The sequence below is a fragment of the Myxococcaceae bacterium JPH2 genome, from assembly GCA_016458225.1.
GTDB lineage: Bacteria > Myxococcota > Myxococcia > Myxococcales > Myxococcaceae > Citreicoccus.
In genome coordinates, this window is sequence record JAEMGR010000017.1 from 114417 (window position 1) to 162566 (window position 48150).

Genomic DNA, 48150 nt, shown 5'->3' on the forward strand with positions numbered 1-48150 from the left:
TGGTGTAGTAGCTGCCGCCCACCAGCATCACGCCGAAGAACTTCCCGTAGCGCCCGTACTCGAGCCCGAACCCCTGGACGCGCTGCCGGCCCGGCGCGCGCACGTCCTGGGTGCGGAAGGACTTGAGCGGATCCGGCGAGTTGACCGGGCGCGTCTCCACGGAGGAACCGGTGAGGCGGTTCGCTTCGAGGGAGACCTCCAGGTAACTCTTCAAGTCGTACGTGGCTTCCTGCCGCGCGCGCATGGCGAGCTTGAAGGACTGGAACCCCGTCGGCTTCAGGGCCTGCTCCAGGGTGAAGGTCTCTCCTGGCTGGATGACGGCTTGGACTTCGTGGGGCAGGTAGCCCTCCTGCGCCAGCGTGAGCGTGTGAGTCCCTGGCTGGATGCCCTGGTCCACCGCGTTGGTGCCCACGCGCTGTCCGTCCACGAGGATCTCGGTGCCCACGGGCGCGGCCTTCACCACCAGCCGCGCGGGAACCTTCTCCAGCGCGCGCTCGACCTTCACCTTCTCGCGCGAGCCCACCTGTCGCGTGACCTCCCAGGGCAGGTGCGACGCGAGTTCAAAGCGGAAGGTGTGCTCGCCCGGGAGCAGCTCGGCGGTGAAGGGGCTGGTGCCCACCTTCACGCCGTCGATGAAGACGGTGGCGCCCGAGGGCTGACTCACCGCTTCCACGGTCGCGTTGATGGAGAGGAACTTCACCAGCGCGCCCGCGAGCGCTTTCTCGAAGACGGGGTTGGCGGCCTCGGCTTGCGTGCGCGCGCCGGTGTCCGTGCGCACGCTGACGGCGCGGAAGCGATAGCCCGCGTCATCCTGTCCGCCTTGCACCAGCACCACGCGCTCGATGCCGAGCGAGGCGACGTAGGTCTCGAAGGGCTCGCGGCAGCGCGTCGTGCTGGAGACGCAGCGCAGATCGCCGCGTCGTCCTTTGAGCCAGGTGGTCAGCGCGTCGCGTCCCACGCGCTGCGCGTCGCGCGTTTCGGGAGGGAGCAGGGCGGTGATGCCGGACTCGGTGCGCTGCACGAGCGCGTCTTGTCCGGGATAGAGCGGTTGCACGAGCCACACCGTGGCGGGCTCGGCGGGGGAGCTGGGCGTGGCGCCAGCAGCAAGCGCCAGGCTGACCGTCAGGAGGCATGAGACGAACATGGCGTCCTCTTCAGAAGACACTTCAGACAGGGAGGCTTCGAGCCCCAGGCCACCGTCCCCCCACCAGGGTCTAACGTCCAAGCACGGCACCCTGCCTAGGGGAGCACCGTGCGCATGGCACCTTCCTGGGAGGGATAACATGTTTTGCTTTGCGGGTGGCACGGTGGGCCGGCGACCGGGCGGCCGGGGGCTCGGGGCCGAGGGGGCAGACTGAGCGGCGGGTGATGCCCATGCTCTTCCAGGTCACTCGGAGGAGGCCCCATGGTCCTGCCCGGCAAGGGAATCGGGTGGAAGTCATTCCTCGTGGAACTCAAGAACGAGTGGACACGGGACAATGTCAGCGACGTCGCGGGCTCTCTGACGTTCCGCGGCATCCTGGCCCTCTTTCCGTTCCTCCTGTTCCTGGTCTCGCTCGCGGGGGTGCTCATTGACCCGCATCAAGCCCAGACACTCATCCATGAGCTGTCACGGGTGGCGCCCAAGGAGGTGACGGCCATTCTCAGCCAGCGCATCCAGTCGCTCGCGGACAGCAATCCGGTGGGGCTCTTGACGGTGGGAGGCGTGGGCGCGGTGTGGGCGGCGTCCGGCGGGATCTCCGCGTTGATGACGGCGCTGAACACGGCCTATGGCGTGCGGGAGACGCGGCCCCTTTGGAAGACGCGAGGCATCGCGGTGACGACGACGCTGGTCACCGCGCTCGTGGCCATCCTCGCGGCGGCGGTGGCGGTGGCGACCCCCGCTCTCGCGGGCAAGCTGGGGGGGCGAGCGGAGTCCGTGGTGCTGTGGCTGCGCCTGCCGGTCGCGGGCGTGCTGATGATGTTCCTGTGGGCGGTGCTGTATCACGTGCTGCCCAACGTGACGCAGCGCTTCCGCCTCATCACCCCGGGCTCGGTGGTGGGCGTGCTCATCTGGATCCTCGCCTCGTGGGGGTTCTCCACGTACGTGGCCAACTTCGGCAAATACGACGTGAACTATGGCGCCATTGGTGGCGTCATCGTGTTGCTGCTGTGGATGTGGATCTCCGCGCAGGTCGTGCTGTTGGGCGCGGAGATCAACGCCATCCTCGACAGGCCCTCGCAGGAGTCTGGGAGCCCCGCCACGCCCCGCTCGAATCCGCGGACGCCTGTCACGGAGCCGCCCCAGGACGGCCGCGTCCCGGACGAGCCCGAGCCGCACCCCGTCGCCCTCGCGCGGACTCCGCTGGCCGCGGCGGCGAAGTGGGTGACGGGTCTGGGAGTGGGTCTGTTCCTGTTCCGGCGGGGAGCGAGCCGCTGACTCGTGTGGCGTGGAATCCAAGGTGTTGAGCGCTGACGGGGTTCGGTGAGAGGCTGGCGCGCCCCTGTCTGGCGCGCGGAGCATGCAAGGCGTTGCGCTGGGCTGGGGCGAAGCAAACCGCTCTCCCGGAGATGTGATGCCTCGCCCGTTCGCCGTTCGACTCCTTCCCGTCTGGGCGCCTCTGGTGCTCCTGTGTCTGGGTGGTTGTGGTGGCAAGAACGAGCCGCCGCCTCCCTCCGAGCCTTCCGATACGAGCGCGCCGAGCACGCACGCCAATCCGACCGGCGGCACCTACTCGAACCAGGTCTCGGTCGAGCTGACCTGCAATGACGGCAGCGGCAGCGGGTGCGCGGCCACGTACTACACGAGCGATGGCTCGACGCCCTCGGCGCAGTCGTCCAAGTATCAGGCCGCCATCGTGGTGCGCGCGGACACGACGCTGCGCTTCTTCTCGGTGGACAAGGCGGGCAACGCCGAGGCCGCGCGTCAGGAGCAGTACGCCATCGTGCAGAAGCCCGTCGACACGGTGGCGCCGGTGACGAGCGCTTCGCCCCCAGGCGGCGCCTTCAATGGCTCGCGCTTCGTGTCGCTCGACTGCCGCGACCAAGGGGGACTCTGCGCGGCCACGTATTACACGGTCGATGGTTCGACCCCGTCGAAGCAGTCGCCTCGGTACACCGCGCCGCTCATCGTCGGTCAGTCGATGCAGCTCCGGTTCTTCTCCGTGGACCCGGCGGGCAACGTGGAGCAGGTGAAGACGGAGTCGTATGTCATCGATACGGCGGCGCCCTCGGTGACGGCCTCACGCCCTGGTGGGAAGTTCCAGGGCACGCTCTCCCTGACGCTGTCCTGCGATGACGGCCAGGGTTCCGGGTGCAAGGACATCTACTTCACGCGCGATGGCTCCACGCCGACCACGGCTTCGGTGCGCTACACCGCGCCGCTCTCGCTGTCCGCGACCACCACGGTGCGCTTCTTCGCGACGGATGTGGCGGGCAACGCCTCGGCCCCGGTGACCGAGGCGTATGTGTGGGAGGCGCCCGTGCCGGAGGCCGCGGCGAGTCCTCGGGGCGGGGTGTTCAAGGACGGGCCGCAGGTGATGCTCACGTGCGTGGACGGACCGGGCCTGGGGCCCTGCGCCTCCATCCACTACACAGTGGATGGTACGACTCCCACCTCGGCCTCCACGAAGTACACCGCGCCGATTCAACTCACGAGCAGCACGCAGCTGCGGTTTCTCGCGGTGAGCACCACCGGCAAGCCGGGCGCCGTGGTCAGTGAGATGTACAACCTGGACACGGTGGGCCCTGTCACGCAGGCGAGCCCCGCGGGCGCGATGTTTCGAGACGCGGTCGATGTGAAGCTCACGTGCACGGACGCCAACGGCTGCCAGGCGACCTACGTCACGCGGGATGGCAGCATTCCGACGACGACCTCGCCGCGCTACACCGAGCCGCTGCACCTGACCGAAGAGACCACGCTGCGCTTCTACTCGGTGGATGTGGTGGGCAACGTGGAGGCGGTTCGCAGCGAGCACTACGCGTTCGATCGCATCCCGCCGACGACCCAGGCGAACCCCGGGGGCGGCACCTACGTGGCACCCCTCTTCGTCGCGCTCGGCTGCGATGACGCCGTGGGCAGCGGCTGCGCCACCACGCGCTACACGCTGGATGGCTCGGATCCGAACACCAGCGCCACCGCCGTGGCGTACAGCAACCCCATCTCGATTCGCGGCACCGTGCAGCTTCGGTATGCCTCGGTGGACAAGCTGGGCAACATCGAGTCCGCGGGCTCGCAGTCCTATACGGTCCACGATTCGCCGGGTGCGGTCTCCACGCAGATCGCCGCCATCCGGACCACGGCCAGCGGCACGGGACTGAAGCTGCACATCGGAGGCGCCTTCGTCACGGGCGTGACGCCGCAGGGTGGCAACACCAGCAACGATCCCGCGGGCTTCTTTCTCCAGGCGAGCCAGGGAGGCTCGGCGCTCTTCGTCGCGGTGGATCCGTCCACGCTGTCGCCACCCCTGGCCGTGGGAGACCTCGTGGGGCTGACGGTCACCGCGAAGACGGTCGTCAACGGGATGCAGCGCGCGGTGTCTATCTCCGACCTCCAGGTCTTCGCGCGCAACCAACCCCTGGTGTCGCTCGTTCAGGACGTGAGCGCGGTGGACCTCATGGCTTCAGCGGCCAGCTACGAGGCGAAGCTCATCACTGTGCGAGGTGACATCACCGGAGACTTCGGCAATGCGGGGCAGGGCTTCGTGCAGGCCAGTTTCTCCACGGCCGGAACGCCGCAGGGCTCCGCGTCCACCAGCAACCTGCGCCTGCGGATGCTCGCGTCCGTCCAGGCCACGCATGCGCTCGGCGCGGGGTGCACGGTGTCTGTCCAGGCCCCGCTGTGGTTGTACTCGGCCCCGTCCAGTTCAACGGTGGTCCAGCCCTCGGCCTGGGATGTCTCGGCCGTGTCTTCGATTGCGTGTCCCGCGCCGCGCGTGGTGTCGGCACGAGGCACGGGTCCAGGCGAGGTGACGGTCCGCTTCGACCGCGCGCTGGCTCCCGACAGCGTGGAGGCGGACGGCAGCCAGTTCTCCTTGGGGGACGTTGGCATCCCGGTGACCTCCGCCACGGTGAACGGCCGCGAGGTGAAGCTGACCACGGGCGAGCACGTTCCGGGGACGCACTACGCGCTCTCCGCGAGTCGAGCCCTGCGCGACACGCGGGGCACGCCGATGGCGCAGGACGGCAGCGCGAGCTTCCTGGCGTACAGCCTCCCGGCCCGGCTGCGCCTGACGGAGGTCGCCCCCAATCTGTACGCAGGTCGCGACCTGTTCGAACTCGTCGTGTTGAATGAGGGCAGCGTGGACGGGATGACCCTGGTTGATGGCAACAGCACGTTGGCCACGTTGCCGGGGGCCTATGTGCACGCGGGGGACGTCATCGTCATCCACATGATGCCCGGCGCCCTGTCTGGCTTTGAAGCCCCGCAGTCGGAGACCCTGTTCCCTCAGGAGTATGCGTCGGCGAACTACCCCGGGAACTACGACTCCGCTTGGGACTTCCTGGGCGGTCCCATCAACGTCGTCTATCCGGGCAGTCACCTGTTCCGCGTCAATGACCCCAAGGGCGTCACGCAGGACGTGCTCGCGGTGATGAGTCCAGGCAGTCAGTACGCGCCCTATCCGGGCTTCTTGCAGGCGGCGCAGGCCCAGGGACTCTGGTCCCCCGCTGACTGCGCCGGCATGCCTTGCACCTCCGCCACCGACCCGAGCGTGGTCGACGTCTCGGTGAACTGGAGCGCGTATCCGATGCCGGACAGCGTCAGCTACACGCTCCAGTCTCCCCTCGCTGCGGACAACGACACCGCGTCGGGCTGGCTCATCACGTCGGGCACGATGGGCTTCGTGGCCAACTGAGCGCCAGCCGCGCGGACCGCTCGGGCGTCGTGGACCGACGCTCGAGCGGCGCGGTGCTACCGGCGCTTGAGCGCCGCGTCCGCGTGCTTCTCCCGGAACTCGGAGTAGGGGCCGTTGAAGTCGAGCACTTCCTTGCCCAGCTCGAGGCTCCACACGCGGGTGGCCACCTCGGAGATGAGTTCCTGGTCGTGCGTGACGACGATGACCGTGCCCTCGTACTTCTGGAGGCCCTCGGCCAGGGCGGCGATGGACTCGAGGTCCAGGTGGTTGGTCGGCTCGTCCAGCACGAGCACGTTGTCCTGCATGATCATCAGCTTGGACAACAGCAGGCGCACCGTCTCGCCACCGGAGAGGGTGTCCGTGTTCTTCATGCGCTCCTCACCGGAGAAGAGCATGCGGCCCAGCACGCCGGAGATCTCCTCGTTGGTGAGCTTGTCGTGCAGGTCGCGCAGCCAGCCGAAGCAGGTGGTCCCCTTGCGCACGACGCCGTGGTGGTCCTGCGGCAGGTAGCCCACGGATGCCTGGTGCCCCCAGGTGAGCTTGCCGGAGTCGGACTCGAGCTGGCCGGCGATCATCTTCACCAGCGTGGACTTACCCACGCCGTTGCGGCCGATGACGCAGATCTTCTCGCCCTTGCACACGAGCGCGTTGAACGGGCGGATGACGGGCGTGCCGTCGAAGCTCTTGCTGATGCCTTCGATCATCAGCGTCTGCTTGCCGCTCACGACCTTCTGATCGAACCGGATGAACGGGCGCGCGATGTTGGAGCGCTTCAAGTCCTCCGTCTTCAGCTTGTCGATCTGCTTGATGCGGCTCTGCACCTGCGAGGCGCGCGTGCCGGCGTGGAAGCGGGCGACGAAGTCCTGGAGCTGGGCGATCTTCTTCTTCTTCTCCGCCGTCTCCGACTCGACGCGCGTGCGCAGCTGCGCCTTCTGCCGGACCATGTCGTCGTAGCCACCCGTGTACTGGATGATGGCCTCGTAATCGATGTCCGCGATGTGCGTGCAGATGGAGTTGAGGAAGTGCCGGTCGTGGCTGATGGTGATGAGCACGCCCTCGTACTCGTGGAGGAACGTCTCCAGCCAGCGGATGGAGTCGATGTCCAGGTTGTTCGTGGGCTCGTCGAGCAGCAGCCCCTCGGGCTTGCCGAACAGCGCCTGCGCGAGCAGCACGCGCAGCTTCAGGCCACCGGTGAGCTGGCGCATGGGGCCCTCGTGGAAGGCCTCCTCGATGCCAAGGCCCGCCAGCAGCGTGGCCGCGTCGCTCTCCGCCGAGTACCCGTCCTCCTCGGCGATGACGCCCTCCAGCTCACCCAGCCGATTGCCGTCCTCCTCGGTGATGTCGGACTTGGCGAGCAGCTGGTTCTTCTCGTGCATCGCGGCCCACAGGCCCTGGTTGCCCATGAGCACGACGTCCAGCACGCGGTCGTTCTCGTAGCGGAAGTGGTCCTGGCGCAGGATGCCCAGCTTGCGGGGGCGGATGATGTTGCCCATGTCCGCTTCCTCGTCTCCCGCGAGGATCTTCATGAAGGTGGACTTGCCAGCCCCGTTGGGACCGGTGAGGCCGTAGCGGCGCCCGGGCGAGAAGGTGACGTTGACCTCCTCGAAGAGCTTCTTGGGCCCATAGGCCTTGGAGACGTTGATGACGTTGAACATGGCGGCGGCGTTGTAGCGGAAATGGCGCGGCGATCAACGGCGCGCGGTGAGAGCGTCACCGACAGGATGGCGGTGGACTCCCTGTAACCGCCCGAAGGGGCCGGAAAATGCCGGCCGGGCGCCGCGCCGGGGGGCGGACAGGGAGGCGGATGACAGGAAGCGGGTGTCCGATGGGCAGGGGCAGGTATAAGGCGCGGCAATGGCCGTCCGCTTCGAACTGCTCTCCACCGACCCCACCGGCGCCCGCGCGGGCATCCTCCACACCCGGCGGGGCTCGTTCCCCACGCCCATGTTCATGCCGGTGGCCACGCACGCCGGCTTCCGCCACCTGTCCATGGAGGAGGCCAAGGAGGCGGGCGCGATGATCCTCCTGGCGAACACCTACCACCTGATGCTCCGGCCGGGTGCCCAGGTGTTCAAGCGCTTCGGGGGCATCCATCCCTTCATGGGCTGGCAGGGCGGGGTGCTGACCGACTCGGGCGGCTTCCAAATCTTCTCCCTGCCGGAGGACCGCCTCATCACGGAGAAGGGCGCCCACTTCCGCAGCTTCCACGACAACAGCCGTCAGCTCCTCAGCCCCGAGTCGAGCATCGCCATGCAGCAGGCGATCAACTCGGAGATCATGATGGTGCTGGACGTGTGCATCGACTCGCGCACGGACGAGGCGGGCACGCGCGAGGCCATGGAGCGCACCCACCGTTGGGCGGTGCGCAGCCTGGAGGCCAAGGCCAAGGTGGACACCGGCCAGGCCCTCTTCGGCATCGTCCAGGGCGGCGTCTTCCCGAACCTGCGCGACGAGAGCGCCGCCTTCCTCACGAAGCTGCCCTTCGACGGGTTCGCCATTGGCGGGCTCGCCGTGGGTGAGACGAAGGCCGAGCGCGAGACGATGACGGCGCGCGCCACCGAGTCCCTCCCGCGCGACAAGCCCCGCTACCTCATGGGCGTGGGCACCCCCACCGACCTCATCGAGGCGGTGCTGCGCGGGGTGGACATGTTCGACTGCATCATCCCCACGAAGATGGCCCAGCAGGGCTATGCCTACACGTTCCAGGGACTGGTGCGCATCACCCGCTCCGTGTTCCAGCTCTCGGACGAGCCGCTCGACGCGACGTGCGACTGCTACGTCTGCAAGGGCTACACGCGCGGCTACCTCCAGCACCTCATGCGCGGCAAGCACCACCTGGGCTCGCGCATGCTGTCGGTCCACAACGTCCGCCACTACCAGATGCTCATGGCCCGGCTGCGCGCCGGGATCCTCCAGGGCACCTATGCCGAGGTCGCCCGGGAGCTGAAGGCCGCCATCGCCACCCCCAAGGACCTCAAGGACGAGGCGAGTGTTGCAAATGCGACACTCAAGGAAGTCGGCTAAAAGTCGTGCAAATGAAATAACCAGCAACGATCGCCTCTCAAGTTCCGATAAACGGGAGTGTTCTTTCCCGTTTTCCTGGAGGGGTAGTCATGTCGGTTACTTCTGCTTCCCGAGCCCAGTCCAAGACGATCACCACGCTGGGCAAGACCCCGGCCGCGACGAACAAGACGGCGACCTCGCCCTTGCTGAAGTCGGGCAGCCACGGCGCCAAGGTGTTGGAACTCCAGAAGGAACTGAAGGCGGCGGGCTTCAACCCGGGGGCGCTGGACGGCAAGTTCGGCCCGAAGACGAAGGCGGCCGTGGTGGGCTTCCAGAAGGCCCACCGCTTGACGCAGGACGGCGTCGTCGGGCCCAAGACGTGGGGTGCCCTCAAGGGTGACCGGTTCGAGCCCGCGCACAACAAGCCGCCCAAGACGGGTGGCAGCCACGGCGCGGGCGGCTCCACGGGCGGCAGCCAGGGCGCGGGCGGCGTCACGCAGCCCTCGAACGCGCCGCCGGGCGAGAAGGTCAACAAGATGCTGGCCGAGGCGGCCAAGCACATCGGCTTCCACGAGGGCGCGGGCAACGCCAACCCGTTCTCCAAGTTCTTCGGGCGCCCGGGCGAGGCGTGGTGCGCGGACTTCGTGAGCTACGCGGCCACGAAGGCGGGCCTGCACATGAACACGGCGTCCGCGCAGGGCGTGCAGGACGCCATCGCGAAGAAGGGCAACTGGAAGGGCCGCAACAACCCGCAGCCGGGCGACGCCATCACCTTCGACTGGCAGGGCAAGAACGGCCATGCCGACCACGTGGGCCTGGTGGAGAAGGTCTACACGAAGGGCGGCAAGACCTACGTCCAGACCATCGAGGGGAACTCGAGCGACCAGGTGCGCCGCAAGACCTACCTGGCGACCGATCCGGTCATCAAGGGCTACGGGAAGATCACCTGAGCGGCCCTCGCGCCCGTAGAATGGCGCGACATGTCACCTCTGAAGTCGAGCCCTCCCCACGGGGGAGGGTGCACCAGCGCGGGCCTGGCCCGGGTGGCCCCGCGCCATGGCTGAGTCCGAGAATCCCCGCGACGGTGAGTTCGAACTCGTCACCCTGAGGAATGGCTCCCGCGCCGTGCGCCACCTGGGGCACGGCGAGGTGATGCACCCCTCGGTGGGACCCTGGAAGGAGGCGCTCGGCCTCTACGTGGATCCGCCGCGTCTGGCGGACCGCCTGCGCCAGCCCGGCGCGCCCCTGGTCATCCTGGATGTGGGACTGGGGGCGGCCACCAACGCCGTGGCCGCGCTCACCCGCGCCAGGGAGCTGGGCGGCGAGCGGCGGCGCGAGCTGCACCTCGTCAGCTTCGAGGTGGACCTCGCTCCGCTGCGGCTGGCCCTGGCGGATCCGCAGGGCTTTCCCTTCCTCCAACCCTTCCGAGAGGCCGCCGAGGCCCTCATCCGGGACGGCCGGTGGGAGGAAGACGGCCTGCGCTGGGAGCTGAAGCTCGGGGAGGCCCGGGCGCACCTGCGCGGCCCGTTGCCGGTGGCCGACCTGGTGTTCTTCGATCCGTTCTCTCCGGCCTCCAACCCGGACATGTGGACCGAGCACGCGCTGGCCGAGGTGCGCCGCCACTGCCGCGAAGAGGGGGAGGGGGCCCTGCTGATGACCTACAGCGCGGCCACGCCCACGCGGGTGACGCTGCTGCTGGCCGGCTTCTACGTGGGAGCGGGGGCCGCCACGGGCACCAAGGGCGAGACGACGGTGGCCTCCACCCGGCGCGAGTCCCTGGACGCCCCCCTGGGAGCCCGGTGGCTGGAGCGTTGGAAGCGCTCCTCCTCCCGGGCTCCGCACGGCGCGGACCTTACGCCCGAGGTCGAGGCGCGCCTTCTGAGCCACCCCCAGTGGCGCTGAGGGCCGCCTCGCTGGGCAGCTCGGACCAGCGCACGTGGTAGGTGGCGGACGTGCCGTCGAACTCCTCGGGTAGCGACACCACGCGCTGCCCGCCGCAGAGCTCCACCGCGCGGGCCAGCAGCCCGGCCGCGAAGGTGGGCTGATCCGCCAGCACGTCGTTCATCCAAAGCTCCAGCGACGTGGGGCTGCGCTCAACGATTTTGACCTCACTGAAGTTGTTGCCGGCGCGAAAGCCGAGTCCCGAGCGCAGCAGGGCTCGGCGCGGCCCGGCGAGGCGAACGACGCCGAGCAGGGCGCGGCCGAAGAACGTCCCGAAGTAGGCGTCCATGAAGCGCTCGCCCAGCGAGTAGTACGCCGCCTCGGCGGGGACGCCGCCATAGACGTGGCCCGCGGCGATGCGCAGGAACTCGCGCCACTGCTCCAGGGTGTAGGCGCGCTCCAACTTTTGATCGAGGTCCAGGCCCGCCCGCCGCAGGTGCTCCCGACACGCGGGAGTCAGGCGGTTCTCGAGGGCGCGAACGAAGAGCGCCTCCACGGTTTGGGCGAAAACAAGCTTCTCTGGATTCATATCGCGCCACCCTACACCGAGCCGCCCATGCGATGCGCCCCCACCGGAGAACTTCCGTTCAGCGGCACTGGATGGGAGTGTCAGGAAGACTGCGTGATGCGGACGGGGCGTGAGGCTCGGGGCGTCCGAGACGCACCGGGATTCACACCCACGGCACGGGCCATGAGGCCGCGCAGCCACCGGTGGGCCGGGTCGTTCTCGAACCGCTCGTGCCACACCTGCCGGACGTCGAAGGTGCGGATGGGGATGGGCGGCGGGAAGACGTCGAGGGCGTGGTGGGGCGAGAAGGCCTCCAGCATCCGGCGGGGCGCGGTGACGACGCAGTCGGTGCGCTCCAGGATGGCGGGGGTGATGAGGAAGTACGGCAGGCGCAGGGCGATGCGGCGCGCCAGGCCGCGCTTGGCCAGCTCCACGTCCACGATGCCGGGGCCCTGGCCCTGCGGGCTGATGAGCAGGTGGGACAGCTTCAGGTAGGTGTCCAGGTCCAGCCCTCGGCGCACCGCGGGGTGGCCGCGCCGCACCGCGCAGAGGAAGTCCTCGGTGAAGAGCTTCTGCTGGCGCAAGAACGCGGGCGCCTCGGTGTGGGAGGGCACCACGGCGAGGTCCACCTCGCCGGTCTCCAGCAGGCTGGGGAAGCTCGACGTCTCCACGTGCCGCACCACCAGGTCGACTCGGGGCGCCTCTCGGCCGAGCAGCTCCATGGCGGGCGGCAGCATCACCGCGGCGAAGTAGTCGCGCGTGGCCACGGTGAAGCTTCGCGCGGCGGTGGCGGGCTCGAAGTCATGCTCGGCGCGCAGCGCGCGCTGCAGCTCCACCAGCCCGCGGTGGAGCGGGGCGGTCAACTGCGCGGCCCTCGGGGTGAGCACCATGCCGCCCCGTCCGCGGATGAGCAGCGGGTCTCCCAGGTGTTCGCGCAGCCGCGCCAGCGCGTGGCTCATCGCGGACTGGGTGAGGCCCAATTGCTCGGCCGCCCGCGTGACGTTGACCTCGGTCAGCAGCGCGTCGAGCGCGAGCAGCAGGTTGAGGTCGATGTCCGCCAGGTCCAGCTCGCGCGGCTTCGCGGGGGCGGCGCGGGTGCGCGGTGAGGTGGAAGCACGGGCATGCACGGGGCTCATGTCCACATGCGTAGCATGCAGTGGCTTCATGTGCAGCCCAGGGACAGATTGCCGCCATCCCGTCGTGCTTCGGAGGCAGTCATGTCATTCGTCGTCAACACGCCCAACGGCAACATCGGTCGTCCGCTCGTGCAGCGGCTCCTTCATGCTGGCAAGCGCGTCACCCTCATCAGCCGCAAGGCGGAGAAGGTGGCGGACCTGGTGAAGGCTGGCGCGCGGGTGGTGGAGGGCTCGATGGAGGACCGCGCGGTGCTGGACGCGGCCTTCCAGGGCGCCACGGCGCTCTTCTGGCTCAACCCGCCACCGAGCCGTCCGGACTACGTCTCCTGGTCCGAGGGCGTCGCCCGGGAGGCGGCGCGGGCGGCCAAGGCGCACGGCATCGGGCGCGTCGTGGTGCTGTCGAGCGTGGGGGCGCAGAACGGACCGGGCCTGGGCCCCGTCAGCTCCTTGCTCCCGGTGGAGAAGGCCTTCGAGGCGGAGCTTCCCAACGTCTACGCCCTGCGCGCGGGCTTCTTCATGGAGAACCTGCTGCACGATGTGACCGCGATTGCTCGCTCCGGCTCGCTGTTCACCCTCATGCCTCCGGACCAGAAGTTCCCCATGGTCGCGGTGGCGGACATCGCGGCGAAGGCGGCGGAGGTGCTGCTCGACGCCACGTGGACGGGACATCGCCAGGGCGGCGCGCAGGGGCCGGTGCACCTGTCGTTTCCCGAGGCCGCGGACATCCTCGCCGAGGCCCTGGGGCGCCCGGTGAAGTACGTGCGGATTCCCGCCGATGGCATGCGTCAAGGGCTGCTGGGTGCGGGGGCCCCCGCGTGGCTCGCGGAGGCCATGGTGGAGCTGTACGTCGGCGCGGGTGAGGGCCGGCTGGACGCGGCCGAGCCTCGCTCGAAGGACACCACCACGCCGACCCCACTGGCCCAGTTCGCGCGCACGGTGCTGCTGCCCGCGGTGGAGAAGGTGGCCCGGGCCGCCTGAGCTCGCGCGACTGACGACTGGCGCACGAAGCGGGCCGCCGGTCGTTGCATCCATCAGGGGGCATCCGCGAACAAGGGCGCGACCATGGACGAAACGCGCCCTGCCTCACGCTCGAAGACGGACCCCTCGCTCGACCTGCTGCACGCGCGGAGCCGCCGCCCGCTGGATGTCCTCTTCACGCCGCGCAGCGTGGCGGTGGTGGGGGCCAGCGAGCGCGCGGGGAGCGTGGGGCGCACCGTCCTGTGGAACCTGGTGAGCAGCCCGTTCGGCGGCACCGTCTATCCCATCAACCCGCGGCGCCCCCATGTGCTGGGCATCAAGGCGTGGCCCTCGCTGCGGGCCTTGCCCGAGCAGGTGGACCTGGCGGTCATCGTCGTCCCCGCGCCCCAGGTGCTGGACATCGTCCGCGAGTGCGCCGAGCTGGGTGTCCAGGGCGCCATCATCATCTCGGCGGGATTCAAGGAGACAGGGGAGGCGGGCGCGCGGCTGGAGCGCGACATCCTTCAGGTGGCGCAGTCCGCGCGCATGCGGATCGTGGGGCCCAATTGCCTGGGCATCATGCGGCCTCCCGGGGGACTCAACGCCACGTTCGCGCGCGGCATGGCCCGGTCGGGCAACGTGGCCTTCATCAGCCAGAGCGGCGCGCTGCTCACCGCCATCCTGGACTGGAGCCAGCGCGAGGCGGTGGGCTTCAGCGCCTTCGTCTCGGTGGGCTCGATGTTGGACGTGGGGTGGGGCGACGTCATCGACTACCTCGCGGACGACCCGATGACGCGCTCCATCCTGCTCTACATGGAGTCCATCGGGGACGCGCGCGCGTTCCTCTCCGCCGCGCGCGAGGTGGCCCTCACCAAGCCCATCATCGTCATCAAGGCGGGGCGCACGATGCAGGCGGCGCGGGCGGCCACGTCGCACACGGGCTCGCTGGCGGGCAGCGACGAGGTTCTCACCGCCGCGTTCCGGCGCGCGGGCGTGCTGCGCGTGGAGTCCATCGACGACCTCTTCCACATGGCCGAGGTGCTGGCCCGTCAGCCTCGGCCCTCGGGCCGGCGGCTCACGCTGCTCACGAACGCGGGAGGCCCCGGCGTGCTGGCCACGGATGCGCTCGTGTCCGGTGGCGGCGAGCTGGCGGTGCTGTCCGATGACACCCGCGCGAAGCTGGACGCGTTCCTGCCCGCGCAGTGGAGCCGAGGCAACCCCGTGGACATCCTGGGCGACGCCGACCCCGAGCGCTACGCGAAGGCCCTGGAGGTCGCGGGCGCGGACCCCAGCAGCGACGGCCTGCTCGTCATCCTCACGCCGCAGGACATGACCGAGCCCACCCAGACGGCGGATCGCCTCAAGCCCTATGCACGGCTCACGGACAGGCCGGTGCTGGCGAGCTGGATGGGAGGCTCGGAGGTCGCGGCGGGCGAGCGCATCCTCAACGACGCGGGCATCCCCACGTTCGGCTTCCCGGACACGGCGGCGCGCATCTTCAATTACATGTGGAAGTACACGGACAACCTCGCGGGCCTCTACGAGACGCCCACGCTGGCCGAGGAGCCCACGGGCAGCGGCCAGTCGGTGGCGCGCGAGCTGGTGCGCGAGGCGCGAGCCGCGGGCCGGGTGCTGTTGACCGAGTACGAGTCCAAGCAGTTGCTCGCCGCCTACGGCATCCCCACGGTGGAGACGTGGCTGGCGAGCCATGAGGACGAGGCCGTGGAGAAGGCCCGCACGCTGGGGTTCCCCGTGGTGCTCAAGCTGCACTCGCGCACGGTGACGCACAAGACAGACGTGGGCGGCGTGAGGCTGGACCTGTGGGACGAGCGGGCCGTGCGGGACGCGTTCGTGGGCATTCGCGAAGCGCTGGCGCAGCGGGGTCTGAGCGACGCGTTCGACGGCGTCACGGTCCAGCCGATGGTGCGGCGCGATGGCGTGGAACTCATCGTGGGCAGCAGCCTGGATGCGCAGTTCGGGCCGGTGCTGTTGTTTGGCGCGGGAGGCACGTGGGTGGAGGTCTTCAAGGACCGGGCGCTCGGGCTGCCGCCGCTCAACACCACGCTGGCGCGCCGGTTGATGGAGCGGACCCGCATCCACGAGGCGCTGCGCGGCGTGCGGGGCTCGGCGCCGCCGGTGGACCTGGGCGCGCTGGAGCGGTTGCTCGTGCGCTTCAGTCAGCTCGTCGTGGAGCAGCGCCTCATTCGCGAGCTGGACATCAATCCGTTGCTCGCGTCGTCCGAGCGATTGGTGGCGCTGGATGCGCGCGTGGTGCTGCATGGCCCGGAGGTGGATGAGTCCACGCTCCCGCCCCTGGTCATCGAGCCCTATCCGCTCCAGTACGTGGGGCGCTTCCGCATGCGAGATGGACAGGACCTGCTCCTGCGGCCCATCCGCCCGGAGGACGAGCCGCGCATGGTGAAGTTCCACCAGACGCTCTCCGAGCAGACCGTGTTCCTGCGCTACGCGGGGCTCATGAAGCTCAGTCAGCGCGTGGCGCACGAGCGGCTCGCGCGCATCTGCTTCATCGACTACGCGCGCGAGATGGCGCTCGTGGCGGAGCAGCGTCCCTCGCTTCGCGAGGCGGGGCCCATCGTGGGCGTGGGGCGGCTGACGCGGCTGCGAGGCACGCAGGACGCGGAGTTCGCCATCACCATCAGCGATGCGGTCCAGCGGCGAGGACTGGGGCAGGAGATGCTGCGGCGGCTCGTGGCCATTGGCCGCGATTGGGGATTGCGGCGCATCGTCGCGGACATCCTTGCGCGCAACCACGCGATGCAGCAGGTCAGTCAGGCGCTCGGGTTCCAAATCCTCCCGCACGACGAGCTGGCGCCAGACATGGTCAAGGCCGTGCTCGTGCTGTGAGGCCCTTGAGCCCCAAGCCTCACAGGTCGATGTGGTAGCGACGGCAGTACTGTCTCACGCGGGGCCGCTCGGACGCGGGGATGCGGGACCACTGGGCCTTGGCGTTGGCGAGGTCTCCCTGCCGGCAGTGCACGCGCGCAATCAATGCGTAGGACGCGCCCGTCACCTGCTTGCGCTGACTCATGCGGATGAGGCGCAGCGCTCCCTCGATGTCGTCCGCGGCCAGGGCCTGCTCCGCCGCCGCGAGGTCCTGTCGCACCGGCTCACTGATGCGCTCGGCGGTCGCGGGCCGGCTGTTGGGCACGGTGGATACGCGAGGCGCCTCGACTCGGGTGGCGACTCCGGGCGTCTCCTGCAAGGGATTGGTCGGAGGCGCCTCATGGTCGACGGCTTCGGGATGGGCCTCCGGTGCGGGATGGGCCTCTGGCACTTCATCCAGGCCGGGCTCGGGCTGCGCCACCTGGGCGGGATGGGCGTGGGCGTTCGGGGGCAGCTCCGTCTGCGGTTGCGTCGTCCCGGTCGGAGTTGGAGCCACGGGCGCGGGATGCGTGGTTGGCGCGTTGGGCGCGACACGGGGCGCTCCCGCGACGGCCGAGTCCCCGACGGGGGACCGCCACCACGCCGCCGCCGCGACGAGCCCGAGCACTCCGGCGACGACCCAGGGCAGGGCTCGGCGTCTTGCATGGGCGCGGACCCGGTCAGCGGGGGGCAGCAACGGCGTCGCGCTGGCGGGGCCGGGGGCGTCGGGCCTCGCGTTCTGGGTGACCGGCGTGGGCGGCGCGACGGGCGCGATGGGCTCGCTCGGAGGTGGGGCTCGCGGCGTGGTGGTGGGCCGGAGCGAGGGGGACGCGGGGGCTCGGAGTTCGAGCGGCGTTCCCGTCAGCTCCTCGATGAACGTGCTTGCGTCCGCCGGGCGGTCCTCGGGCCTCTTCTGGAGCGCGTGCAGGAGCGCGGCGACGACGGACTCGGGCAGCTCGGGGGCGAGCGTGGCGAGGTCCGCGGGCGGCTCATGGACGATCTGGTAGATCAGCTCCGCGACGGTGTCGCCCGCGAAGGGGCCTCGCCCCACGAGCATCTCGTAGACGATGCACCCGAAGGCGAAGAGGTCCGTGCGCGCGTCCACGCTGCTGTTGTGGCCCAGCGCCTGCTCGGGGGCCATGTACTGCGGCGTCCCCATCAGCACCGCGTCCAGCGTCTGCACCGTCTGCGAGTCGAGAATCTTGGAGATGCCGAAGTCGAGCAGCTTCACCTGCTCGGTGATTCGGCCCCCGGCCTCCGTGGGGATGAGGAACACGTTGCCCGGCTTGAGGTCGCGGTGGACCACGCCCGCGCGGTGGGCGGCCTGGAGCGCCGAGCCCATCTCGCGCGCCAGCGCGAGCGTCTCATGCAAGGGGATGCGCTTCTGCTTGCGCATCCGCCGCGAGAGGCTCTCCCCGCGCAGGTACTCCATCACCATGAACGGACTGCCATCCTCCAGGGTGTCGAAGTCCAGCACCTCGACGATGTTGGGGTGCGCCAGCCGCGAGGCAATCTCCGCCTCGCGCCGGAACCTCACCGGGATGTCCGCGGGCAGCGAAGCCGCGTGGTGCAGAACCTTGATGGCCACCTGCTTGCCCGGCAGCCGCAGGTGCCTCGCCAGGTGCACGGTGCCCATCCCCCCGCGCCCCAGCACCGACTCGATTTCGTAGGTCTGTCGAAGAATCGTTCCACGAGGAAGATCGTCAGCGGTCGAAGGAGTCATGGAAGAACGGAATTCTTGCGAATGCTTGGGTCGCTCTTAACTCGGGCCCCCCAGCTTGACCAGATGCGTCTGACATGGCGGGCCCGGTTGGCCAAGCATTCGTCCACCGTGCGGCATCTGGTGTCCGGAAGGCGTTTTTCCCGGTGGGGCAGGTCGTCCCCGCCTAGACTTTTCCTCCTGATGACGGCCCCATCCGACAACCGCGCCCCGCTCGCCGCCCTGCTTCCCCAGCGCGGGGAGCCTCCCCTGGACGCCGATGAAATCCTCAACCGCTTCGTGGGCTACGTGGCCACGAATGGCCTGAGCCTCTATCCGGCGCAGGAGGAGGCCATCCTGGAGCTGCTGGGGGGCAAGCACCTGTTCCTCAAGACGCCCACCGGCTCGGGCAAGTCGCTGGTGGCCACGGCGCTGCACTTCAAGGCCATGGCCGAGGGCAAGGTGTCCTTCTACACCTGTCCCATCAAGGCGCTGGTGAACGAGAAGTTCTTCGCGCTCTCGCACGCGTTCGGCCCGGAGAACGTGGGCATGCTCACCGGCGACGCGAGCATCAACCGCGACGCGCCCATCCTCTGCTGCACCGCGGAGATTCTCGCCAACCTGGCGATGCGCGACGCGAAGGCGCGCGTGGACTACGTCGTGATGGACGAGTTCCATTACTACTCCGACCGGGACCGCGGCGTGGCCTGGCAGATTCCGCTGCTCGCGCTGCCGGACACGACGTTCCTGCTGATGTCCGCCACGCTGGGGGACACGCACGTCATCGAGCAGAGCCTGGAGCAGCTCACCGGCCGCGAGGTGGCCACGGTGCGCAGCGCGCAGCGCCCGGTGCCGCTCGACTTCGACTACCGCGAGACGCCCCTGCACGAGACGCTGCAGGAGCTGGTGAGCCGGGGCCGCTATCCCGTCTACCTGGTGAACTTCACGCAGCGGGCCGCCGCCGAGCAGGCGCAGAACCTCATGAGCGTGGACTTCTGCACCAAGGAAGAGAAGGAGGCCATCCGTCAGGCGCTGCTGGACGCCCAGTTCGACACGCCCTACGGCAAGGACTTCCAGCGCTACCTGCGCCACGGCATCGGCATGCACCACGCGGGTCTGCTGCCCAAGTACCGCTTGCTGGTGGAGAAGCTCGCGCAGAACGGCCTGCTCAAGGTCATCAGCGGCACGGACACGCTGGGCGTGGGCGTGAACATCCCCATCCGCACGGTGCTCTTCACGCAGCTCTTCAAGTTCAACGGCGAGAAGCTGGCCACGCTGAGCGTGCGCGACTTCCAGCAGATCGCCGGCCGCGCGGGGCGCAAGGGCTTCGACACGCAAGGCAGCGTGGTGGCCCAGGCACCTGAGTACATGATTGAAAACATCCGCCAGGCCGCGAAGGAGGCCGCGGGCAAGAAGAAGTCGCCCAAGGCCAAGCCGCCTCAGAAGGGCTTCGTGCAGTACGACCGCAGCACCTTCGAGCGCCTCCAGACGGGCCTGCCCGAGCCGCTCGAATCGCGCTTCGAGGTGAGCCACGGCCTCCTGCTCAACCTGCTCCAGAGCGACAAGACGGAGGGCAGCGGCGGCTACCGGCGATTGGTGCAGTTGGTGATGCGCTCGCACGGCTCGGACTACCTGCGCCGCAAGCACCTGCGCACCGCCGCCTCGCAGTTCCGCACGCTGCGCGCGGCGGGCATCGTCGAGGTGGAGAAGGGGCACGACGGCTCGGGCGGCACGGTGAAGGTGGCCGAGGACCTCCAGCGCGACTTCAGCCTCAACCACACGCTGTCGCTCTACCTGCTGGACACGCTGGAGATGATCGACCCCGCGACGGAGACGTACGCGCTGGATGTCGTGACGCTGGTGGAGTCCATCCTGGAGAACCCAGACGTGGTGCTCTACGCGCAGCTCAACCAGCTCAAGGGCGAGAAGATCCAGGAGCTGAAGGCGCAGGGCATGGAGTACGACGACCGCATGGAGGAGCTGGAGAAGCTCGAGTGGCACAAGCCCAACCGGGACTTCATCTACGGCACCTTCAACGCGTTCGCGCGCAAGCACCCGTGGGTGGGCCAGGAGAACATCCGGCCCAAGTCCATCGTGCGCGACATGTTCGAGCGCTTCATGTCCTTCCACGACTACGTGCGCGAGTACGGCCTGCAGCGCAGCGAGGGCGTGCTGCTGCGCTACGTGGGTGACGTGTACAAGACGCTGCTCCAGGCGGTGCCGGAGCGCTTCCGCAACGAAGAGGTGGAGGACATCCTCGATCACCTCCGCGCGACCGTGCGCCAGGTCGACTCGAGCCTCATCGACGAGTGGGAGCGGATGAAGAACCCGGAGGCCGTCATCGAGGCCAAGCCGGTGGTGGACCTCAAGCCCAAGGAGCTCACCGAGGACCCCAAGGCCTTCGCCGCCCGCGTTCGAGAGGAGCTGCACCGCCTGCTGCGCGCCCTGGGACAGCGCCGCTACATGGACGCGCTGGGCATGCTCGACAACGCGCTGGGCGAGTGGACCGCGCCCAAGCTGGAGCAGGCCATGGCGCCGTACTTCGAGGAGCACAAGCTGGTGCTCCTCACCCCGCAGGCGCGCAAGCCGGCGCACACGCAGCTCAAGGAGGCGGGCCAGCGGCAGTGGGAGGCGCAGCAGCGCATCATGGACCCTGAGTCCCATGGCGACTGGGTCATCGACTGTGAGATCGACCTGCGCGGGCGCCGTCTGGATGACGGCCCCATCCTGATGCTCAAGCGGATTGGCGGCGTGACCGCCTGGAGCTGAGCCCCCGGTTCGCGGGGCGCACAGCGCGCGCCCCGCGAGCGGACGTGAGGCTCAGGCGCCTTGCGTCAGGAAGCGGAAGGGCTGCTCGCACTCGCGCGAGCAGCGGAAGAGGTAGCCCCGGCCCGCGTCACCGAACTCCAGGCCAAACGGCATGGCCGAGAGCTGAGCGACGAAGCGCATCGGCTCCTCGCAGCACATGGGCGCCGCGTCGCCGTTGAGCCAACCGGGCACGCCGCCGACCTTGCTCTCGGGGGCTGCCTCCAGCGCGCGGTCCAGGGCTTCCAACTGCGCGTCGGTGGCCTCGTTGACATCCACGGACAGCGCGGCGGTGTCCTCCTGGGCGGGCGCGAAGTTCAGCGGCCACTCCGCCTGGGGCACGCGCTTCGACGGGGTGCCCTCCACGCGAGGCTCGCCCGGGCGCACCGCCACGGCGGCGTTGGCGCCCGACTCCGAGTCCCAACGGAAGCAGACCGTCTCGGGGTTCTGGCACTGGAAGACGTGGACGCTGCCGAAGGGCGACAGGTCCAGCTTTCCGGGCACGTGCGGGAGCTGGAAGAGGAACTGCTGGGGCTCACCGCACTGCGCGCACACGGGCCAGTTCAACAGGCCCGTGGGCTCAGGGAAGCCGCCCACCTTGGCGAGCGGCACGCCGGGGCGGCCCGGAATGAGCGCCCACAGCGGCGCGAGGTTCATGGACATGAAACCTCGGGACTCTAGAAGTCCGCGATGCGGTCGGCCAGGGTCGAGTCGTCCACGAACGGGTTGCGGTTCTGCTGGTACTTCTCGATGGCGTCATTGCGGCTGCTCTCCGCCGCGTCCACCCCGTCCGCCTTGTTCCACTGCTTGAGGATGGCCTCGTCCTCGGGCGGGATGTGCTTGCTGTAGACGGTGGAGAAGTAGAAGAGGGCGCGCGCGACGTTGCCCTTGTGCTCATCGGGCGGCTCGAAGACGGTGCGGCCCTGGGCGTCCTTGCCGAACTTGGCGCCGTTCTGGCTCCACTTCACGTCCTTCACGATGCCGAACGGATAGTTGCCCCGGATGGAGTTCGCCTTGCTGTCCGTGGGGAACAGGTGGTGGAGATCCGCCTTCGCCGCGCCCGTGGCGCCCTTAGACTGGGGCCAGGTGTGCTCCACGTTCATGTCGCTGCTGGAGGGGATCTTCTTCGTGGTCACCTCGCGGCCGGTGTACACGCACTTCACCTTGCCATCGTGGTTGTCCAGCTCGGTGAAGATGACCTTGCGCGCCTGGTTGTAGCCGAGGTCCTTGTGCTGGGAGACCGCGTCGTGCAGCGCGCGGATGAGGGCCTGGTCCTTCAGCCCGTCGTAGCGCGGGTCCTTGCCGGCCGGCGTGAAGACGTCCACCGGGCGCTGGGACTTCTTGGGGGCCGCGGGAGCCTGGGTCGAAGGCTTCGCCGTGCGGGCCTCGGCGGGGGTCGCGGCGCGGGGCGCGGTCGTGGAGCGGGACGGGAGGATGGCCATGCGGTGCCTCGCAACAAGGTGAGCGATGACCCATTTTCGGCGCGACGCGGCGCGGGTTGCGTCCCCTGTGCGTTTTGTCACCCGCACGGCACGTTCTCCCGCGCTTCCCGACCCGGGGTGGGGGAGTGCCCGCACCCCAAGTGGGCCTTGGGCTACGAGAGCGGCGGCGGCCGGGCGCTGACCTCGATCATCCCGATGTTGCCGTCGATGAACTCGGCCAGCTCCTCGGGGGTGACCTCGATGGGGCCTCGGGGGCAGAGCGGATCATTCACCACGTAGTTGCCCTCGGGCGTCTTGCCCGCGATGGACACCCAGTGGTTCCCGAAGTTGTGGTCCATCAGGTAGTTGTCCGCGGCGCTGGCGGTGGGGCCCCAGGCCTGATGGTCGGCGTCATAGCCGAAGGGGTTTCCACCCAGGATGACGGGGTGTCCCCGCGCGAGCGCCGCGTCCACCGTCTCCGCGGAGACATGTGTCTTGCGCACGATGGTGGCGTCCGCGCCGGCCTTGTCGAGGCCCTTGGCCAGCTGATCCACCGTCATGGTGACGGACTCGTTGGACGGGCCGAGGATGCTGTCGCGCACGCTGTCGATGGTGACGCCCGCGTGGGCCGCGTCGGGGTGCTCCATGGCCCCCACCGCCGTGGCCGCCATGATGATGGACGTGGGGCCGCAGTCGTTGCCGCCGTAGTACTTGCTGCCGTCGTTGAACTCGGTGGCGCCTGTCTTGCCCCACTGCGCGACGTGGAAGGCCCGGGCCTCGTCGACGGAGCTGACGGTGCTGGGCGGGATGGGCGCAACCAGGTCCTTGCCGGACAGGTCCTGCACGCGCACCTCACCGCCGGGCATGCGCGTGATGGAGCCCTTCTCGAACTGCTGGACCCTCGCGCCGTTGGGGCCCGCCTCCAGGGGGCTCATGGGGCGGCCCAACTGCGCGCCATAGGCCTTCACGAGGAGATCCACCGTGGAGTCCGGCTTGGGATGCTGCGGGGCCTGCATGGCCGCGAGGGTGGCCGGACCAATGAACCCCGGCTTCTTCCCGTCCACGGCGGTGGCCACGTCCTGCTTGGGGCCGATTCCCTCGGCGGCCTGGAAGTTCGCGAGCGCCTTCTGCGTGCGCGGCCCGAACGTCCCGTAGGCCGTGTCCGTCATGTCCAGGTAGCCGGCGCGCACCAGGAACTCTTGCAGACGCGTCACCGGACCTCCCTTCTGCTTGTCCACCTGACCGGCCTGGAGGTCGGCCACGCCCGAGGCGTCCACCAGCGGGGTGACGCCGCCGCGCGGTTCGCGCTGGGCGAACGGGCCCTTCGTCGCGACGTCGATGAACTTCGCCACGCCTTCGAGCCGATGCATCGCGTCGCTGTTCACCACGCGCTCGAAGAGGTCCTGCGGCGTCGGCGGCGGGGGCTTGGGCTGCGGACCGTACTGGGTGCCCGGGGGCACCTTCGCCGGTGGACTCTGCGCACTCCCCAGGTTCTTCAGTGCCTGCGACAGCCTCGTGAACGGATTGTCACGGATCGACGGCATGCCTTCCCCCCCTCGGATGCGAGTCTTCTAAAGACGACTTTCGGACGTTTCCTTGAGCGCCGGCGGCGTCAGCGCGGACAGCTCGCCGCGAGCGTCGACGTCCGAGACCGGCACCTGGGCTTCCAGGTCCTCGCGCAGCGCGCGGGCCTGCGCCCACTGTCCCGCGGCCAGCTCGGCGCGCAGCAGCGCGAGCCCGGCCCGGAGCGTGCGGGGCGCATAGGGCGGCGCGCCATCCGCCACGCGAAGCCCTTCGTACAGTCGGGCGAGGTGCAGCCGGCCGGCCTCATCGAGCGGCTCGGTGTTCGCCCGCCGCACCAGCTCCACCGCGGCCTCGTCATCGACGCGCAGCCTTCCCGTGGCGGTCGGCGTGAGCGTCAGCTCCCACGCCTGGGCCGTGAGTTCCACGCGCTCGGGAGTACAGCGCACCTGGAGGCCCGCGTCCTCGAAGGTCCAGGCTCCGACGTGCGCGCGCGTGAGCGACTCACAGGTGGACGCGTCGCAGGTGTCGATCTGCTCCAGCCACACGCGGCCTCCCGGGGCGAGGGCGCAGGGCAGGGCGTCCGCATCCCTCAGGCGGGCCTCCGCCTCGTCGGGGCCCTCGGGTGGGGCGGATGAAGGCGCGGCGACCGCGGGGGTCGCGGCCAGCCAGCCGCACGTGAGGGTGAAAAGCAGACGGTGTGTCGTCTTCATGGCCACGGCTCCCGGGCGCGCACCATGACGGGCGCTCCCGGAAGCCGAGGATTGCAACGGCCGGGCCCGCGTCGAGGATGACGCGGCCCCGGCTCTTCACCGCGGCGGACTACTGCAGCTCGGAGGCCGAGTAGACGCGGACCTTCATCAGGTCAGCGGCCGGCTTCTCCTTGACCACCTCGATGACGGTGCCGGTGTGGGGCACCTTGACTCCGGCGTACGGCTGCTCGGGGTACCAGAAGGTGTTCAGGTCGTTGAAGATGGGCTCGGCGGGCATCGACGGGTAGTTCTCGCGCGGCTGGCCATTGGGCTTGATGGACAGGCCCAGGCTGGGCTGCACGCCGAACGTCGCGTCGTGGATCTGCACGCGGCCGGACCAGTAGCGGCCATCGGCGCGGCGCAGCGGGACGGGGCGCGAGTCGACGGGCAAGAGGCGGCCCTCGCCCGGGTGGTCATACACCTTGTTGTCCGACATGGACGTGTCCCAGTACGTGATGAGCAGGCCCTCGTTGTACGCGTAGCGCTCGGCCCACTTGGGCAGGCCGTCCGCGGAGAAGCCGTAGTTGTACGGGCCGGTCTGCAGCGTCTTGTCGTAGCCGAGGTAGCTCCGGTACTCGGCCAGGTAGTAGTTCTCGTAGTAGGTGTTCTGGCCGTCCGTGAGGCGGAACGTCGCCTGGTCCCACGCGTCCGCGCCGCTCTCCGCGCCGTCCGCGAAGAGGATCTTCTTGTCGGTGCTCACGCGCACCTCGTCGAAGAGGAAGCCCGTGCCGAACGAGGCGGGGTCCGTCTTGTAGCGCAGCTTGACGGTGACGCTGTGGCCCGCGTAGGCGCTGAGGTCGAAGCTCAGCGGCACCCAGCCGTTGGACGCGCCGGTGATGCCGTTGCCCAGGTTGTTGCCGTTGGGGTCGGTCTGCGTGCTCACCGACGAGGGCAGGTTGACGAAGTCGCCGTCATCCACCGCCAACGCGATGTAGCCGTAGTCCCAGTCCGGCTCCGTGTCGAACCAGGTCTGGAGCGACAGCGTCGCGGCCTGCTTCTTGGGCAGCTTGACGGTCTTCACCAGCACGACGTCCAGGTTGTTGCCCTGGCCGCCCTGCCACGCGTACGCGCCCGCGGCGGGAGCGGTGACGGGCTCGGGACGGGGCTTGAGCGGCAGGTGCACCAGCAGGCCCTGCGCCGCGCGCGAGTTCCACTCCGCGGGGCCCAGCGTGTGGTGCGAGCGCTTGCCCGCGAACGCCTCGTCGTAGTTCAGCCAGCCCAGCTGCAGCTTGTCCCAGGCGAAGAAGTCACCCGGGCGCGAGCCGATGTCGGTGGTGCCGTCGTTCAGGTACGAGCCGCTGGACATGATGCTCCAGAAGCCGGTGCCGTTGTCCGCCAGGTTCGTCGTGTCGTACTGGTCCGGCAGACCCAGGTCGTGGCCGTACTCGTGCGCGAACACGCCCAGGCCGCCGTTCTCCGGCTGCATGGTGTAGTCGCCCACCCAGAAGTTCACGTTCGGCGCGAAGCGCGTGCCGCCGTTGGGGTTGTTCGCAGGGCCGGGGCCGTCCGCGCTGGTGCGGTTGGAGTAGGCGAACCAGCGGTGGCTCCACACGGCGTTGGCACCTTGCGCGCCGCCGCCGACTTCCTCGCCCATGCCGGCGTGGACGATCTGGAAGTGGTCGATGTAGCCGTCCGGCTCGTTGAAGTCGCCGTCGCCGTCGTAGTCGTACCGGTCCCACGTGTCGAAGGTGGCCAGGTACGCGGAGATCTCCTCGGGCGTCTTGCCCGCGGCGATCTGGTTCTGCGTCCAGACGTGGATGGCGTCCGAGATGAGGGGCCACACGCCGCTGGAGCAGTTGCTGCCGCCGCACAGGTCATGGCCGTAGCGGGCCTCGTTGTACGGGACCTTCACCCAGTCCGTCACGACGCCGTTGATGGTGTAGCGACCCGAGGACGCCGCCTTGTAGTAGTTGGCCACCGAGTCGTAGCCGGGCGCATTCGAGAAGTAGAGGTTCTCGAAGTGCTCGCGGCTGTAGTCCGCCTGCCAGATGGTGGTGTTGTCCTTGGCGCGGTCCGGCGAGGCAATCTGGTTGTGCAGCGGTCCGGGCAGGTCGCCACCGGGGTTGGTGGTGGGGTTGCCGTAGACGGGGTGCACCTGGTTGCCGAACTCCACGAGGATGACGAACACCTTGTCCTCGCGCTCCAGCCCCAGCTCCACGTACTGGCCCTTGCCCAGCTTGTGGACCTTGCCATTGCCAAGGCCCTGGCCGCGCAACCGCTCACGCAGCGCCCGCTGCCGCATGGCCTTCTGCCGCTCACCCTGGGGGTGGGGCATGTCATCCGACACTTCAGGGGAGGCGCGCCGAAGCTGCGTCTGGGCCTCGGCTTCCATCTCCGGCTTCTCGTACCAGGGCTGCTCGGCCAGCGCCGCCGGCGCCGCCAGCGTCATCAGGCTCCATGCGAGCCACGGATTGGGCTTCCTCATTGCTGCTCCTCTTTCGGTGGGTGGGAAGGCGACCTCATGTCCATGTCCGTCCGGGGGGTAATCCGTGTTTCTAATTCGAAACATGAGGTGTTGGAAATACGACATAGGTGAAACAGTGCCGTATTAGCAGTCAGGTCCGACATGACCTCGATGTGCGAAATGTCGGATGGGGTGCTTCGTCGAGCGGTGGGCGGTGCGGGTGTTTTGGGACACGGGCGACAGGGCGAGGGGGTACGGTGCCTGGCGGTATGGCGCGCATTCGACCCGTGGATCCCCCGTTGCGGCGTGATGTCCGGCTGTTGGGCCGGCTGTTGGGTGAAGTGCTGGTGGAGCAGGAGGGGCCGGCGCTCTTCGAGTTGGAGGAGCGGGTGCGGCACCTGGCCATCCAGCGGCGGCGCGGGCCGATGGAGGGGCGGCGGGCGGCGGCGGCCGAGCTGGCCCAGGTGCTCCAGCGGCTGCCGCTGTCCCAGGCCGAGCCGGTGCTGCGAGCCTTCGCGGTGTACTTCCAGCTCGTCAACCTGGCCGAGCAGCATCACCGGATCCGCCGGGCGCGGGCCCACGCGAGCGAGGGCGTGACGCGTCCGCAGCGGGGCTCGCTGGAGGCGACGATGCGCGAGCTGAAGCGCGCGGGCGTGCCGCCGGAGCGGGTGCGCGAGGCGCTGGAGGCGATGCGCGTGACGCTGACGCTGACCGCGCACCCGACGCAGGCCGTGCGCCGCACGCTGCTGGAGAAGCTGTACCGGCTGGCGCAGCTATTGGAAGCGCGGGACCGCTGCCGCCTCACGCCGCGCGAGCGCGCGGAGAACCGGGCCGCCATGCGCGAGGAGATCACCGCGCTCTGGCAGACGGATGAGCTGCGGCGGGAGCGGCCCACGGTGGGCGACGAGGTGAAGAACGTCCTCTGGTACGTGGAGGAGATGCTCGCGGACGAGGTGGGCGCGGTGCCCGAGTCGCTCGGGTGGGCCTTCGAGCGCGCCTATGGCGAGCCGCTGGGGCCCGTGGCCACGCCGGTGCGGGTGCACTCGTGGGTGGGCGGGGACATGGATGGCAACCCGCTGGTGACGCCCGAGGTGTTCGCGGACACGCTGCGCGCGCACCACGCCCGGGGCCTTCGGCTGCTCTTGCGCGAGGTGGCGCGGCTGGGCGGCATGCTGTCGCAGTCCGTGCGGCACGTGCACCCGGGCGAGGCGCTGGAGCGCTCCCTGGCGGACGACGCGCGCGAGCTGCCCGAGGTAGCGAAGCTCCAGGGCGCGCGCACCGAGGGCGAGCCATGGCGGCGCAAGCTGCGCTTCATGGAGGAGCGGCTCCTGCGGGGGCTGCGCTTCGTCGAGGCGCGGCGGCAGGGCCTGGACGCGCGGCTGCCGGAGGCGGCGTACCACTCGCCCGAGGCCTTGATGGCGGACCTGGGCGTGCTGGAGCGCTCCCTGGCCGAAGCCCGAGGTGCCCAGGCGGGGCTGCGCGAGGTGCGGCGCATGCACGAGCGCGTGCGAGCCCTGGGGCAGGGGCTGGCCGAGCTGGAGATCCGCGCCCCCGCCGAGGACGCGGTGAGCGCCACGCGGGCCGCCGAGGGAGGTCCGCCCGCGAGCGAGGGCGGCGCGCGATTGATGGCGGTGCTGGAGCGCCTGAAGGAAGCGCAGGCGGTGGGGAGCGAGGCGGTGTGCCGCACGCTCATCCTCAGCATGGCCAGCACCGCGGAGGACGTGCTGGCGGCGCTCGCGTGCGCGAAGCGCGCGGGCCTCTGGGACGACGCGCGCGGGTGCGCCACGGTGGACGTGGTGCCGCTGTTCGAGCAGTTGGGGGCGCTGGACGCGGGGCCGGAGGTCCTGCGCGCGCTCTTCGCCAACCCGGTGTACCGCCAGCACCTGCGCGCCCGGGGCGTGCAGGAGGTGATGGTGGGCTACAGCGACTCGGGCAAGGAGGTGGGGCTCCTGGCGGCGAGCGCGGCGCTGTACCGGGCGCAGGTGGCGCTGACCGAGGTGGCGCGCGCGCACGGCGTCACGCTGCGGCTGTTCCACGGCCGAGGCGAGACGGTGGCGCGCGGCGGGGGCCCGGCGCAGACGGCCATCCTCGCGCTGCCGCCCGGCACGGTGGCGGGCGCGTACAAGGCCACGGAGCAGGGCGAGGCCATGGACCACAAGTACGCGCGGCCGGAGCTGGCGCGGCGCACGCTGGAGTTGGTGCTGGGCGGCGTGCTGCTGCACACGCTCGATGCGCAGCCCCGGCCCCCGCCCGACGAGGAGGCCACCTACCGCAAGGCGTTCGACCAGTTGGCCGAGGACGGGCGGCGCGCGTACCGGGCGCTGGTCTGGGACGAGCCGCGCTTCGTGCCGTTCTTCATGGCGGCCACGCCCGTGGAGGAGATCGCCGCGCTGCCCATCGGTTCGCGCCCGAGCAAGCGCAAGGCGGGAGGACTGGAGACGCTGCGCGCGATCCCCTGGAGCTTCGCGTGGACGCAGTCGCGCGCCATCCTCCCGGGCTGGTACGGCGTGGGCACGGCGCTCGAGGCCATGGCGGCGCGGCCTGGCGGCGCGGCCCTGTCCCAGCGCATGTATCGGGAGTGGCCCTTCTTCCGATCCGTCATCGACAACGTCACCATGGTGCTGGCCAAGGCGGACATGGCCATCGCGTCGCGCTACGCGGCGCTGGCTCCCCCGGAGACGCGCCTGCTGTGGCGCACCATCCGCGCCGAGTACATGCGCACCCGGCGGCAGGTGAAGCGGCTGACCGGCGAGGCGCGGCTGCTCGACAACATGCCGCAGCTCCAGCGCAGCATTTCGTTGCGAAATCCCTACGTGGACCCCATGTCCTTCCTCCAAGTGGAGCTGCTGCGGCGCAAGCGTGAGGGGAGCGGGGAGGTCGATCGCCCGCTGCTGCTGACCCTCAACGGCATCGCCGCGGGCATGCGGAACACGGGCTAGGGCTCGAGAAGGTGGACGACGGGATGGCGTCAGGGACGTTCACGGTGGTGGAGCTGAACGCGAAGCACGGCTTCGCGCTGCTGCGGCCGGAGGAGGGCGGGGAGGCGGTGCCCACCTCGCTGTATCCGGACTCGGAGGCGGGCGGTCCCTCGGTGCATCAGCTGCGCGTGGGGGACCGGGTGAAGGGCCTGCGCCGCGGGCGGACCGTCTCCGAGGTGACGTGGGTGCAGAAGGCGCCGCCGCCCTACGCGGAGGTGGAGCGGATGGGCGAGCTGCTCGCGCTGCTGGAGCGCTGGGAGCTGCACCTGCCCTTCGAGGCCGTGGCGCTCGCCGAGCACCACTGGCGCGACAGCCGCGAGCACCCGCTGGAGGACGCGCTGCTGGCGCAGCTTCCGACCTTCCTCGACCGGGGCGGCACGCATCCCTACGAGGACGCGGGGCTGCTGGAGCGTCTGGTGGGGGCGACGCGCCGGTACCTGCCGGAGCTGGCGGTGCATCCGGTGGCGGGGAAGGCCGCGTTCCGAGTGGAGCCGGGCGCGGTCGAGGTCGAGGCGCCTCGGGCTTCCGGGGAGGCACCGGGCCCCACCTTCGCGCCGCTGCTCGCCGAGGTGAACGCGCGGCTGGCGGCGCACGGTGCGCCCGTGCGCTGGTTGGCCGTGGGCACGGACTGGGTGCTGGCTCCGCCCGCGCTGGTCGAGGTGCTCGGGCGGTTCGGCGTGCTCGGCGCGCGCTGAGGCTTACAGGCCGCCCTTGGCGCGCAGCATGCGGACCACCTCGGCGGCCATCACCTGGTGGCCTTGCTCGCTCGGGTGGATGCCGTCCACGGCGAGCCCGGGGAGGAACAGGTCCGGGTTGCTGGGCTGGCGCGTGACGGCCTCCAGGTCGATGACCGTCGCGCGCGAGAGCTGGCGGATCCACGCGTTGAGCGCGTGGCGTTGGGCCTTCACCTGCCCGTAGTCGCCATAGTGCGTCTTCTCCTTGGGCAGCAGCGTGCCCACCCAGAGGCGACAGAAGGGCTCCAGGCTGTCGAGCATGCGCGTCATCCGGTCCTCCAGCTCCGCCACGCTCAGGCCGCTGCTCAAGTCATTGGTGCCCAGGAGCACGATGCAGTCCGTGACGCCCTCCATCGAGAGCACCTCCTGCTGGAGGTTGAGCTGGGCGTCCCAGAAGCCCTCGCCGGACACGCCCGAGTTCACCACGGGGATGCCGAGCTGCTGCTCCGCCAGCGACGGCCACGCCTTGCGCGTGTCGCTGTGGCTGCTCATGTAGCCCTCGGTGATGCTGTCCCCGATGGCCACGAAGGCGCGTCCTGGCGGTCCCTCCACGTCCACCGTGGCCACGCCCACGGCCTTCTCCCACGGCGCTCCGCCCAGGGGCCCCTGGGTCATCGCGAACGCTCCGGCGCGCGCGAAGCTGCCGGGGAAGGCGTCGATGGTGCTCGCGGCCACGTTGCCCTGGGCCTCGAACGAGATGATCACTTCGTCGGACACCGTCACCGGAAACGCGACGGGGTCCGACGTCACCAGCGTGCGAGCCCCCGTGGCGAAGCCCGCCGAGCCTCGGAACGCGATGGTCACGGGCGCCGAGGCGAGCGCTCCGGTGTCGTCTCCCGCTCGGGCGATGGAGGCGCGCTGGAGCGTGAGGTTGCCATCCCCCGCGCGGAACGTGATGCGCACGCGGTCACCCGCACGGCCCACGCGCAGGCGCAGGCGGAACGTCGTCAGTCCATCCGTGGCGATCGAGCCGCGCAGGGCCTGATGAAAGCCCGGCTGGAACGTGGGCTTCGGCGCGGGCGGTGGCCGGGGCGTGGTGTGTTTCTCGTCACGCAAGTCCAGCACGGGAGTGGGCTCCAGCGGTGCCTGGGCCGCGTCCTGCGAGGTGCGCGACGACAGGCTCGCGGCGATGGACTCCGCGCGCGAGGTGTCTCCTCCCAGGCCGCATGCAGCCAACAGCCCGAGCGTCCCCACGACTCCCATCAGCCTGTTGTTCCACGCCATGTCGCCACCTCCCGGCGCGTCCCGATGCACGCGGACTGCCAAGGACGGCGCGGCGCGGCGCGGCCCATCTCGGCGACAGAGGTTTCCTCCGCCAGACGGATGTGGGGCGCGCGCGAGGGCCCGCGCACCCCACATGGGGAAGCCCGTTGTCCCGCGAGGTCGTCGCAGTTCCCAGCCCGAGGTGTCTGGGACTAGGGCACGCACGCGCCCACGTTGGGATTGTTGTCCACGGGACGGCAGGTGCCCGAGGCACACGCGGGGGCTCCCGTGGGAAAACGACACAGCGGTCGGCACGTGAGTTCCGTCCCCGTGCGGACACACGTGCTGCCAGGGGCGCATTGGTTGCTGAAGTCGCAGGCGGCGCCCTCGGGCAAGGTGCCGCGGCTCGCGCAGACGGGCCCCAGGGTGGACGGATAGCAGGCGAGGGGCGCGGCGCAGTCCTGTCCCAGCGCATCGCAGGACTTGGCGGGCGGGCCGCACACCAGCGGCAGCTCCACGGTGCCCTGCAGTCGCAGCACGGTGTTGCATTCCGCGCCCGCGCCGCACTGCGTGTTGGCGTCGCAGAGCCTGCGGCAGAAGAAGCCCGTGCCTGCATCCGCGAGCGGCTCGTCCTTGCAGAACAGGCCCTTCTTGCACGTGTCGAACGAGGGGCCCGACACGTCCGGCGACATCGTGCACGCGCCCCCTTCGTCCACCGTGCCCTCCGCCACGCATTGCCGCTGCGTGACCCCGGCGCTCGTCGTTGCGTACGTGCAGCGTTGCCCCGAGGCGCAGTCCTGCCGGACGGCGTCGCACGCGCCCGCGAAGCAGCGGCTGCCCGTGCCGCCATCCGCGAGCTGCGCGAAGAGGCAGGTCGTTCCGGCCCCACAACCTTCCTGCTTGGCCACGTTGCACGTGAAATCCGAGGGCGTCGTGTTCGGTCCTCCGTCGGGGAGCGCGGGTCCACCATCGCCCCCGTCGCGACCGGGGCTGGAGGGCAGGCCCGAGTCCACCGGTGGACGTCTTCCCACCTCTCCCGAGCACGCGGCCACGCAGAGCGCCACGAGGAGGGCACCACCCGACAACACGGCATGCACACGCATTCAGAACTCCTGGCGTGGAGGTCCGATGGGACTTACACGACGAAATCCATTCGCCGGGGGCTCTTGAACCGGGCCTGGGAACCAGCGGACACTTGCCGCTTGAACCGTGGGGGTAGCGGGTGCGCATGACTACGAAGGCGGATGCACCGGACGCGGCGGGGGAGCCGAATCCGTATGCGAACCGACGCACGGATGAGCGGGTGGCCGCTCGGTTCGAGGTGCGGTTCGAACAGATGCAGGACGCCGCGCGTGCGCTGCGTGCCTATTCGCTCAACGTGTCGGCCGGCGGGCTGTGCCTGCGCACGCGCAAGGCCTACGACGTGGGCGCGCAGGTGCGGTTGGCCATGGTGATTGGTGGCGAGGAGTTCAACCTCACCGGCATCATCGCGTGGGTGCGGGATGAGTCCGAGGCCATCGGCGTGCGCTTCACCGACGTGAGCGACGAGGACCACGCTCGGCTCTCGCGCGTGCTGCAGTCCTTCAAGCGCTGAAGGCGCTCGGAGTGACCCGTCGTCGCATGACGGGTCACTCCCTGACGGCCGCGCGCCTTCACTTCACCACGGGCTTGAGCGTCGCGAGCCGCGCCTTGTCGAGCTTCGCGACGACACCCACGCTGCGGCCCGCCAGGTTGGCCACGACGTACTGCGCGCTGCTGCCCAGCACCTGCGCGCTCTCCGAGAGCGTCAGCCCGTAGTCCTGCTCCAGCCACTGCGTCAGGCCGCTCGTCGCCGCGCGCAGGGCATCATCCAGGGAGCCCGCCTGTCCCAGCACCATGAGGTGCGTGGGCGACTCCACGCGCGGCATCGACGCGGCCTTGCCGTGCACGACGTCCACGGTCAGCTCGACCTCTAGCGAGGTCTCCAGCGCGTACTGAGACGTCTCTCCGTCGCCCTGCGCGGCGTGGGCATCGCCGAAGTAGAGCAGCGCGCCGGGCTGGAAGACGGGGAGGTAGACGGTGTTGCCCTCCACCACCTCGTTGAAGTCCATGTTCCCGCCGAAGCGGCTGGTGTCTCCGGTGGAGAAGGCGGGCAGGCCAAAGCCCGGCGCCACCGCGACTCCTCCGAGCATGGGCCGCAGCGGCACCGTGAAGTCCTTGAGGCGCTCCGTCGGCGTCTCGGGGCTCGCCACGCCGCGCTCCAGGTCCAGCTTCCAGCGCACGGGCTTGCCCAGGTCCACCGCCTTGGCGGCCAGCGCCGGCGTGAGCGCCCGTCCGACGACGGTGTCCAGGCTGTCCGCGTAGCGCCGGTTGAGCTTCAGGCGCTTCAGGTGGATGACGAGCGTGTCCCCGGGACGCGCATCCGCGATGAAGAACGGCCCCGTCTGCGGATTTCCGAAGAGCGCCTGCGTGACGCCGTGCTCGTCCACGCCGCCCGAGTCGAGCGTCGTGGTGTGCAGCGTGTCGCCCGCCCAGAGCGTGAGCACCGGCTCGCGAGTGGCGGAGAACTCGTTGGAGTAGCTGGTCGGCTTGAAGTCGTGCGTGCGCGGAGGACCGGCGGGGCGCTCGGGGATTCTCCGCGCGCTGAAGGCGTGCTTCACGCGGACGTTCGGGTGATTGGAGTCCGGCAGGTCCGCGGTGCCGCGAAGCGTGTCGCCGCTCACCTTGCCGGTATAGGTCGCGCGCGCGTGCTGCGCGTCGGTGACGACGAAGCGCACGTCATTGCCGCTGCGCTCGCCCTCCAGCGTGTCGCCGTCGAGCTCGCCGCCCAGCCGCTTGCCCGTGCGCTCCAACGTGAGGCCCTGGTAGAGCGCGTTGCCCCAGAGGTCCGTCGTGACGACCCACCGCTCCGTCGCGGGAGCCTGCGCGAGCACGAGGGAAGGGACACCGCAGACGAGGAGCGCCGTGACGAGTCGATGCATGGTGCCGCGCATCGTGTCACCTTGTGTGGGGAGGTATTCGCTGAACACCGCGCGGGGCGCCGATTCCCGAGCGCGGGAACGCGTGCGTCCCGGAATCGGCACGCGACCGCGGACTAGCGGCGCGTCTCCGTCTCGGCGTGGCGGAACACGCCCGAGTCCATCTCGCTGAAGCCGCACGCCTGGTAGAACTGGCGCGTCTCCGGGGTGGAGGCCAGCGGCGAGATGAGCTGGAGCTGCTTGACGCTCAGCACCCGGCCTCGCTCCACCACCTGCGCGAGCAGCGCCCGTCCCACGCCCCGGCGACGCCACGGCTCGGACACCACCAGCTCGTCCACCGTGGCCACGCGCCCGCGCAGCCGCAGCTGGGGCCGGTGGGAGAACGACACCATGCCCACGGGGCGGTCCTGCGGGTCACCGGCCACGAAGATTTCAATCTCCGGATGGCTGATGACCCAGTGGACCGTCTGCTGATCCGTTCCCTGGGGATAGCCCAGCTCACGGAGGAGCAGGGCCATGGCCTCGGCATCCCCCCGGCGCGCGCGGCGGATGCGGAAGGCGTTGGCCTCGGTACCTACGGGGGTGGCGCGGACGATGGGCGAGGACACGGGACCTGGGATTCTAATGACAGGGCCGCCGGACCTCCAAAGAGGAACGGCGGCCCGCACATCATTGTGTAGGTGCGACGCTTACGGCTGCTGCACCGCGAGCGCGCGCATCGCCTCGGTGATGTCACCCAGCTGCGGCACCGACGCCATCTCCAGCGTGTCCGCCAGACCGATGCCGGGGATGAACTTGCCCGCGAGCAGCTTGGGCGGCGCGAGCAGCGAGTAGAACAGCTCGTCCACGGTGCGGCGCACCAGGTGCTCGCCGAAGTTCGTCACCTCGGTGTCCTCGTTGACGTAGAGCACGCGGCCCGTCTTCTGGACGGAGGCCTGGATCATCTCCCAGTCGTAGGGCCACAGCGAGCGCAGGTCGATGACCTCCGCGCTGATGCCCTCGTCGGCGAGCGCGGCGGCGGCCTTCACGCACAGGGGCAGGGTGCGGCCGTAGCTCACCACGGTGAGCTGCGTGCCCTCGCGGACAATCTTGCCCTTGCCGATGGGGATGGCGAACGCCTCCAGGTTCGGCCACTGCGGCCGCCACTGGCTGCGGTCTCCGAGCGGCGCGTCGATCATCTTCGACAGCGCGCGGTCATCGTCGGGCTCGCCCGGGATGCGCTCCTCGCCCTTCACGCGCAAGAGCGCCTTGGGCTCCAGGAACATGACGGGGTTGGGCTCCTGGCACGCGGAGATGAGCAGCCCGTACGCGTCCAGCGGCGTGGAGGGCATGACGATCTTCCAGCCCGGGATGTGCGTCATCGTCGCGTCGAACGAGTGCGAGTGGTACATCGACCCGCGGATGCCGCTGCCTACCGGCGTGCGCACCACCATGGGCATGTTCCAGTCGCCGTTGCTCGCCCAGCAGGTGTTGCCCGCCAGCTTGAGCAAGTCGATGGTGTTGTAGACGTAGTCGCAGAACTGGATCTCCGCGACGGGGCGCGAGCCCGCCATGGCCAATCCCATGGCCATGCCGATGATGCCGCGCTCGTCCAGCGGGCTGTTCCACGCCGTCTTCAGGCCTTGCGTGCACGTGAAGACGCCGCCCAGGGGCGCGCCCACGTCCTCGCCGAAGATGTCCGTGACGCCCAGGTTCTCCTCGGCGTAGTGCAGGGCCATGCGGATGGCCTGTGCCATGTTGGCCATGGTTATTTCTTCTCCGCGTAGATGTGGTTCCAGATGGTCTCGGGGGCGGGCAGCGGCTCGTCGCGCACCAGGCGCGCGGCAGCGGCCATGTCCTCGGCGTAGCGGTTGCGCGTGTCGTCCATCTGCTGGCGCGTGAGGACGCCGTCCTGCTCCAGGCGCGCCTCGAACTGCTTGAGGCAGTCCACCTCTTCGGTCACCAGGTTGGCGCCGGACGCGGACGAGTGTCCGTAGAGGCGCGACACGTTGGCCTCCAGCAGGAAGGGCCGGCGCTCCTTGCGCACGTAGGCCATGGCCTCCTTCAGCTCCTGGTAGGCCTCCACCGGGTCATTCCCGTTGATGGTCTTGCACTGGATGCCAAAGGCCCGGCCGCGGTCGGCCACGCGCTGCTCGCCGTGCTGCTCCGCTCCGCTCGTGGAGATGCCCCACTTGTTGTTGGTGACGATCATCAGCACCGGCAGCGGCTCGGCGGGGCGGCTGCACCACACGAGGCACGAGGCGAAGTCGCCCTCGGCCGTGCCCGCGTCTCCGCCCGTGACGATGGTGATGCTGTCGCCGCCCAGGCGCTTCTGGGCCAGCGCCGTTCCCGGGGCCATCGCGTACTGGACCTCGATGGGCGAGGAGACCGGCACCACGTTCTTGGCGCGGATGGAGAAGTGGCCCGCGAAGTTGCGGCCGCCGGAGTAGGGGTCCGACGCCGTGTTCTTCATCTGCCGCAGCGCCCCGATGGGCTCCTCGCCCATGGCGAGCAGCGTGGCGGACTGACGGTAGTGCGCGTGCAGGAAGTCGTAGGCCGGACCCTGGCCCACCTTCATGAGGAGCCCGAGGGGGACGTTGAACGCCTCCTCACCGGGGCCGCCGATCCAGAAGTAGCCGTGGCCCTGCTTGTACATCTGGATGAGGCGCTCTTCGAGCACGCGTGCCTTGACCATCAGGTCATGGATGCGAATGAGCAGCTCCCGATCGAGCGGGAGCGGCGCGGAGGCTTCTTTGATCAGTCGGGGTCGGGACACGCGCGACATCCTCTGGCTGAAGGCTGAAATGGGATGCCCCTATAACCCGAACGTGGCCCGTCCGCTCAAGCGCGCTGAAGGGCTGCATGCCCGTGCGTCGGGCGGTCATCATCCGTGGCGCGGCGCGGCAATCAGCGTGTCTCATTCTTCTTAGGAGTCCGAGCCGCGGCGACGTCCCTGGCCCGCTGGGCCAGCCCGGACGCTCCGACGGAGTCCGCGTGGCGGACAATCTCCCCGAGCGTCGCGTCCGTCAGGTGCTCGACGTGGGCGCCCCGGAGGAGGGCCTCCACCTCGGCGAGCCCTCCGGAGGCGAGCAGCGCCGACACCAGCGCATGCCCGCCGCTGGGCGAGGGGGCCCGCGTGAAGGCCTCTCGCAGGGGGCGTACCGCCAGCGTGGCCAGCCCTCCCTCCAGCAGCAGGCTCCCCACGAAGCCCGCGTCGGGGGGCGGCTCGGGCCCGTCATCCGGGAGCGAGAGGGAGCGCGCCGCATCGCGTCGTCCGCGCCCGGTCGCGCGAGCGCCCGGCAGGCTTCCGAGCAAGGTGCCCAGCGCGTCCGCATCGGGGGCCCGCCGGTCGGGTGGTTTCACGGGACGGAGCCCGGCGCGGCGGAAGGCGGGCGCCGAGTCGGCGGGCGCTGTCCACGAGGGCCCGGGCACGCGCCGCAGTCGGAAGGCTCGCGCCACATGCACCGCCGCCGCGAGGACCGCCAGCGGGGCGAGCCAGTGCGCGGGCCACGCCAGCGCGACGACGAAGAGCCCCGTCGCGACGACGAAGCCCACCACCGCCACGGCTCGCGGGTGCGGGGCGCCGGTGCGCTTCGCCACGAGCGAGGCCAAGGTGTCCGCGCCGTCCAGGGGCCACAGGGGCAGCAGGTTGAGGGCGCTCCAGCCGAAGAGGACCGCTCGGAGCTGCCACGCCACGTGCTCGGCCGTACCGCCCGCCGGCAGAGGCCAGGCGCGCGTCAGTCCCCAGATGAGGCCGCCCAGCGTGAGCCCCATCAGCGGGCCCGCGAGGCTGACCCAGGCCGCCCGCCCGTGCGTCAGCCGGCCCGTGTTGCCGGCCGAGGTCGTCCCGCCCAGGCAATGCAGGGCGATGCTCGCGGGATGGCCCAGGCGCCGAAGGGCGAGGGCATGGCCCAGCTCGTGGGCGAGCACGCCGACGAAGGCGACCGCGAGCCAGGTCGCCAGGAAGAGGCCGGACTCTCCCATCGCCCAGCCGATGCCCAGGGCCGTCAGCGCGAAGAGGAAGTGGACGCGGACGGGGAACCCGAGCACGCGGAAGTGGGGCGGCATTCAGGACCCATGGTAGCCGCACGCGGCAGGTCCTTGCTTCGTGAGCCACATGCGCTCGCGTCGCGCGCGAAGTGCGCTAGAGTCCCGGCGCTTCCTTGCCCGCCTCCCGCGCCCGCGCGGCTCTCCCAGGTGCGCTGTGTCCAGACCGAATCCGCACCCTGACTCCGAGTCGGAGTCCGACAACGTTTCCGGCACCGCGCCCGTGCCCACGTCTGTCGCCATTCCGGGCCAGACCGGCACGCACTCGCGTGAGATCACCGCCACGCGCGGAGACTCCACGGCGACCCGCCTGACGGGCAACCTGGGGCTCGCTCAGGAGGCGACGGGCACGCTGCTCGCGCCGCTGGAGGCGGGTGAGCTGCCCAACGTGGCGGCCATCAAGGGGCTCCGGTTGGATCAGCTCCTGCTCCTCACCACCGGCGCGCTGGTGGTGCTCATCGTCGGGCTCCTGGCGGGACTGTCCGCGGTGTCCACGCAGGCGCAGTTCGAGGAGACCTCCAGCCGCTTCACCCAGCGCCTCCAGGAGCAGGCCCGAGAGCTCGGCCAGACGGTGAGCCACACCCTGGCGCTCACCAGCGCCACCAGCCTGCGCGACAACAACTACGCCTTCCTCACCGAGGTGGCGCGCTCCATCATCGCGGACAACCGCAACATCCTCCGCGTGCAGATGTTCGACGCGGACGGTCTGCTCGTGGCGGACAGCGACGCGGACGCGAAGCTGGGGACCGCCTCGGCGGGTCGCTCCACCGAGCGCCGCTGGGCCAGCGCCTTCTTCCAGGGCCAGCCCGTCTTCGAGTTCCAGGAGCCGCTCGACTACGGCTCGCAGAGCGGCAAGGGCGTGGTCGTCATCAGCTACTCGCTGGAGCAGCTCCAGAAGCAGCTCCAGGCATTGGAGGAGAGCAAGCGCGCCACGGTGCGCGCCAACACCGTGCGCATGCTGGGCCTGGGCCTGGGCTTCGTGCTGCTCGCCGGCGTGCTGGTGGCGGTGCAGAGCCGCCGCATCACCCGGCCGCTGGGCGTGCTCACCCGGCGCGTGATGCAGCTGGCCGCCGGAGACCTCAGCGCCCGCGCCAGCGTGGCTCGGGGCGCGGGCCGTGAGGTGACCACGCTCGGCGTGGTGTTCAACCACATGGCCGAGCGCATCAAGGTGCTCCTGGACGACGTGCGCGCCAAGGCTCAGCTGGAGCGCGAAGTGTCGCTCGCGCGCACGGTGCAGGAGACGCTGCTGCCCGGCCGCGACGCGGTGCAGGTGGGCGCGGTGCGCATCGCCGGGCTGGTGGTGCCCGCGGACGCGTGCGGTGGCGACTGGTGGTTCCGCGCCGCGCTGGACGAGGTCCGCGTGGTGATTGGCGTGGGCGACGTGACGGGCCACGGCCTGTCCACGTCGTTGGTGGCCACGAGCGCGACCAGCGGCTTCGCCTCCGCCATGACGCTGCGCGAGCCCTCGCAGGTGAACGCGCAGATGCTCATCACCGCGCTCAACGTCACCCTGGCCAACGTGGGCCGGGGCGAGCACCAGATGTCCAGCGCCCTGGCCGTCATCGACACGCGCAACGGCGTCATCGACTACGCGGCCGGCGGTCACCCCAGCCCCGTCGTCTACAACCGCCACAGCGGACAGGTCGCGTCGCTGCCCGCGCGCGGCCCGCTCCTGGGCGCCAACGTCGCGTCCCAGTTCACCTCTCGCCAGGCGCAGCTTCGGCCCGGGGACATCGCCGTCTGGTTCACGGACGGCCTCACCGAGGCGCGCGATGGCGCCAACCGCCTCTATGGCACCCAGCGGCTCGCCGCCGCGGTGCAGGCCCACGCGCACCTCTCCATCGAGGCGCTGCGCGATGCCCTGCTCGCGGATGTGCGGGCCTATAGCGCCGGACAGCCGCAGCGCGACGACATCACCGTCGTCGTCGCCGAGTTCAGCCCCGCCACCTGACCCGCCGTGACGACCCGCATGCGCCCACGTTCCGCTTCCTCGCGCCCCGCCGCCGCGCTCGTGCTCCTGGCCGCGCTGGCCGCGCCTCCCGCGCTCGCGCAGTACCGCGAGCCGCCCATGTCCGAGTCCCAGCGACTGGTGCGCCAGGGCGAGTCCGCCCAGGTGTCCGCCAACGCCGCCAGCGCCTCGGGTGACAAGAAGGGCGCCGAGGAGAAGTTCCGCAAGGCGCTCCAGCTCTATGAGCAGGCGCTCGCGGCCGAGCCCCAGTCCGTGGCCGCCGCGGCGGGTGTGGGCGACGCGGCCAACGCGCTCCAGGACTTCCAGCGCACGGTGGACCGCGTGCAGCCGGTGTACGCGGCGCACCCGGAGGAGCTGTCGCTCGCGTATCCGCTGGGCGTGGCGTACTTCAAGCTGCGCCGCTTCCCCGAGGCCGTGCCGGTATTGGAGAAGGTGGCGGCCGCCGACCAGCCCGAGCAGCTCATCGTCCACTACTACCTGGCCAGCTACTACCTCTACGCGCAGGACGGAGATCGCGCGGTGACGCGGCTCCAGCGCTACCTGGCGCTGCGCCCGGAGAAGCTCGCGGCCAACGACTTCCAGGTCCAGGAGCTCCTGGGCCGCGCGCACCTGCTGCGCAAGGATGCGGCGCAGGCGCGCGCCTCGTTCGAGAAGGCCCAGGCCGGGCGCCCCGAGGCGGTCTCCCTGCAATTGGGGCTGGCCTCGGTGCTGGAGCTGGAGGGCCGGCTGCCGGAGTCCCTCGCGCTGTTGGAGCGGCTGGCGCCGAAGTTCCCGACCGCGCCCGAGCCCAAAGAGCGGCTGGGCCGGCTCTATCTGGCGGGAGGGGAGGTGCCCCGCGCCGAGGCCCAGGCGCTGGCGCTCGTGAAGCTGGGCAACACGCCCGCGGCGCACCTGCTGTTGGGCGACGTGCGGCTCGCGCAGAAGCAGCCCGCGCAGGCGGAGACCGAGTTCCGTCAGGTGCTGACGCTTCAGCCCGGACTGGTGCTGGGACAGATCGCCGTGGGCAAGTCGCTCCAGGCGCAGGGCCGTCACGAGGAGGCCATCCAGTTCCTGGAGGCCGCGGTGCAGGCGGGTGGCAACAGCCTGGAACTGTGGTCGACGCTCGGCTCGGTGAACCGGCGCGCGGGTCGGTTCCAGCGCGCGGTGGAGGTGCACCGGCGCGTGGTGGAGATGGTGCCGCGTCGCGCGCTGGGCTGGGTGCTCCTGGGCGCGGACCACTTCGCCACCGGCCAGTGGGACCAGTGCATCGACGACTACGCGAACGCGCTGCAGCTGGAGCCCGACCACGCGGGGGCCAAGCTGTGGCTGGCGCGCGCGCTGGCGCATCGGGCGAGAGACCGCGCGGAGGCGTCGCGGCTGGATGACGCCGTTCGCGACCTGAAGCGCGCGTTCGACCTGGACCACTCGAGCGCGACGGCTCGGCGACTGGGGGCCGCGCAGCTCGATGCGCGCCAGTACGCGGACGCGCGCAAGACGCTGGAGTCGGGCGTGGCGCTCCCCGGCGCGACGTGGCGCGACCACCTGCTGCTGGGCTACGCGCGGCTCGGTGCGATGGACGCGCAGGCCTCGCTCGATGCGTTTACGCAGGCGGGCAAGGCCACCGAGGAGCCGGATGAGCAGGCCGAGGCCTCGGTGGGCGCGGCGCTGGCCGAGGTGGAGCTGGGGCAAGTCGACGCGGCCGTGCAGCGGCTGTCCGCGGTGGGCCCGTCCAAGGCCGCGTCGCAGGTGGCCGAGGCCAACCTGCCGCGCGTGCTGGTGCGCCGGGCCCTGAGCCGGCTGGAAGCCGGAGACGCGGCGAGCGCGAACCGCGACCTGGATGCCGTGGACCGGGTGGGCACCGGCAAGCGCGCGGACCTCGCGAAGCTCGCGCAGTTCGTCCGAGCGCTCGCCCGCGCCGAGGAGGGACGCTACGCGGACGCCAGCGCGGGCCTGAAGCGCGCCTTGGCTCCGGCGCAGCGCTGGGCGTGGCCCAACACGCGGCCCCTGGCGGAGGCGTGGGTGCTGTATCGCCAGGGCAAGGTGCCCGCCGCGCGCAAGCTGGTGACGGGCGCCGCGAAGAAGCCCATGCCCGGGCAGCCCAAGTGGGTGGCCTCGCTCACCGGCGCGCTGCTGCGCCGCGAGGCCTCGCTGGCGTATGGCACGGGCAACATGAAGGGCGCGGAGAAGGCCCTGCGCGCCGCGCTCGCCACGGAGCCCGAGGACGCGCTCGTGCAGCACAACCTGGCCTGCGTCGACTGGCGCAAGGGCCGCGCGGCCGAGGCGCTCACCGTGTGGAAGCGGCTGGAGCCCACCGTGGCCACGGCCTCGCTCAACCTGGGCATCGACGCGCAGGAGCGCCGCCACGAGCCGGCCGAGGCCGTGGACGCGTGGCGCCGCTATCTGGCCTCGGGGCAGGGTGCCCGCGCGGCTCAGGTGCGCGAGTGGAAGGAGCGGCTCCAGGGCCTGTACGGGCTGGCGGAGTCCGCGAGCGGTGCGCCGGCCGAGGCCGCCGCGGAGGAGACCCCATGAAGGCCCATCACTTCGTCGCCCTCGTGGGCGCGCTCGTCCTCGGCACGCTGGCGACGCCCGCGTCCGCCGCCCCCAAGAAGTCCACCTTGGGCGTCTTCCTGGCCACCACGCTCTCGGATGGCCAGGAGCGCTTCCAGTACGCGGAGGCGCTGGCATCCAAGCTGGAGGCCCAGCTCGGGCGCCCCGTGGCGGCCAAGAGCTTCGGTCGCTACGAGGACTTCGCCCGCGCCGTGAGCGAGGGACTGCTGGAGTTCGCGGTGGTGGACGCGTGGGCCGCCGCGCAGCTGGGCGCGCGCGCGGTGCCCGTGGCCTATGCCTCGCGCGCGGGTGAGACGCAGCAGCGCTGGGCCATCGTGGCGCTCCAGAAGGGGACCGTGAAGGACCTGGCCGGAAAGCGCCTCGCGCTGGTGAAGGGCGCGGGCCCCGCGGATCCGAAGTTCGTCTCGCACGTCGTCCTCGGCGGCGACCTGGATGCGCAGAAGCACTTCAAGCTGGTGCCCGTCCCCAACGTCGAGTCCGCCCTGAAGATGCTGGAGGCCAAGGGCGCCGAGGCCGCGCTCGTGCCCGTGTCCCACGTCTCCAAGGACGTGCGCGTCCTGTTCCGCAGCGGCCGGATTCCCGGCGCGGTGCTGGTGGACCTCAAGGGCGGCGCGGAGGCGCTTCGGGGCACGCTGGGGAGCGTGGGCGCGGTGGCCCCGTTCGACGCGTTCCTCCCCATCCAGGGCAAGGAGTTCGACGACTTCCGCAAGCTCGTCGCGCAGGGGCCGCCCCGGCGCCAGCCCGTCTTCGCGGAGTCACCCGAGCTGCGCGTGAGTGCCCCCGTGCTCGTGAAGTCCGACGAACTGGGGCCTGCGCTCCCGCCCTTCACCCAGGACCTCGCCGTCACCGCGGAACAGCCCGATGACTGACGCCCTGCGTCCACGCGCACCGGAGCGTGGCTCGACTTTCAAAATGTCAGAGCTTGAGAGCCGCGACTTGGCCCGAGCGGATTTTCTGCGGTACCGTCAAAACCACAACAGGAGCGTTCTTCGCTTGAACGAGGAATTCCCGGATAAGTCGGGGACGCGCCCGTTGCCAACCGGACGTCCAGGACCACGGCTCTCCCAGCTTGCACCCGTGGAATTGAGAACGATGCACTCGACTGAGTACGGTGGACCGCGGCGTGCCGCGGCGAAGGACTTCCCTGGGCGGCGGACGGCGCGCCTGTGCTTCTCCCTGGTGATGGGGGCGCTGCTGGCCCTCACCTCGGCGAGCGCGTCCGCCCAGACCGCGACGACGAAGGCGCCGACGAGCCGGACCGCGAAGAAGCGGACCGCGAAGGACGCCAAGGTCGCGAAGGACCCCAAGGCCGCGAAGGAGGGCAAGACCGCGGTGCCTCGCGTGCCGAGGGACCCGTCGAAGCCGCGCGTGGCCAAGTCCCGCAAGGGCGCCAAGGGCACGCCGGGTGCCGTCTCGCCGGCCACGTCGGTGGATCCGGCGCCGTCGCTCAGCGGTGGCCCGTCCACGGACGACCCCTTCGCCAGCGAGACGCCTCCTGTTCCGCCCGCGACCGAGCCGCATCGCTCGGTGGGCTCCGAGCCTCTGCCGGTGGCCTCGCCGGGCTCGCCCTCGCTGGAGCCTGTCTCCGGCACGGGCGTGGCGCCCGCGGTGGTGCCGGCGACTGGCTCGTTGCCGCTGGACGCGCCCGCCACGGTTCCGGCCACGGCCACGGCGCCGGCCCATGCGGCGCCCGTGCACGACAACGTCCCGGCGAGCGCGCCGTTCTCGCAGCCGACGATGGATCGCCCCATGCCTCCGCCCGCGGGTCTGGCGGGGTTGGACGGGCCGGATCCGCTCGCGGGTGCCTCCTCCCTGGAGGAGTCGGTCAGCCGCATGCAGAGCGAGGCCATCGTCACGACGGCCTCCAAGCGCAAGCAGCGCATCTCGGACGTGCCCCTCACGGTGTCGTGGATTCCGGCCGAGGAGCTGGAGGGCACCGGCCAGTTCTCGCTGTGCGAGGCCATCCAGTACTTCCCCGGCATGGAGTGCCGGCGGGGCTCCATGCGCAAGGCCGCGGTCAGCTCGCGCGGCCTGGGCTCCAACTACCTCTCCAACCGCCTCTTGTTGCTGAAGGACGGCCGGCCGCTGACGGACCCGTGGACGGGCCAGTTCTACGCGGACGAGACGACGCCGATGACCAACCTCAAGCAGGTGGAGGTCATCCGCGGCCCGGGTTCCTCGCTCTACGGCTCCAACGCGTTCAGCGGCGTCATCAACCTCATCGAGCGGCAGCCCTCGGACCTCATCCCCGAGGGACGCAACGTGGGCATGGACGCGCGCGTGCTGGCGGGACAGGACAAGACGTGGCGCGTGCAGGCCAACGTGGCGGGCAAGGGCGGGCCGGTGGAGGCGCTGCTCGGGTACTACGGGTACGGCTCGGATGGTCCGCAGCTCTTCAATGACTCGCGCACGGGCCAGGTGGACACCAACGAGGACTCGCTGGTGCATCAGGTCAGCGGCAAGGTGAAGGTGGGGCCGGTGTCGCTCGACGCGGCCTACACGGATGCGAAGCTGGGACGTCCGGGCGGCACCAACATCTCCACCGTGGGCAACTGCGGTCGGTGCCACTACACGCCGGACGACACCGAGCGCGCGCAGAACGTGAACGCGGCGGCCCAGGTGGATCAGCAGGTGACGGAGAACCTGCGCCTGTTCGCCCAGGCCTATGCCTTCTTCAAGCGCCGCGACGTGACGCTGGAGAGCGCCTTCGACAGCGACCCCACGCGGGCGCTGGGCAAGCGTCGCCGGCTCGGGGGCGAGGCGCGCGCGCTGTTCTCGTTGGGCGACCTCAACGTCACGTTCGGCGGTGACGTGAAGAACGACGTGGTGAACAACCCCAACGTCCTGCCCACCCTGACGATGGACGACACGCGGCAGACCATCCTCGGTGGCTTCGTGGACGCGGAGTACCGGCCGATGAGCCGGCTGGTGCTCAGCGCGGGCGCTCGCTACGACCGCTACCAGATTCCGGAGAACGTCTGGCGCGCGCGCACGGACCAGGTGTCACCGCGCGCCAGCGTGGTGTTCCATGCGATCCCCGAGCTGCTCACCGTGCGCACCAACTACGGCCGCGCCTTCCGCGCGCCCACGCTGGCGGAGCTGGCCATCAACCAGCAGATGTACGCGGCCACGCTGGTGGGCAACGCGGACCTGCGCGCCGAGACGTTGGACACCTTCGAGGCGGCGGTGGACTTCTGGCCCTTCGACCGACGGGTGCGCCTGACGGGCACGGGCTTCTTCAACCGCGCGAAGAACTTCATCAACCAGGAGCTGGTGTTCGGCTCGGTGTCGCAGTTCCGCAACATCGGCAACGCGGACGTGGCCGGCGCGGAGCTGGAGGCGGCCGCGCAGGTGCCGGCGCTCAACTCGTCCTTCGACATCGCCTATCAGTTCCTGGATGCGAAGGCGGTGCCCTACGGCGACGGGGAGAAGTCCACCCTGGACTACGCGCCCAGCCACCGGCTGTACCTGCGCGGACGCACGAACATCGGCAAGGCGGCGTTCGCGGAGCTGTACGCGCTCGTCGTGGGCCCCCGGTTCGACCCGGGCTTCAACGTGGACCCCACCACGGGGCTGGCCACCTCCCGCGTGCGGCTGGCGGGCTACGTCACGGCCAGCGCTCGGCTCGGTGTCAACATCCACGACGGCATCTCCGTGTCACTGTTGGGAACCAATCTCTTCAACGCCAAGTACGAGGAGTCCCATGGGTTCCCGGCACCGCCCCTGGCGGTGTTCAGCGAACTCAAGGTGCGCTACTAGATCGTGCATCCCGTTTCCCACCGCAGGCAGGCGGCATCTTGTTGATTCCGGATGAGTCCCTCTCTCCCGCGTTGCTGGCGCAGGCTGTCCCCGTGCTCGCACGGGGCGGCGTGTCGCTCGAGGGCGTGGCCGCCCCGGTGGGCGCCACGCGGCGGCTCGTGCTCTTCGACGGGCTGCTGCGCGCGGAGCACGCGGCGCTGCTGGCGCGAGACGTCCCCGCGCTGATGTTGGCGCTGCGAGAGTCTTCCGGGATGCCGTCCGTGTGGGAGGCCGGGGTGCTGGGCGCGCTGCTGCGGGGCGCGCCGCTTCTGCCCGAAGGGGCCGAGGTGACGCGACACACGCTGCGGCGCGTGACGGAGATTGGCGTCGCGGCGGCGGCGGCGGCGGTGGCGGTCGGAGAGGCCGGGGGCTCGCGGACGGCGGCGGCCCTGGCGGCGGACGTGGTGCATGAGCTGGCGGCGAACGCGCTGCTCGACGCGCCGGTGGATGCGGACGGGCACGCGCGGTACGCGCATCGGCGCACCGAGGTGCAGGAAGTGGCCCCGGAGGACGCCTGTGAGCTGGCCTATGCGACGCAGGGGGGGCGCATCTGGCTGGAGGCGGTGGACCGCTTCGGGCGGCTCACGCCGGCGCCGTACGTCCGGGCGTTGGAAGGGTGGGGTGGCAAGGTGCGGGTGGACTCGGCGGGAGGCGGCGCGGGCCTGGGGCTGCGTCGCATCCTGGAGCACAGCGATCTGGTGGCCGTCCGCGTGGTGGCCGGCCTGCAATCGCGAGTCGTGAGTGTCGTGGACCTGGGCGAGTCGCGGCGTCGAGCCTCGCGGCCCAAGTCGCTGCTGTTCAGTCAGGAATCGAGGTAGGGCCGGTGGACAGCCACGTGAGCAACGCGAACATCAGCCGGCTCCGGGTGGGCACCATCACCCACGTGCGGATCTCCGGCGTCATCGACGAGACGTTCCCCCTCAACGCCACCAGCGCCGAGCTGAACGGGCTGCTGGTGCTGGACCTGGGGCGCGTCGAGCGCATCAGCTCGTTCGGCGTGCGGCGCTGGAGCGAGTTCGCCGCCAAGCTGCCCGCGGGCGCGCTGGGCATGTACGTGGTGCATGCGCCGCCGGT

Annotated in this window: 34 protein-coding genes (1 of these 34 cut by a window edge); 17 read left to right on the plus strand and 17 right to left on the minus strand. The window is 70.4% G+C overall.

Annotated elements, in window-relative coordinates; translation table 11 throughout:
• Positions 1-1306 carry the 5' portion of a PEGA domain-containing protein gene (locus JGU66_25070; GenBank protein MBJ6764058.1) on the minus strand. 395 nt of this gene lie to the left of the window's left edge, so 1306 of the gene's 1701 nt are visible here — the first part of the coding sequence; it begins with the start codon at positions 1304-1306; its stop codon lies off the left edge, out of view.
• Positions 1307-1405: 99 nt separating this feature from the next.
• Between JGU66_25070 and JGU66_25075 the strand changes: the two genes are divergently transcribed.
• Positions 1406-2419: a YihY/virulence factor BrkB family protein gene (locus JGU66_25075; GenBank protein ID MBJ6764059.1), complete on the plus strand. Its 1014-nt coding sequence runs from the start codon at positions 1406-1408 to the stop codon at positions 2417-2419.
• Between the two features lie 136 nt (positions 2420-2555).
• Positions 2556-5834, plus strand: coding sequence for a chitobiase/beta-hexosaminidase C-terminal domain-containing protein (locus JGU66_25080; protein MBJ6764060.1), 3279 nt, complete (start codon positions 2556-2558; stop codon positions 5832-5834).
• A 56-nt stretch (positions 5835-5890) separates the two neighbouring features.
• On the opposite strand, the gene JGU66_25085 is transcribed toward JGU66_25080, so the two are convergent.
• Positions 5891-7489 (minus strand): ATP-binding cassette domain-containing protein, encoded by a 1599-nt coding sequence (locus tag JGU66_25085; protein ID MBJ6764061.1) that lies wholly within the window; start codon positions 7487-7489, stop codon positions 5891-5893.
• A 199-nt stretch (positions 7490-7688) separates the two neighbouring features.
• Here JGU66_25085 and tgt point away from each other — a divergent pair, with 199 nt between their 5' ends.
• From tgt to JGU66_25100, 3 genes are all read left to right on the plus strand, one after another.
• The gene (gene tgt, locus JGU66_25090) at positions 7689-8858 is read left to right on the plus strand and encodes a tRNA guanosine(34) transglycosylase Tgt (protein MBJ6764062.1); all 1170 of its coding nucleotides are present in this window, start codon (positions 7689-7691) and stop codon (positions 8856-8858) included.
• An 89-nt stretch (positions 8859-8947) separates the two neighbouring features.
• Complete coding sequence (locus JGU66_25095; protein ID MBJ6764063.1) at positions 8948-9787, plus strand: peptidoglycan-binding protein; 840 nt, start codon at positions 8948-8950, stop codon at positions 9785-9787.
• A gap of 106 nt (positions 9788-9893) precedes the next feature.
• Positions 9894-10739, plus strand: a complete 846-nt coding sequence (locus JGU66_25100) for a methyltransferase (protein ID MBJ6764064.1) — start codon at positions 9894-9896, stop codon at positions 10737-10739.
• Here JGU66_25100 and JGU66_25105 read toward each other — a convergent pair.
• Positions 10690-11307: a DUF2378 family protein gene (locus JGU66_25105; protein ID MBJ6764065.1), complete on the minus strand. Its 618-nt coding sequence runs from the start codon at positions 11305-11307 to the stop codon at positions 10690-10692. The genes JGU66_25100 and JGU66_25105 overlap by 50 nt on opposite strands.
• 80 nt (positions 11308-11387) lie before the next feature.
• On the minus strand, positions 11388-12422 hold the full coding sequence (locus tag JGU66_25110; GenBank protein ID MBJ6764066.1) for a LysR family transcriptional regulator: 1035 nt from the start codon (positions 12420-12422) through the stop codon (positions 11388-11390).
• A gap of 81 nt (positions 12423-12503) precedes the next feature.
• On the opposite strand from JGU66_25110, the gene JGU66_25115 reads away from it, so the two are divergent.
• A complete protein-coding gene (locus JGU66_25115; GenBank protein MBJ6764067.1) occupies positions 12504-13400 on the plus strand; it encodes an NAD(P)H-binding protein in 897 nt (298 codons plus the stop codon).
• Between the two features lie 84 nt (positions 13401-13484).
• Positions 13485-16244 carry a bifunctional acetate--CoA ligase family protein/GNAT family N-acetyltransferase gene (locus JGU66_25120; GenBank protein MBJ6764068.1) on the plus strand — a complete coding sequence of 920 codons (2760 nt, stop codon included), beginning with the start codon at positions 13485-13487 and terminating at the stop codon, positions 16242-16244.
• Positions 16245-16263: 19 nt separating this feature from the next.
• Here JGU66_25120 and JGU66_25125 read toward each other — a convergent pair whose 3' ends face one another.
• Positions 16264-17985, minus strand: a complete 1722-nt coding sequence (locus tag JGU66_25125; GenBank protein ID MBJ6764069.1) for a protein kinase — start codon at positions 17983-17985, stop codon at positions 16264-16266.
• Between the two features lie 180 nt (positions 17986-18165).
• Between JGU66_25125 and JGU66_25130 the strand changes: the two genes are divergently transcribed.
• Positions 18166-20730, plus strand: a complete 2565-nt coding sequence (locus tag JGU66_25130) for a DUF3516 domain-containing protein (GenBank protein MBJ6764070.1) — start codon at positions 18166-18168, stop codon at positions 20728-20730.
• A gap of 51 nt (positions 20731-20781) precedes the next feature.
• On the opposite strand, the gene JGU66_25135 is transcribed toward JGU66_25130, so the two are convergent.
• The 5 genes from JGU66_25135 to JGU66_25155 all read right to left on the minus strand — a co-directional run bounded on the left by JGU66_25135 (position 20782) and on the right by JGU66_25155 (position 26885).
• Positions 20782-21429: a hypothetical protein gene (locus JGU66_25135; GenBank protein MBJ6764071.1), complete on the minus strand. Its 648-nt coding sequence runs from the start codon at positions 21427-21429 to the stop codon at positions 20782-20784.
• Positions 21430-21443: 14 nt separating this feature from the next.
• Positions 21444-22208: an endonuclease gene (locus JGU66_25140; GenBank protein MBJ6764072.1), complete on the minus strand. Its 765-nt coding sequence runs from the start codon at positions 22206-22208 to the stop codon at positions 21444-21446.
• Between the two features lie 152 nt (positions 22209-22360).
• Positions 22361-23731, minus strand: a complete 1371-nt coding sequence (locus JGU66_25145; protein ID MBJ6764073.1) for a peptidoglycan-binding protein — start codon at positions 23729-23731, stop codon at positions 22361-22363.
• Positions 23732-23758: 27 nt separating this feature from the next.
• Positions 23759-24421 carry a hypothetical protein gene (locus JGU66_25150; GenBank protein ID MBJ6764074.1) on the minus strand — a complete coding sequence of 221 codons (663 nt, stop codon included), beginning with the start codon at positions 24419-24421 and terminating at the stop codon, positions 23759-23761.
• Between the two features lie 109 nt (positions 24422-24530).
• The gene (locus JGU66_25155) at positions 24531-26885 is read right to left on the minus strand and encodes an immune inhibitor A (protein ID MBJ6764075.1); all 2355 of its coding nucleotides are present in this window, start codon (positions 26883-26885) and stop codon (positions 24531-24533) included.
• A 248-nt stretch (positions 26886-27133) separates the two neighbouring features.
• Here JGU66_25155 and JGU66_25160 point away from each other — a divergent pair, with 248 nt between their 5' ends.
• Both JGU66_25160 and JGU66_25165 read left to right on the plus strand, forming a co-directional pair.
• Positions 27134-29803 (plus strand): phosphoenolpyruvate carboxylase, encoded by a 2670-nt coding sequence (locus JGU66_25160; protein ID MBJ6764076.1) that lies wholly within the window; start codon positions 27134-27136, stop codon positions 29801-29803.
• Positions 29804-29826: 23 nt separating this feature from the next.
• Complete coding sequence (locus tag JGU66_25165; GenBank protein ID MBJ6764077.1) at positions 29827-30537, plus strand: hypothetical protein; 711 nt, start codon at positions 29827-29829, stop codon at positions 30535-30537.
• Positions 30538-30540: 3 nt separating this feature from the next.
• On the opposite strand, the gene JGU66_25170 is transcribed toward JGU66_25165, so the two are convergent.
• Together JGU66_25170 and JGU66_25175 are read right to left on the minus strand one after the other, a co-directional pair.
• A complete protein-coding gene (locus tag JGU66_25170; protein ID MBJ6764078.1) occupies positions 30541-31779 on the minus strand; it encodes an SGNH/GDSL hydrolase family protein in 1239 nt (412 codons plus the stop codon).
• 212 nt (positions 31780-31991) lie between these two features.
• Positions 31992-32882, minus strand: a complete 891-nt coding sequence (locus tag JGU66_25175) for a hypothetical protein (GenBank protein MBJ6764079.1) — start codon at positions 32880-32882, stop codon at positions 31992-31994.
• Between the two features lie 125 nt (positions 32883-33007).
• On the opposite strand from JGU66_25175, the gene JGU66_25180 reads away from it, so the two are divergent.
• Positions 33008-33373, plus strand: a complete 366-nt coding sequence (locus tag JGU66_25180) for a TIGR02266 family protein (protein MBJ6764080.1) — start codon at positions 33008-33010, stop codon at positions 33371-33373.
• A 58-nt stretch (positions 33374-33431) separates the two neighbouring features.
• On the opposite strand, the gene JGU66_25185 is transcribed toward JGU66_25180, so the two are convergent.
• The 5 genes from JGU66_25185 to JGU66_25205 all read right to left on the minus strand — a co-directional run bounded on the left by JGU66_25185 (position 33432) and on the right by JGU66_25205 (position 38783).
• Complete coding sequence (locus JGU66_25185; GenBank protein ID MBJ6764081.1) at positions 33432-34739, minus strand: acetamidase/formamidase family protein; 1308 nt, start codon at positions 34737-34739, stop codon at positions 33432-33434.
• Positions 34740-34852: 113 nt separating this feature from the next.
• Complete coding sequence (locus JGU66_25190) at positions 34853-35254, minus strand: GNAT family N-acetyltransferase (GenBank protein ID MBJ6764082.1); 402 nt, start codon at positions 35252-35254, stop codon at positions 34853-34855.
• 171 nt (positions 35255-35425) lie between these two features.
• Positions 35426-36481, minus strand: a complete 1056-nt coding sequence (locus JGU66_25195) for an alpha-ketoacid dehydrogenase subunit beta (GenBank protein ID MBJ6764083.1) — start codon at positions 36479-36481, stop codon at positions 35426-35428.
• A gap of 2 nt (positions 36482-36483) precedes the next feature.
• Complete coding sequence (locus tag JGU66_25200) at positions 36484-37491, minus strand: thiamine pyrophosphate-dependent dehydrogenase E1 component subunit alpha (protein ID MBJ6764084.1); 1008 nt, start codon at positions 37489-37491, stop codon at positions 36484-36486.
• Positions 37492-37622: 131 nt separating this feature from the next.
• Entirely contained in the window at positions 37623-38783 is a 1161-nt protein-coding gene (locus JGU66_25205; protein MBJ6764085.1) for a hypothetical protein, read from the minus strand.
• A gap of 202 nt (positions 38784-38985) precedes the next feature.
• On the opposite strand from JGU66_25205, the gene JGU66_25210 reads away from it, so the two are divergent.
• The 6 genes from JGU66_25210 to JGU66_25235 form a co-directional block, all read left to right on the plus strand.
• Positions 38986-40713: a SpoIIE family protein phosphatase gene (locus JGU66_25210; GenBank protein MBJ6764086.1), complete on the plus strand. Its 1728-nt coding sequence runs from the start codon at positions 38986-38988 to the stop codon at positions 40711-40713.
• An 18-nt stretch (positions 40714-40731) separates the two neighbouring features.
• Entirely contained in the window at positions 40732-43239 is a 2508-nt protein-coding gene (locus JGU66_25215) for a tetratricopeptide repeat protein (GenBank protein ID MBJ6764087.1), read from the plus strand.
• Positions 43236-44147 (plus strand): PhnD/SsuA/transferrin family substrate-binding protein, encoded by a 912-nt coding sequence (locus tag JGU66_25220; protein ID MBJ6764088.1) that lies wholly within the window; start codon positions 43236-43238, stop codon positions 44145-44147. Before JGU66_25215 ends, JGU66_25220 begins: the two co-directional genes overlap by 4 nt.
• 223 nt (positions 44148-44370) lie before the next feature.
• Positions 44371-47037: a TonB-dependent receptor gene (locus JGU66_25225; GenBank protein MBJ6764089.1), complete on the plus strand. Its 2667-nt coding sequence runs from the start codon at positions 44371-44373 to the stop codon at positions 47035-47037.
• Positions 47038-47078: 41 nt separating this feature from the next.
• Positions 47079-47894, plus strand: coding sequence for a hypothetical protein (locus tag JGU66_25230; protein ID MBJ6764090.1), 816 nt, complete (start codon positions 47079-47081; stop codon positions 47892-47894).
• A gap of 5 nt (positions 47895-47899) precedes the next feature.
• Positions 47900-48150: hypothetical protein (locus JGU66_25235; GenBank protein MBJ6764091.1), on the plus strand; the 251-nt coding region annotated here is incomplete at its 3' end.

Excerpts from the sequence above, each read along its gene's own strand:
- JGU66_25175 (MBJ6764079.1), bottom strand. The coding sequence starts at position 32,882 with ATGCGTGTGCATGCCGTGTTGTCGGGTGGTGCCCTCCTCGTGGCGCTC.
- JGU66_25115 (MBJ6764067.1), top strand. The coding sequence starts at position 12,504 with ATGTCATTCGTCGTCAACACGCCCAACGGCAACATCGGTCGTCCGCTC.
- tgt (MBJ6764062.1), top strand. The coding sequence starts at position 7,689 with ATGGCCGTCCGCTTCGAACTGCTCTCCACCGACCCCACCGGCGCCCGC.
- JGU66_25195 (MBJ6764083.1), bottom strand. The coding sequence starts at position 36,481 with ATGGCCAACATGGCACAGGCCATCCGCATGGCCCTGCACTACGCCGAG.
- JGU66_25160 (MBJ6764076.1), top strand. The coding sequence starts at position 27,134 with ATGGCGCGCATTCGACCCGTGGATCCCCCGTTGCGGCGTGATGTCCGG.
- JGU66_25180 (MBJ6764080.1), top strand. The coding sequence starts at position 33,008 with ATGACTACGAAGGCGGATGCACCGGACGCGGCGGGGGAGCCGAATCCG.
- JGU66_25110 (MBJ6764066.1), bottom strand. The coding sequence starts at position 12,422 with ATGAGCCCCGTGCATGCCCGTGCTTCCACCTCACCGCGCACCCGCGCC.
- JGU66_25080 (MBJ6764060.1), top strand. The coding sequence starts at position 2,556 with ATGCCTCGCCCGTTCGCCGTTCGACTCCTTCCCGTCTGGGCGCCTCTG.
- JGU66_25105 (MBJ6764065.1), bottom strand. The coding sequence starts at position 11,307 with ATGAATCCAGAGAAGCTTGTTTTCGCCCAAACCGTGGAGGCGCTCTTC.
- JGU66_25145 (MBJ6764073.1), bottom strand. The coding sequence starts at position 23,731 with ATGCCGTCGATCCGTGACAATCCGTTCACGAGGCTGTCGCAGGCACTG.
- JGU66_25130 (MBJ6764070.1), top strand. The coding sequence starts at position 18,166 with ATGACGGCCCCATCCGACAACCGCGCCCCGCTCGCCGCCCTGCTTCCC.
- JGU66_25185 (MBJ6764081.1), bottom strand. The coding sequence starts at position 34,739 with ATGCATCGACTCGTCACGGCGCTCCTCGTCTGCGGTGTCCCTTCCCTC.
- JGU66_25165 (MBJ6764077.1), top strand. The coding sequence starts at position 29,827 with ATGGCGTCAGGGACGTTCACGGTGGTGGAGCTGAACGCGAAGCACGGC.
- JGU66_25120 (MBJ6764068.1), top strand. The coding sequence starts at position 13,485 with ATGGACGAAACGCGCCCTGCCTCACGCTCGAAGACGGACCCCTCGCTC.
- JGU66_25215 (MBJ6764087.1), top strand. The coding sequence starts at position 40,732 with ATGCGCCCACGTTCCGCTTCCTCGCGCCCCGCCGCCGCGCTCGTGCTC.
- JGU66_25170 (MBJ6764078.1), bottom strand. The coding sequence starts at position 31,779 with ATGGGAGTCGTGGGGACGCTCGGGCTGTTGGCTGCATGCGGCCTGGGA.
- JGU66_25135 (MBJ6764071.1), bottom strand. The coding sequence starts at position 21,429 with ATGTCCATGAACCTCGCGCCGCTGTGGGCGCTCATTCCGGGCCGCCCC.
- JGU66_25150 (MBJ6764074.1), bottom strand. The coding sequence starts at position 24,421 with ATGAAGACGACACACCGTCTGCTTTTCACCCTCACGTGCGGCTGGCTG.
- JGU66_25220 (MBJ6764088.1), top strand. The coding sequence starts at position 43,236 with ATGAAGGCCCATCACTTCGTCGCCCTCGTGGGCGCGCTCGTCCTCGGC.
- JGU66_25155 (MBJ6764075.1), bottom strand. The coding sequence starts at position 26,885 with ATGAGGAAGCCCAATCCGTGGCTCGCATGGAGCCTGATGACGCTGGCG.
- JGU66_25225 (MBJ6764089.1), top strand. The coding sequence starts at position 44,371 with ATGCACTCGACTGAGTACGGTGGACCGCGGCGTGCCGCGGCGAAGGAC.
- JGU66_25205 (MBJ6764085.1), bottom strand. The coding sequence starts at position 38,783 with ATGCCGCCCCACTTCCGCGTGCTCGGGTTCCCCGTCCGCGTCCACTTC.
- JGU66_25075 (MBJ6764059.1), top strand. The coding sequence starts at position 1,406 with ATGGTCCTGCCCGGCAAGGGAATCGGGTGGAAGTCATTCCTCGTGGAA.
- JGU66_25125 (MBJ6764069.1), bottom strand. The coding sequence starts at position 17,985 with ATGACTCCTTCGACCGCTGACGATCTTCCTCGTGGAACGATTCTTCGA.
- JGU66_25085 (MBJ6764061.1), bottom strand. The coding sequence starts at position 7,489 with ATGTTCAACGTCATCAACGTCTCCAAGGCCTATGGGCCCAAGAAGCTC.
- JGU66_25190 (MBJ6764082.1), bottom strand. The coding sequence starts at position 35,254 with ATGGCCCTGCTCCTCCGTGAGCTGGGCTATCCCCAGGGAACGGATCAG.
- JGU66_25095 (MBJ6764063.1), top strand. The coding sequence starts at position 8,948 with ATGTCGGTTACTTCTGCTTCCCGAGCCCAGTCCAAGACGATCACCACG.
- JGU66_25140 (MBJ6764072.1), bottom strand. The coding sequence starts at position 22,208 with ATGGCCATCCTCCCGTCCCGCTCCACGACCGCGCCCCGCGCCGCGACC.
- JGU66_25100 (MBJ6764064.1), top strand. The coding sequence starts at position 9,894 with ATGGCTGAGTCCGAGAATCCCCGCGACGGTGAGTTCGAACTCGTCACC.